This window comes from Acetobacter sp. (genome assembly GCF_047723915.1).
GTDB lineage: Bacteria > Pseudomonadota > Alphaproteobacteria > Acetobacterales > Acetobacteraceae > Acetobacter.
On the sequence record NZ_JBDOBQ010000011.1, the window covers coordinates 6,355 to 64,025 of the forward strand.

At 63.9% G+C, this 57,671-nt stretch carries 45 protein-coding genes and 2 tRNA genes (1 of these 47 running past the window's edge); 19 read left to right on the forward strand and 28 right to left on the reverse strand.

Annotation, left to right across the window (positions count from 1 at the left end; all coding sequences use genetic code 11):
* Nucleotides 1–113 precede the first annotated feature (113 nt).
* The 7 genes from recO to dnaE form a co-directional block, all read right to left on the reverse strand.
* Nucleotides 114–926 carry a DNA repair protein RecO gene (gene recO, locus ABF990_RS07840; RefSeq protein WP_415491026.1) on the reverse strand — a complete coding sequence of 271 codons (813 nt, stop codon included), beginning with the start codon at nucleotides 924–926 and terminating at the stop codon, nucleotides 114–116.
* Nucleotides 927–971: 45 nt separating this feature from the next.
* Nucleotides 972–1,877, reverse strand: a complete 906-nt coding sequence (gene tsf / locus ABF990_RS07845; protein ID WP_415491017.1) for a translation elongation factor Ts — start codon at nucleotides 1,875–1,877, stop codon at nucleotides 972–974.
* A gap of 133 nt (nucleotides 1,878–2,010) precedes the next feature.
* Nucleotides 2,011–2,793 (reverse strand): 30S ribosomal protein S2, encoded by a 783-nt coding sequence (gene rpsB, locus ABF990_RS07850; RefSeq protein WP_415491016.1) that lies wholly within the window; start codon nucleotides 2,791–2,793, stop codon nucleotides 2,011–2,013.
* Nucleotides 2,794–2,997: 204 nt separating this feature from the next.
* Complete coding sequence (locus ABF990_RS07855; protein ID WP_415491025.1) at nucleotides 2,998–4,101, reverse strand: Rieske 2Fe-2S domain-containing protein; 1,104 nt, start codon at nucleotides 4,099–4,101, stop codon at nucleotides 2,998–3,000.
* 229 nt (nucleotides 4,102–4,330) lie between these two features.
* Nucleotides 4,331–5,137, reverse strand: a complete 807-nt coding sequence (locus ABF990_RS07860) for an aminotransferase class IV (RefSeq protein ID WP_415491015.1) — start codon at nucleotides 5,135–5,137, stop codon at nucleotides 4,331–4,333.
* The gene (locus ABF990_RS07865) at nucleotides 5,134–6,516 is read right to left on the reverse strand and encodes an anthranilate synthase component I family protein (protein ID WP_415491014.1); all 1,383 of its coding nucleotides are present in this window, start codon (nucleotides 6,514–6,516) and stop codon (nucleotides 5,134–5,136) included. Before ABF990_RS07865 ends, ABF990_RS07860 begins: the two co-directional genes overlap by 4 nt.
* A 3-nt stretch (nucleotides 6,517–6,519) precedes the next feature.
* Nucleotides 6,520–9,939: a DNA polymerase III subunit alpha gene (gene dnaE / locus ABF990_RS07870; RefSeq protein ID WP_415491013.1), complete on the reverse strand. Its 3,420-nt coding sequence runs from the start codon at nucleotides 9,937–9,939 to the stop codon at nucleotides 6,520–6,522.
* A gap of 419 nt (nucleotides 9,940–10,358) precedes the next feature.
* Here dnaE and panC point away from each other — a divergent pair, with 419 nt between their 5' ends.
* Both panC and ABF990_RS07880 read left to right on the forward strand, forming a co-directional pair.
* Nucleotides 10,359–11,198 (forward strand): pantoate--beta-alanine ligase, encoded by an 840-nt coding sequence (panC, locus tag ABF990_RS07875; RefSeq protein ID WP_415491012.1) that lies wholly within the window; start codon nucleotides 10,359–10,361, stop codon nucleotides 11,196–11,198.
* Nucleotides 11,199–11,246: 48 nt separating this feature from the next.
* On the forward strand, nucleotides 11,247–11,600 hold the full coding sequence (locus ABF990_RS07880; RefSeq protein ID WP_415491011.1) for a RidA family protein: 354 nt from the start codon (nucleotides 11,247–11,249) through the stop codon (nucleotides 11,598–11,600).
* 282 nt (nucleotides 11,601–11,882) lie between these two features.
* Here the strand turns inward: ABF990_RS07880 and ABF990_RS07885 are convergent.
* A tRNA-Asn gene (locus ABF990_RS07885) sits at nucleotides 11,883–11,958 on the reverse strand.
* A 119-nt stretch (nucleotides 11,959–12,077) separates the two neighbouring features.
* Here ABF990_RS07885 and ABF990_RS07890 point away from each other — a divergent pair.
* Nucleotides 12,078–13,121 carry an ABC transporter substrate-binding protein gene (locus ABF990_RS07890; protein WP_415491010.1) on the forward strand — a complete coding sequence of 348 codons (1,044 nt, stop codon included), beginning with the start codon at nucleotides 12,078–12,080 and terminating at the stop codon, nucleotides 13,119–13,121.
* 52 nt (nucleotides 13,122–13,173) lie between these two features.
* Here ABF990_RS07890 and ABF990_RS07895 read toward each other — a convergent pair whose 3' ends face one another.
* From ABF990_RS07895 to gluQRS, 3 genes are all read right to left on the reverse strand, one after another.
* Complete coding sequence (locus ABF990_RS07895; protein ID WP_415491009.1) at nucleotides 13,174–14,379, reverse strand: pyridoxal phosphate-dependent aminotransferase; 1,206 nt, start codon at nucleotides 14,377–14,379, stop codon at nucleotides 13,174–13,176.
* A 4-nt stretch (nucleotides 14,380–14,383) separates the two neighbouring features.
* Entirely contained in the window at nucleotides 14,384–15,586 is a 1,203-nt protein-coding gene (locus tag ABF990_RS07900) for a pyridoxal phosphate-dependent aminotransferase (protein WP_415500701.1), read from the reverse strand.
* A 175-nt stretch (nucleotides 15,587–15,761) separates the two neighbouring features.
* Complete coding sequence (gluQRS, locus tag ABF990_RS07905; RefSeq protein WP_415500700.1) at nucleotides 15,762–16,745, reverse strand: tRNA glutamyl-Q(34) synthetase GluQRS; 984 nt, start codon at nucleotides 16,743–16,745, stop codon at nucleotides 15,762–15,764.
* A 196-nt stretch (nucleotides 16,746–16,941) separates the two neighbouring features.
* Here gluQRS and ABF990_RS07910 point away from each other — a divergent pair, with 196 nt between their 5' ends.
* Complete coding sequence (locus ABF990_RS07910) at nucleotides 16,942–17,505, forward strand: HNH endonuclease (RefSeq protein WP_415491005.1); 564 nt, start codon at nucleotides 16,942–16,944, stop codon at nucleotides 17,503–17,505.
* Between the two features lie 215 nt (nucleotides 17,506–17,720).
* On the opposite strand, the gene ABF990_RS07915 is transcribed toward ABF990_RS07910, so the two are convergent.
* Nucleotides 17,721–18,011, reverse strand: coding sequence for a hypothetical protein (locus ABF990_RS07915; protein ID WP_415491004.1), 291 nt, complete (start codon nucleotides 18,009–18,011; stop codon nucleotides 17,721–17,723).
* A gap of 297 nt (nucleotides 18,012–18,308) precedes the next feature.
* Nucleotides 18,309–18,521: a heavy-metal-associated domain-containing protein gene (locus tag ABF990_RS07920; RefSeq protein ID WP_415491003.1), complete on the reverse strand. Its 213-nt coding sequence runs from the start codon at nucleotides 18,519–18,521 to the stop codon at nucleotides 18,309–18,311.
* A 154-nt stretch (nucleotides 18,522–18,675) separates the two neighbouring features.
* Here ABF990_RS07920 and ABF990_RS07925 point away from each other — a divergent pair, with 154 nt between their 5' ends.
* Complete coding sequence (locus ABF990_RS07925) at nucleotides 18,676–19,332, forward strand: hypothetical protein (RefSeq protein WP_415500699.1); 657 nt, start codon at nucleotides 18,676–18,678, stop codon at nucleotides 19,330–19,332.
* A 57-nt stretch (nucleotides 19,333–19,389) separates the two neighbouring features.
* On the opposite strand, the gene hpnR is transcribed toward ABF990_RS07925, so the two are convergent.
* Nucleotides 19,390–20,931: a hopanoid C-3 methylase HpnR gene (hpnR, locus tag ABF990_RS07930; protein ID WP_415500698.1), complete on the reverse strand. Its 1,542-nt coding sequence runs from the start codon at nucleotides 20,929–20,931 to the stop codon at nucleotides 19,390–19,392.
* Nucleotides 20,932–21,197: 266 nt separating this feature from the next.
* Complete coding sequence (gene ndk, locus ABF990_RS07935) at nucleotides 21,198–21,620, reverse strand: nucleoside-diphosphate kinase (protein ID WP_415490999.1); 423 nt, start codon at nucleotides 21,618–21,620, stop codon at nucleotides 21,198–21,200.
* Between the two features lie 134 nt (nucleotides 21,621–21,754).
* Between ndk and ABF990_RS07940 the strand changes: the two genes are divergently transcribed.
* From ABF990_RS07940 to ABF990_RS07955, 4 genes are all read left to right on the forward strand, one after another.
* On the forward strand, nucleotides 21,755–23,647 hold the full coding sequence (locus tag ABF990_RS07940; protein ID WP_415500697.1) for an ABC-F family ATP-binding cassette domain-containing protein: 1,893 nt from the start codon (nucleotides 21,755–21,757) through the stop codon (nucleotides 23,645–23,647).
* Nucleotides 23,648–23,993: 346 nt separating this feature from the next.
* Nucleotides 23,994–25,088: an AI-2E family transporter gene (locus tag ABF990_RS07945; RefSeq protein WP_415490996.1), complete on the forward strand. Its 1,095-nt coding sequence runs from the start codon at nucleotides 23,994–23,996 to the stop codon at nucleotides 25,086–25,088.
* A gap of 83 nt (nucleotides 25,089–25,171) precedes the next feature.
* Nucleotides 25,172–25,849: a winged helix-turn-helix domain-containing protein gene (locus ABF990_RS07950; protein ID WP_415490995.1), complete on the forward strand. Its 678-nt coding sequence runs from the start codon at nucleotides 25,172–25,174 to the stop codon at nucleotides 25,847–25,849.
* A 619-nt stretch (nucleotides 25,850–26,468) separates the two neighbouring features.
* On the forward strand, nucleotides 26,469–27,203 hold the full coding sequence (locus tag ABF990_RS07955) for an SIMPL domain-containing protein (RefSeq protein ID WP_415500696.1): 735 nt from the start codon (nucleotides 26,469–26,471) through the stop codon (nucleotides 27,201–27,203).
* A gap of 146 nt (nucleotides 27,204–27,349) precedes the next feature.
* Here ABF990_RS07955 and infC read toward each other — a convergent pair whose 3' ends face one another.
* The 4 genes from infC to ABF990_RS07975 all read right to left on the reverse strand — a co-directional run bounded on the left by infC (nucleotide 27,350) and on the right by ABF990_RS07975 (nucleotide 31,990).
* On the reverse strand, nucleotides 27,350–27,886 hold the full coding sequence (infC, locus tag ABF990_RS07960) for a translation initiation factor IF-3 (protein WP_415491024.1): 537 nt from the start codon (nucleotides 27,884–27,886) through the stop codon (nucleotides 27,350–27,352).
* A 159-nt stretch (nucleotides 27,887–28,045) separates the two neighbouring features.
* Nucleotides 28,046–29,992 (reverse strand): threonine--tRNA ligase, encoded by a 1,947-nt coding sequence (gene thrS, locus ABF990_RS07965; RefSeq protein ID WP_415500695.1) that lies wholly within the window; start codon nucleotides 29,990–29,992, stop codon nucleotides 28,046–28,048.
* A gap of 58 nt (nucleotides 29,993–30,050) precedes the next feature.
* Nucleotides 30,051–31,007, reverse strand: a complete 957-nt coding sequence (locus tag ABF990_RS07970; RefSeq protein WP_415500694.1) for a glycosyltransferase family 9 protein — start codon at nucleotides 31,005–31,007, stop codon at nucleotides 30,051–30,053.
* Entirely contained in the window at nucleotides 31,004–31,990 is a 987-nt protein-coding gene (locus ABF990_RS07975) for a tetratricopeptide repeat protein (RefSeq protein ID WP_415500693.1), read from the reverse strand. Before ABF990_RS07975 ends, ABF990_RS07970 begins: the two co-directional genes overlap by 4 nt.
* Between ABF990_RS07975 and ABF990_RS07980 the strand changes: the two genes are divergently transcribed.
* The 3 genes from ABF990_RS07980 (at nucleotide 31,962) to ABF990_RS07990 (ending at nucleotide 35,291) form a co-directional block, all read left to right on the forward strand.
* Nucleotides 31,962–33,293 carry a glycosyltransferase family 4 protein gene (locus ABF990_RS07980; protein WP_415506538.1) on the forward strand — a complete coding sequence of 444 codons (1,332 nt, stop codon included), beginning with the start codon at nucleotides 31,962–31,964 and terminating at the stop codon, nucleotides 33,291–33,293. The genes ABF990_RS07975 and ABF990_RS07980 overlap by 29 nt on opposite strands.
* The gene (locus tag ABF990_RS07985) at nucleotides 33,283–34,101 is read left to right on the forward strand and encodes an NAD kinase (protein WP_415490988.1); all 819 of its coding nucleotides are present in this window, start codon (nucleotides 33,283–33,285) and stop codon (nucleotides 34,099–34,101) included. The genes ABF990_RS07980 and ABF990_RS07985 overlap by 11 nt, the downstream gene beginning before the upstream one ends.
* 119 nt (nucleotides 34,102–34,220) lie before the next feature.
* A complete protein-coding gene (locus ABF990_RS07990) occupies nucleotides 34,221–35,291 on the forward strand; it encodes an OmpA family protein (RefSeq protein ID WP_415500807.1) in 1,071 nt (356 codons plus the stop codon).
* A 90-nt stretch (nucleotides 35,292–35,381) separates the two neighbouring features.
* Here ABF990_RS07990 and rnhA read toward each other — a convergent pair whose 3' ends face one another.
* From rnhA to ispH, 3 genes are read right to left on the reverse strand one after another with little or no spacing between them, the layout of a single operon-like run.
* Nucleotides 35,382–35,981, reverse strand: a complete 600-nt coding sequence (gene rnhA / locus ABF990_RS07995; RefSeq protein ID WP_415500806.1) for a ribonuclease HI — start codon at nucleotides 35,979–35,981, stop codon at nucleotides 35,382–35,384.
* The gene (locus ABF990_RS08000) at nucleotides 35,971–36,945 is read right to left on the reverse strand and encodes a homoserine kinase (protein WP_415490986.1); all 975 of its coding nucleotides are present in this window, start codon (nucleotides 36,943–36,945) and stop codon (nucleotides 35,971–35,973) included. Before ABF990_RS08000 ends, rnhA begins: the two co-directional genes overlap by 11 nt.
* A 9-nt stretch (nucleotides 36,946–36,954) precedes the next feature.
* Nucleotides 36,955–37,971 (reverse strand): 4-hydroxy-3-methylbut-2-enyl diphosphate reductase, encoded by a 1,017-nt coding sequence (ispH, locus tag ABF990_RS08005; RefSeq protein WP_415490985.1) that lies wholly within the window; start codon nucleotides 37,969–37,971, stop codon nucleotides 36,955–36,957.
* A 237-nt stretch (nucleotides 37,972–38,208) separates the two neighbouring features.
* On the opposite strand from ispH, the gene ABF990_RS08010 reads away from it, so the two are divergent.
* Nucleotides 38,209–38,796 carry a hypothetical protein gene (locus tag ABF990_RS08010; protein ID WP_415490984.1) on the forward strand — a complete coding sequence of 196 codons (588 nt, stop codon included), beginning with the start codon at nucleotides 38,209–38,211 and terminating at the stop codon, nucleotides 38,794–38,796.
* 164 nt (nucleotides 38,797–38,960) lie between these two features.
* Here ABF990_RS08010 and ABF990_RS08015 read toward each other — a convergent pair whose 3' ends face one another.
* The 5 genes from ABF990_RS08015 to ABF990_RS08035 all read right to left on the reverse strand — a co-directional run bounded on the left by ABF990_RS08015 (nucleotide 38,961) and on the right by ABF990_RS08035 (nucleotide 49,515).
* Complete coding sequence (locus tag ABF990_RS08015) at nucleotides 38,961–40,325, reverse strand: ABC1 kinase family protein (RefSeq protein WP_415500805.1); 1,365 nt, start codon at nucleotides 40,323–40,325, stop codon at nucleotides 38,961–38,963.
* A 2-nt stretch (nucleotides 40,326–40,327) separates the two neighbouring features.
* Nucleotides 40,328–42,166, reverse strand: a complete 1,839-nt coding sequence (locus ABF990_RS08020; RefSeq protein ID WP_415500804.1) for a M3 family oligoendopeptidase — start codon at nucleotides 42,164–42,166, stop codon at nucleotides 40,328–40,330.
* Nucleotides 42,167–42,367: 201 nt separating this feature from the next.
* Nucleotides 42,368–46,918: a glutamate synthase large subunit gene (gene gltB / locus ABF990_RS08025; protein WP_415500803.1), complete on the reverse strand. Its 4,551-nt coding sequence runs from the start codon at nucleotides 46,916–46,918 to the stop codon at nucleotides 42,368–42,370.
* Nucleotides 46,918–48,366 (reverse strand): NAD(P)-dependent oxidoreductase, encoded by a 1,449-nt coding sequence (locus ABF990_RS08030; protein ID WP_415490980.1) that lies wholly within the window; start codon nucleotides 48,364–48,366, stop codon nucleotides 46,918–46,920. Before ABF990_RS08030 ends, gltB begins: the two co-directional genes overlap by 1 nt.
* Before the next feature lie 192 nt (nucleotides 48,367–48,558).
* Nucleotides 48,559–49,515, reverse strand: coding sequence for a complex I NDUFA9 subunit family protein (locus ABF990_RS08035; protein WP_415490979.1), 957 nt, complete (start codon nucleotides 49,513–49,515; stop codon nucleotides 48,559–48,561).
* A 387-nt stretch (nucleotides 49,516–49,902) separates the two neighbouring features.
* On the opposite strand from ABF990_RS08035, the gene ABF990_RS08040 reads away from it, so the two are divergent.
* Nucleotides 49,903–49,989 (forward strand) — tRNA-Leu (locus ABF990_RS08040).
* Nucleotides 49,990–50,307: 318 nt separating this feature from the next.
* Here ABF990_RS08040 and ABF990_RS08045 read toward each other — a convergent pair.
* A complete protein-coding gene (locus tag ABF990_RS08045) occupies nucleotides 50,308–51,093 on the reverse strand; it encodes an N-acetylmuramoyl-L-alanine amidase family protein (RefSeq protein ID WP_415500438.1) in 786 nt (261 codons plus the stop codon).
* Between the two features lie 690 nt (nucleotides 51,094–51,783).
* Here ABF990_RS08045 and ABF990_RS08050 point away from each other — a divergent pair.
* The 5 genes from ABF990_RS08050 to ABF990_RS08070 form a co-directional block, all read left to right on the forward strand.
* Complete coding sequence (locus ABF990_RS08050; protein WP_415500436.1) at nucleotides 51,784–54,750, forward strand: Rne/Rng family ribonuclease; 2,967 nt, start codon at nucleotides 51,784–51,786, stop codon at nucleotides 54,748–54,750.
* A gap of 264 nt (nucleotides 54,751–55,014) precedes the next feature.
* The gene (hisG, locus tag ABF990_RS08055) at nucleotides 55,015–55,764 is read left to right on the forward strand and encodes an ATP phosphoribosyltransferase (RefSeq protein ID WP_415490977.1); all 750 of its coding nucleotides are present in this window, start codon (nucleotides 55,015–55,017) and stop codon (nucleotides 55,762–55,764) included.
* Between the two features lie 10 nt (nucleotides 55,765–55,774).
* Nucleotides 55,775–57,097, forward strand: coding sequence for a histidinol dehydrogenase (gene hisD, locus ABF990_RS08060; protein WP_415490976.1), 1,323 nt, complete (start codon nucleotides 55,775–55,777; stop codon nucleotides 57,095–57,097).
* Between the two features lie 102 nt (nucleotides 57,098–57,199).
* Nucleotides 57,200–57,418 carry a translation initiation factor IF-1 gene (gene infA / locus ABF990_RS08065; protein ID WP_025860133.1) on the forward strand — a complete coding sequence of 73 codons (219 nt, stop codon included), beginning with the start codon at nucleotides 57,200–57,202 and terminating at the stop codon, nucleotides 57,416–57,418.
* Nucleotides 57,419–57,422: 4 nt separating this feature from the next.
* Nucleotides 57,423–57,671: the start of a Maf family protein gene (locus tag ABF990_RS08070; RefSeq protein ID WP_415490975.1), read on the forward strand. It continues 387 nt past the right edge of the window; the window shows 249 of its 636 coding nt (coding positions 1–249); its start codon is at nucleotides 57,423–57,425; its stop codon lies off the right edge, out of view.

Here is a 57,671-nt window from a genome sequence, read left to right on the forward strand (position 1 = left end):
GAGGCGTGGAGGCGTGGAGGCGTGGAGGCGTGGAGGCGTGGAGGCGTGGAGGCGTTATTCCCGTTACCCGGGCATGAGGCAACCTGCCCCCTTGCCCGAAGGCTGCCACCGGATCATCCTGGTTCTGGTGTTTGTGCCCCTGTGGCCGGGTCAGTCCTGTCGCCCGTGGGGATGCTCGCCTCCTCGGCCGCCAGTTTTTCCACCCGTTCGACAAGGCGTTGCCGGGCGGCGGGCAGAGGCAGGTGCCGCTGCCCGAAGGCGTCACGCGCAAGAAAATGCCCGCTCAGCCGCAGGCCCTGCGCCCAGTCATGGGGGGTGCCGGTTTCATCGGCATTAAGCAGAAAGGACGGAAGCGGCAGCAGGCGCTCCTTCCAGGGGGCAGCGGCAGCCGCGCTGACCGCCCGCCCGCTGCGGGGGGAGACATAAGCCAGCCCGTCGCGCTGCCCGGTCAGCGCGCAGTTCTCAAGATCGAGCCCGAAGCCCAGCGTGCGCAGCAGGGCCAGTTCCCACCTTATATACTGGGGCATGGCCTCCCGTTCGGCCACAACGGGGTCGTAACCCAGAAAAGTCATAAGCCGGATTGTCTCACCGAACAGGGGTGGACAGGGTTCGCGTTCAGGCAGGGTGGCGTCGGCCAGCGCACAGGTGGCAACCGCCATGGCCATGGCCAGCGGGGCAGAAAACAGCCGGGCGGTGCAGCCGTACAGCACCTCGCCCGAAAGGCGGCACGGGCTGCTTTCCGTCCGGCGCTGCATGCGGGTTTTCACCACATTGCCCGGCTGCCACACGCCACGCCCGGCCCGGCTGGCGCCGCCATAGGCCAGGCCACGCACAAGGCCGTCGGCCTCGGTCAGGACATGAACCCGGGCACCGCTTTCGCCCGACGGACCCACAAAAACGACAAGGGCGGGAGCCTCCGTATCCAGAGACATCCCGCCCTCGCGCATCATCACTGCAAATCCGCGCGGGACTTACACGCCAGCGACCTTGGCAACTTCAGCCGCGAAATCGTCCACGGTCTTTTCAATGCCTTCGCCAAGCTGGAAACGGTCGAAACCGGCCAGCTTCACGCCTGCCTTCTTGACCACGTCCTTCACGCGGGTTTCACCGTCATGCACCCAGACCTGTTCCAGAAGCACGACTTCTTCGTAGAACTTGCGGATACGGCCTTCGACCATTTTTTCGATAATGGCTTCGGGCTTGCCGGACGCGCGGGACTGTTCGACCAGCACGGCGCGTTCGCGCTCGATTTCGGCCGGGTCCAGGCTGTCCGTGTCCAGGGAGGACGGACGGGTCGCGGCAACATGCATGCCGATCTGGCGGCCCAGCGTCTCGATCGCATCGGACGGGGTCGGGGCTTCGATCGCAGCCAGAACGCCGATCTTGCCAAGGCCCGGACGCAGCGCGCCATGCACGTAGGTTGCCACCACGCCGGACGGCACAGTGAACACGCGCGCGCGGCGCAGGGACATGTTCTCACCGATCGTGGCGATCAGGTGCGTCAGTTCGTCAGCCACGGTGCGGCCGGTGTCGAGCATGGTGCCCTTGATGGCTTCAAGGTCTTCACCGACCTTGAGCGCTACCTTGGCGGTCGCTTCGACAAAGTTCTGGAACGCTTCGTTACGGGCAACGAAGTCGGTTTCGGCATTCACTTCGACCATGGCAGCCGACTTGTCGCCAGAGGCCACAGCCACCAGACCTTCAGCCGCGACACGACCGGACTTCTTGGCGGCGGCGGCAAGGCCCTTGGTGCGCAGCCAGTCGATGGCGGCTTCGATATCGCCGTTGGCTTCGTTCAGGGCTTTTTTGCAGTCCATCATGCCCGCGCCGGTTTTTTCGCGCAGGTCCTTGACCAGTGCAGCGGTAATTTCCGCCATGCTTCATACTCCCTTTAAAACCGGAACGCGCCCCATGTCAGGGGCGCGCCGGCCTGTTCGCCCACCCGCCTGGAAAGCGGGTCGTCATATATGTAAACGGCCCGGCTGCTGGCCGGGCCGTTTCACAAAAGGCTCAGCCTGCCGCCGGGGCGTCCGCCGGGGCCGCTTCCAGGGCGGGTTCAACCGGCAGGTCCTCGGAAGCACCCACGTCAGCGCCGGATGCACCCAGCTCGGCCGAGATACCATCCAGCACGGAGGCGGAGACCAGATCGCAATACAGGCCAATGGCGCGAATCGCGTCATCATTGCCCGGCACCGGATAGGTAACGCCACGCGGGTCGGAGTTGCTGTCCAGAATCGCAACAACCGGGATACCCAGCTTGTTGGCTTCTTCAATGGCCAGCTTTTCCTTGTTCGTGTCGATCACGAACAGGATGTCGGGCAGGCCACCCATTTCCTTGATACCGCCGAGCGAGCGTTCCAGCTTGTCGCGCTGACGGGTCAGGTCCAGGATTTCCTTTTTGGTCAGGCCCGAGGTGCCGCCTTCAAGCATTTCCTCGATCTGGCGCAGACGCTTGATGGAGCCCTGAATGGTCTTCCAGTTGGTGAGCATGCCGCCCAGCCAGCGATGGTTGACATAATACTGACCGCAGCGGCGGGCTGCTTCAGCGATCGGGTCCTGTGCGGCGCGCTTGGTGCCGACGAACAGAACGCGGCCACCACCGGCAACGCCGTCACGAATCGCCTTCAGGGCGCGGTCGAGCAGGCCGACCGTCTGCTGCAGGTCGATAATGTGAACCTGGTTGCGCACGCCGAAAAGGTACGGCGCCATGCGCGGGTTCCACCGGCGGGTGTGGTGACCAAAGTGAACACCGGCTTCAAGGAGCTGGCGCAGTGTGAAATCGGGCATCGCCATGGGGCGTATCCTACCTGTTCTGGTTGATCCTCCGCAGGGCGCTGCCCGGCCTTTCGGCTGGACACCAGAGGTGGAATGGCCCCGCGTGCGTCGTCCCGGCCTGTGCCGAGCGGCGCCTGTATGGCTTTTTTTGTCCGTTCAGGCAAGACCAAAAACCACCCGCCCATGGTCCGCCGTCCATGACGGGCGCGCCTGTCCGCGCACCTACCCGGCCGGAAAGGCCGCCCTGTTGGGTACGCCGCTGGCCGCCAGCAGGGCGCGCAGTTTCCTGACAACGGGAAACACCTCCACATTGCGGTCCCCGCCCAGTTCACGCCAGGCCTGCTGCTCCATTTCCACGATCTCGCGGTCTTCCTCGAAAATGCGGTGCGTGAACAGCCCGAGGGCTGGCCATGCGAGATCGAGCAGGAACGCCCATCTGGGCTTTTTGACCGAAAGCAGCCCGAAAGCCTGCGTCACCTGCTGGGCGTCGCCCAATGGCAGGTAGCACACCCACAGATCCATGATCAGATCGCCATCCTTGTCGTGGATTTTCAGTGTCTGGTAGGGATAGGTGGTGCGGACGGAGACAATTTCCTCCACCGGCTGTTCGCGGCCTTCGGTATCATGGTGGCGGCCGAAAATCAGCGCTTCGGCCAGAGGCTGGTTGCCGCCCTTGCGGGCAAAGCTGTAACGCGCCTCCAGAAAGCCCGCCCCTTCGTCCTGCCCCATGAAACGCGCCGTGATGGAGCCCATCTGGCGGCGGTGCAGGAACTGATGGTTCATGTCCATCAGGTTTTCATGCATGAAGGTGTAATGGCATTTCAGCCTGGGGCTGAACGTGCGGGTCTTGAACTCGGGGTTGCCCACCTGCGCCACATCCGGCACGGGCACCTGCGCGGCCAGCGCCGGGTCACCGGGGAATATAAAGATAAGCCCGTCTTTTTCGCGGCAGGGATAGGCGCGCACCGGCCGCCCCACGCCGTCGCGGTTCAGGTAGGGTACGGTCACGCATTTGCCCTGACGGTCGAACGCCCAGCCATGGTAGCAGCATTTGACACAGCCGGCCTCGTCCACCACCCCTTTGCTGAGCGGCACCTGCCGGTGGGCGCAGCGGTCTTCCAGCGCGTAAACCGGGCCGTGTTCGGGGCGGATAAGGGCTATGGGGTGGCCTGCATAGCGCGCTGCAAACGCCTTGCCCGGCCGGACCTTGCGCGACCATGCAACAGGGTACCAGAAATCGGGGTCGCAATCGATCCGGCGCAGATCGGGCCGGGGTGCCTGCGCCGCGCCGTGACCGGCGGCATGACCTGCCGTGTTTTGCGCCATCGTGTCCACCTGCATGGGGATCTCCTTTTTTACGCATGCTCACAGGCCTTTCGGACGCGTGCGCGCCGGGCCTGCAAACCGCAGCGCACGATTACCCCCTCACCCCCCGCGGGCAAGCCCCCTGGCTGCATGCCAGATCACCCCTTGCCCCGCGCGCCGCGCACTGCCCGGCAACCACACGGCAGGCCCCAAAGGCCCCGGCACCCCGGCATGACGCCAGCACCGCGCCCTATTCGCCCTGCTGCAGGCAGTCCACGATCCTGCGGGTCATATCCGCATCCTGTGCCATGACCTGAGTGTCCAGCCGGGTCATGACCCGCAGCGACAGCGTATTGACCAGCCATGCGCCATGGGCCCACAGGATCTGTTCCGTGTCCAGCGGGTGTTCGCGCAGCATGCCCTGGCCGATCAGCACACCCCGCGCCACGCCCGGCAGCGCGCCGTCCGCCACTGGCGGGGTCAGCAATCCGTCATCCGCCGCGATGACAAGGGTGCCCACCGTGCTTTCCGCAACCCGCCCGGCGACATTGAGCAGCAGCGCGTCATCGGCCCCGGCGCGGGCAGCTTCCTGCCGGGCGAGAATGGATGGCAGGTAGTTCAGGCTCTTGATCCGTGACAGGGGAGACGTTTCGTCGCGCCGGATCAGGCGCGATGTCATGACCCGTGCTTCCGACACGGCAAAACCGCCCGTGCTGGCCACCAATGTCATGGTGGGGGCCGCATCCTGCGCGGGCAGCAGGCCACGGGGGCCTTCCCCCCGGGTTACGGTCAGGCGCATCGCACCTTCCACCAGCCCTATGGCCTCCGCAAGGTCGGCCGCCGCCTGGCGCACCGTGGCCGTGTCGGGTACGGCAAGGTTCAGCACCCGCCCGCCTTCCGCCAGCCTGCGCATATGCGCATACAGGTTCATGACGCAGCCCGCCCGTACACGCATGGTCTCGAACAGGCCATCACCCAACGTATAACCCCGGTCCATGGGGCTGATACGCGCCTGTTCCAGCGGGCAGAGCACGCCGTTGTGCCAGATGATGCTCATGCCTGCTGCGCGAACGCCGTAAAGGGAACAAGCTTCAGACACATTTCCTCATATTCCTTTTGTGGGTCTGACAAAATCGTAATACCGCCACCTGTGCCTATGGCCAGAACCTGGCCCGTGCGGGCAAAGCTGCGGATAATGACCGAACTGTCCATGCCGCCATCGCACCCGACCCGGAACACCGTGCCGCAATAAGCCCCCCTGGCCGAGGCTTCCAGTTCATCGATAATTTCCACCGCCCGGTGCTTGGGCGCACCCGTGACCGAACCGGGCGGCAGGGTGGCGGCCAGCAGGTCGAACACGTCATGCCCCACCTTTAACATACCCCGCACCTCGGATACCAGATGATGCACATGGGCAAAGCGTTCCACATGCAGGAACTCGGGAACGCGCACACTGCCGATTTCAGCCACACGCCCGATATCGTGACGCATGAGATCGACAATCATCAGATTTTCGGCGCATTCTTTTTCGTTTTGTGCAAGCCAGCGCGCCAGTTTTTCGTCTTCATGCGCTGTCGCACCGCGCGGGGCCGTGCCCTTGATGGGGCGCGACGTGATCTCCCCGCCTGAACTGACATTGAGAAAACGTTCGGGCGAACAGGAAAGAAGCGCAAAATCCGGCCCGCAGGACAGATAAGCCCCGAAAGGGGCGGGCGCATGGCGACGCAGATGCCGGTAAATATCCACATCCCGCAGGCTGGCCGGCACACGGACCGTATGTCGCGCCGTGATATTGACCTGAAAAATATCGCCCGCGGCAATATAATCCCTGGCCCGCGCCACCATCTTGCAATAGTCCTGTGGGCTCTGGTCGGCCGCAAGGGGCAGATCGGGCATGGGGGGCAGGTCCATGGCATGGACCGGCAGGGCGCACCACTGGGCAACGGCAAGCCCGCGCGCTTCATCATCCAGCCCGTTGATGGAAAACCCGGCTATATAACAGCGCTTTTCCTTCCTGTCCCACAAAAATGCATGATCGTAGAGTGCCGCCGCCAGCCAGGGTTCTTCTGCCCCTTCATGGCGTGAGGGTACTCCCTCCAGCCCCAGTCCGAAACCGTAGCCGGCAAAGCCCACCAGCCCCCCGACAAAGGGCAACCCCGCAGGCTCCAGACCGGCGGGGCCAGCCTGACGGGGCAGGATATTTCTCAAATAATTAAGAATTTCATGCGGGGTTTTACAATCCAGCGCCACGCCGTCGCATTGCGCATGGGTAGGCCACGCGGTCAGCACATGACGGGGCCTGCGGCAGAAAATTCGCCACCTGCTGCGCGCCTCCAGCGTGCCGCCGCTGTCGAGCAGCGCACACCATGCGTCATGCCCCCAGAGCGCCAGAACCGTATCCGGCTCACGCCATGGCAGATCCCGCACCCATGTCACGGATCAGACCTGCTCCACGCGTGAGATACCGGGCAGGGTGCGCAGTTTCTGCCCCAGCAGCGGCGTGACACGGTAGCCCCCGCGCAGGCGGATTTCCACATCGCAACTGTCGGTCACGCCCGGCAGCAGCACAATGCGCCCTGCCCCGCCTTTCTGGTCCTGTAGGGCGGTCTGCAACTGCGGCAGGGCGTCCTCGCGCTCCAGCCAGATGCGCAGTTCGCTCTGCCGCTGGGCGGCGGCCTGTTCCAGTTCCACAATATCGGTGGCGGTAATGCGCAGGGCCTCGCCTTCGAGCTTGAGTTCCGCACTAACCAGCACGGCGGCCCCCGCCACCAGAATTTCGCGCACACGGCCCAGCACTTCGGAAAAAACCGTGACTTCGCACCCGCCCGATGCATCGGACAGGCGCACCCAGGCCATTTTATTACCCGTACGGGTGGGGCGTTCCTTGCGGTCGACAACACAGCCCGCGATCTTTACGCGGCTTACACCCGCTTCAGCCACCGCCAGCAGTTGCGACGCCCGCGTAACCCCGAGCTTGCGCAGCACCAACCCGTAGGAATCCAGCGGGTGGGCCGTCATGTGAAAGCCCACGGCCTCGGCCTCCATGGCCAGGCGTTCGAATTCCGGCCAGTCGGGGCTGGTATCCAGCCGCAGGGGTTCCTTCTCGCCCCCGCCGCCAAACAGCCCGATCTGGCCCGACGCTGCCTCCTGCGCCTGGGCATGGGCACGGCGCAGAATGACATCCGCCGAATGGAACAACCGCGCACGGTTGGGTTCGATACATTCGAACGCACCGGCCTTGGCCAGATTTTCCACCTGCATGCGGTTGATCTGGCGCGGGTCTATCCGGGTTGCGAAATCGACCGGATCGGTAAAGGGCTTGCCGTTGCGCGCCGCCACCAGCGCCTCCATCGCGCTGAAACCCACTTTCTTGATCGCGGCCAGTGCGTAGCGGATACCGTATTTGCCGTCCTCCACCTGTTCGACCGAAAAATCGGCCTCGGACCGGTTGATGTCCGGCGGCAGGACCGCAATACCCATGCGTTCGGCTTCCTGCCGCAGGGCTGCGAGCTTTTCCGTTTTTTCCCGCGCGAGCGACATGCAGGCGGCCAGAAAGGCCACAGGGTGGTTCGCCTTCATCCACGCTGTCTGGTAGGACACCAGCGCATAGGCCGCCGCATGGGATTTGTTGAAGCCGTAATCGGCAAATTTGGCCATCAGGTCGAACACCTCGACAGCCTTGTCCTTGGCAATGCCACGCCCCATGGCGCCATCGGTAAAAATCGCGCGCTGGTGGTCCATTTCCGCGCGGATTTTCTTGCCCATGGCGCGGCGCAGCAGGTCGGCGGCACCCAGGCTGTAGCCCGCCATTTTCTGGGCGATCTGCATGACCTGTTCCTGATAGACCATGATACCGTAGGTCTCTTCCAGGATATCGCGAATTTCCTCGTGCGGGGGTTCCCAGGCCTCGCCATGCTTGCGGCGACAGTAATCGGGAATATTCGCCATGGGTCCGGGCCGGTACAGGGCCACGGCGGCAATCAGGTCTTCCAGCCTTGTGGGGCGCATCTGCTTGAGCACGTCGCGCATGCCCGCGCCTTCGAACTGGAACACGCCCGCCGTGTCACCCCGGCTGAGCATGTCGTACGTCGCGGGGTCATCGAGCGGGATGCTGCTCAGGTCGACGCTCTGGCCCATCCGGCTGATGAAATCCACCCCGCGCCGCAGGATTGTCAGCGTCGTCAGACCCAGAAAGTCGAACTTGACCAGCCCCGCCTGTTCGACAAATTTCATGTTGTACTGCGTGACCAGCGTATCGCTTTTCGGGTCGCGGTACAGCGGCACAAGGTCCACCAGCGGGCGGTCCCCGATCACGACACCGGCGGCGTGCGTACTGGCGTGGCGGTACAGGCCTTCAAGCTGCTGGGCAATTTCCATCAGCCTGCGCATGGCTTCATCGCCGTCGCGCATTTCCTGTAGCTTGGGCTCCCCCGCGATCGCGTCCTTCAGGGTCACGGGCTTGGCGGGGTTGTTGGGAATAAGCTCGGCCACACGGTTGACCATGCCATAAGGCAGCCCCAGCACACGCCCCACGTCACGCACGGCCGCACGGGCCTGCAACTTACCGAAGGTGATGATCTGGGCGACACGGTCCGCCCCGTATTCCCGCCGGACATAGGCTATGACTTCGTCACGCCGGTCCTGGCAGAAATCGATATCGAAGTCAGGCATGGACACGCGTTCGGGGTTGAGAAAGCGCTCGAACAGCAGGTTGAAAGGCAGGGGGTCGATATCGGTAATGGTCAGCGCCCAGGCGGCCAGCGACCCTGCCCCCGACCCACGCCCCGGCCCTACGGGAATATCATGCGCCTTGGCCCACTGGATGAAGTCGGCCACGATCATGAAGTAGCCGGGAAACCCCATCTTGGCGATGATATCAAGCTCGAACGCCAGTCGTTCGCGGTAGCGTTCCTGGGTGGCGTCATCGGCCTGCATGGCGGCAAAGCGCCGTTCCAGCCCTTCACGCGCCATGGCGCGCAGGGTTTCGTCCTCTGTCGCCCCTTCGCGCACCTTGGGGCAGACCGGCAGCAGGGGCTTGCAGGTTTCGACCTTGATGGCGCAGCGCCGGGCAATCTCAAGCGTATTGTCGCACGCTTCGGGCAGGTCGGCGAACAGGGCCCGCATCATCTCGGGCGGCTTGAACCAGTGTTCGGGTGTTACGCGAAAGCGGTCTTTTTCCGCCATGGTACGCCCCTGCGCGATGCAGATCAGCGCGTCATGGGCCTCGTACATGTCAGGTTTGGGGAAAAAGCATTCATTTGTCGCGACAAGGGGCAGGCCGAAGCGGTCGGCCAGGCCCAGAACGCCGGGTTCGACCGCTTTTTCCACCGCCAGGCCGTGGCGGTGCAGTTCCACGATCAGCCTGTCGCCATAGGCTTCATGCAGGCGGGACAGCCAGCGTTCGGCCTCATCCCTCTGGCCTTCAGCCAGCATCTGGAACAACGGACCGCGCGTACCCCCGCTCAGCAGCATCAGCCCTTCGGCCCGTTCGCACAGCACGTCGAGACTGACGAACGGGTCCGCCGGGTCGGACGTCTGGAACCCGGACGAAGACAGGATCTGCAGATTGGCAAGGCCGGTCTCGTTCTGGGCCAGCAGCACAACGGGTTCGGCGGGGGCACCGGGCTTGTCGTTGCGGGCGGGCAGGCCGATCTGGCAACCGATAATCGGCTGGATACCGCCCTTGGCGCAATATTGCGAGAACTCCAGCGCGCCAAACAGATTGCCCGAATCCGTTATGGCTACGGCGGGCATGCGCATTTCGCCCGCAAGTGCGGCAATATCCGCAACGCGGATCGCGCCCTGGCTGAGTGAATAGGCGGAGTGAACACGCAGGTGAACGAAATCGGCATGAGACATGGCATGCACCATAGCACAGCCTGCAGGGTTCTTCACGACCGCATGAGCACAACACGCCGCCCGGATGTGTTCCACCCCGCGCGAAAGGCCCCCCGCGCATTGCCGGTCTTACCCACAGGTGCCAGCGATAAGCCCCGCCCCACTTGGCCTCGTTCGCCACCCAACTGGCCCTTACCGGCCCCGTTCGGCCTGAACTGGCCCTCACTGGCTGCCGCTGGGCCAGTCCGGGGCCAGTTCAGGGCCAGTGAGGGCCAATTCGGGCCAGTTCCGGCACAGCCTTGCCGCGACCCCCCTGCCCCACCGCGCCTGGTGCAAACGCCTTGCTGGAATCGCGGGACAAACAGCGCTAAACCCGCAGCATACCGAGCCCGTTCCGCAAGGTCCGGGCATTTTGTCTTTCGTTTTTTCCAGGGCAATTCATGGATATCGTCAGAACCAGGACCGAACTGCACCAGCGTGTCACGCACTGGCACGCGCAGGGAGAAAAAATTGGCGTAGTGCCCACCATGGGCTCGCTCCATAACGGCCACATGGCCCTTGTCCGCGCACTGGACGGCAAAGCCACCCGCAGGATCGTGAGCGTTTTCGTCAACCCGATCCAGTTCAACAATCCCGAAGATTTCAGCCTCTATCCACGCGGGCTGGAAGCCGACGCCGCCCTGCTGGAACAGACCGGCGGCGTGGATGTACTTTACGCCCCCGACGAAAACGAAATGTACCCGCAGGGTTTCTGCACCCGCGTGCTGATCTCGGGCATGGATACGGTGCTGTGCGGGGCCGACCGGCCGGGCCATTTTGACGGCGTGGCAACGGTTGTCACCAAGCTTCTGCTCCAGAGTGGGGCCGATATCGCAGCCTTTGGCGAAAAGGACTACCAGCAGCTCGGCATTATCAGGCGGCTGGTTGCGGACCTGGACCTGCCGGTCTCGATCCTGCCCGTGCCAACCGTACGCGACCCTGACGGACTGGCCCTGTCATCGCGCAACAGGCGGCTGAGCGTGACAGCCCGCCAGCAGGCCGCGACACTCCCCTCCGCCCTGAAGGCCTGCCTTGCCGCCCTGCGGGCGGGCCAGCCCGTGCCCACAAGTCTTGAGACCTGCCGCACCACATTGGCCAGCGCTGGGTTTGACGTGCATTACCTGGACCTGATGCACGAAGACACGCTCAAACCCGCGACCCAGGCAGGCCCCGGCACACGCCTGTTCGTCGCGGCAACGCTGGACGGCATCCGCCTGATCGACAACATGCCCACACTTTGAGCAGGCTGATTTTTCTGTTTTTCTGAAACCCGAAAGGACCACAGGACCATGAGCATCATCCGCCTCGAACCCGAAGAACGCCTGAGCGGCGCCGTCATTTACGGTGGGCTGGTTCACCTGGCCGGACAGGTCGCGGACGACCCCAGCCAGGACGCACAGGGCCAGATGGAAGATATCCTGCGCCAGGTCGACGCCCTGCTGGCCCAGGCCGGCACGGACAAGAGCCGCATGCTTTCCGTTCAGATTTTTCTGGCCGACATGAACGACATGGCGGGCATGAACCGGGCATGGGACGCGTGGCTGGACCGTGCGAACAAGCCCGCGCGCGCCACGGTGGAAGCCAGACTGGCCAACCCTGCCTGGCGCGTGGAACTGACCGGGGTTGCGGCCCTTCCCAGATAACCGGCGGACCGGACCGGCATTGCCCGGAACCGGCGCGCGACCATGCCCCATGCCCTACGTAAGGGGCCAGGATGCGGCCTGCACAGGGCGGTGTGCGACACACCGCCTGTTCGGGGCTGGAACGGGGTTTTCAGACAGCCCATACAGAGCCCACGCCCGTTTGCGGCCGATATGCCGCGCATACATACCGGCAACGGCCGACATGGGGGCAACGACGCGGGACCGCAGGCCGGAACACTGACCCTGCCTTGCGAAACATCTTGATTTTCAAGGAAAAAAGGCTGGCTCCCGAAGTAGGACTCGAACCTACGACCCAGCGATTAACAGTCGCTTGCTCTACCAACTGAGCTATTCGGGATCAGCGAGGCACCGTATAGCGAGCCACGCTGAACGCGTAAACCCCCTTTCAGGAATTTTTTTTCTTTTTCAGGCCTTAACAAGACGACTCTGCGGGGCAAGTCGTAGTAAGCAGGATGTATGACCACCCGTGGCCCCTCTTCCGTATCCCGCCGCGCTGTCCTGTCAGCGGCCGTGCTCGCCACAGCGGGAACCGCCGCAACCGTGTTTTACGAACACTGGCGGCACCGCCTCCACGGCCCGCACCGGCACCCCGACGGGGTGTACCGCAAGCTGCTGCTGGGATGGGCCGCGGCGGAGCACTGCCCCGTATACGTTGCAGCGGCCGAAAAAGGGTTTTTCGACCACTACAATCTCGATATCGACATCGCCCCCGCGACCATGAACGGGCACGACACGCTGGAGGCCCTGCAACGCCGGGAATTCGACTACGCCGTCGCCCCCGCGCTGACATGGCTGCCCTATCTGCATGCGGGGCTTCCGGCCCATATCGTCATGGGGGTGCAGCCGGGTTATTTCCGCCTGCTGGTGCGACGCAGCAGCGGCATTACGCGACTGGACCAGCTTATGGGCCGCAATGTCGCCATGCCGGACTCGAACGCGGCCGACAAACTGTTTTTCTCCATCATGATGCGTCGCAAGGGGCTGGATGCGTTGAACCGCATCAACTGGGTGGACCTGCCCTTTGCCGAAATAGCGGACAGCGTGCGCGCCCAGCGGATCGACGCGGTTGTAGCGCACGACCCCTATGGCTGGCTGCTGCTGCAAACCGCACCCGATCTGTTTGTGGAACTGGCTGGCAGCAATTCGGGCCATTATGCCCAGCGCACCAGCCTGGTGCTGGGTGTGTCCGATCACGCCCTGCAGGCCGACCCCGACGCCGCCGCCTCGCTCGTGCTGGCGCTGCACAGCGCCGCGCGCTGGGCCAACACCCACCGCGACGACGACGCAACACTGATCGCGGGTAACATGCCCGAACTCTCGCCCGCCAGCGCGCGCGCCATGCTGCACGACGCACCCGCCATCCAGACCGCGCTGGGCCAGAACCTGCGCGACCAGATTGCGCAGTACTGCGACGAACTCCAGCTTGTCGGACTCCTGCCCGAAGCCGAAAACACAACTCTTCTGGCCCAGAGCTATACCCGCAACGTCCTGCGCGAATAACGCCTGAACCGGACCGCTACCCCCGGCATGTCACCACGCCGGGGGTGCCACGTTACCTCAACCCGCCGACAAAACGGGCAATACGCGCGCAGGCTTCGCGCAGGTCCTCATCCGACGTGGCGCAGGACAGACGCAGGTAGGGCGAAGACCCGAAGGCGCTGCCCGGAACCGTGGCCACGAACTCCTCTTCCAGCAGGGCCATGGCAAAGTCATGGTCCGTGTCCAGCACCGTGCCGCCCGCTGTTCTGCGCCCCAGGCAGGCCGCCACACCCGGATAGGCATAGAACGCACCTTCGGGCATGGCGCAGGTCAGGCCCGGTACGGCGCGCAGGGCTTCCACCACGCTGCGCCGCCTGCGGCTGTAGACCGCAACCATTTCATCCACCAGGTCGGGCGGGCCATCCAGCGCCGCCACAGCCGCCGCCTGCGCTATGGAGCACACGCCAGACGTGGCGTTACCCTGCACGGTGCGCATGGCCGCGATCAGATCGGCCGGACCACCGGCAAACCCCACGCGCCAACCCGTCATGGCATACGCCTTGGACACACCGTTGAGCGTGATGGTACGGGCCTTCAGGTCCGGGGCCACCGCCGCGATGGAGACTGCCTGCGCTCCATCGAACACCAGATGTTCATAGATTTCGTCAGACAGGATCCAGACATCGGGGTAGGCGCGCAGCACATCGGCTATGGCCTGCATGTCCTCGATCGTGCAGACCGCACCCGTCGGGTTGGAGGGAAAGTTCAGCACGACCCAGCGTGTCGCGGGTGTCAGCGCGGCCGCCAGCGTGTCGGCCCGAAGGCGAAAACCGTCTTCCTCCCGGCAGGGAACGTAAACCGGCTTTGCACCGAACATGCGCGCGATCAGCGGATAGCTGACCCAGTACGGGGCAGGCACGACAACCTCGTCCCCCGGGTTCAGCGTTGCCATGAAGGCATTGAAAATGACCTGCTTGCCGCCGTTGGACACCATGATTTCCGACGGAGCGTAGTCCAGCGCATTATCACGCGCGAACTTGCGGGCAATGGCGGTCTTGAGCGCGGGGGTGCCATCGATCGGCGGGTATTTGGTCTGCCCGTCGCGGGCGGCCTGGTAGGCGGCCTCCACCACGGCGGGTGGCGTCGCGAAATCCGGCTCGCCCAGGGCGAGGGAGATCACGGACTTGCCCTCCCCGCGCAGGGCGCGGGCGCGGGCGGCCATTTCAATCGTGGCGGGGGCGGGCAGCCCCTGCAGACACTGTGCGAAAGTGCGTGACATGATCTTACACAATCCCCGCGCAGAAACGCTGGATACGCGTGCAGGCGTCGCGCAGGCTGTCGGTATCCGTGGCGTAGGAAATCCGCATATAACCGGGATACATGAAGGCGGAGCCATGAACGGCGGCAACGCCTTCTTCCTCCAGCAGGGCGGTTACGAAATCCTCGTCCGTTGTCAGGGTTTTTCCGCCCGGCGATGTCCTGCCCAGGCAGGCCTCGATATTGGGGAAGACATAGAACGCGCCCTGCGGGGTCGCGCATTGCAGGCCACGGGCCTGGTTGATCATGGACACCACAAGGTCGCGCCGGTCCTGGTACGTGGCCACCATGGTCTGGATAAAGTCCTGCGGGCCGGTCAGGGCTTCCACCGCCGCCGCCTGTGCTATGGAGCACGGGTTAGAGGTGGACTGGCCCTGCAGCTTGTTCATGGCTTTGGTCAGTTCCACAGGCGCGCCGGAAAAACCGATACGCCAGCCGGTCATGGCATAGGCCTTGGACACGCCGTTCATGGTCAGGGTGCGCGGGCGCAGCCGGGGTTCGACCTCGACAAAGGTCGCGGGACGGAAACCGTCATAGGCCAGCTTGGCGTAAATATCGTCGGTAAAGATCCAGACATGCGGGTGGCGCAGCAGCACGTCGCACAGCGGGCGCAGGTCCTCGGCCGAATAGGCCACGCCGGTCGGATTGCACGGCGAGTTCAGGAAGAACCATTTGGTGCGCGGCGTAATGGCGGCTTCAAGCTGTTCGGCGGTGATACGGAAATCGTTTTCGCGCAGGCAGGGTACAATAACCGGCACGCCTTCGGCCAGGGTGACGATATCGGGATAGGACACCCAGCACGGAGCAGGAATAATGGCTTCATCGCCGGGGTTCAGGCTTGCCATCATCGCATTGTAGATGACCTGCTTGCCACCGGTGGAGACAATGACTTCCTCGAGCGTGTAGTCCAGCCCGCTGTCCAGGCGGAACCGCTCGGCCACGGCACGGCGCAGTTCGGGCGTGCCGGCAACGTCGGTATAGCGTGTCTGCCCGGCCGCGATGGCCTTGACGGCGGCATCGGCAATGTTGCGCGGGGTCGGAAAATCCGGTTCCCCGGCTGACAGGCTGACGATATCGCGCCCCTCTGCCTTGAGCGCGCGCGCGCGGGTGGAAATAACAATGGTCTGGCTCGGGCTGATCCTGTTCAGGCGGTCAGCAACAATGCTCATGGTTTCTTATCTTTCCGACACGGTTCCATCAGGCTTGCCACGGTGGTGGGGTGGCCCACCCACAAGACAAAGCGGCTCGCCGTTCAGCGGCACACACTAATCGTGTTCCCTGTCGGACGGAACCTGTGTTTTCTGCTCTCCCGTCCTTTTTTTACCCTGATCGCCGACAAGTGCTTTACGGCATATCAGGCATGTCAGGCACACCGGCGCGGCGGCGCACATCGGCCGGTGCAAGCCCGGCCTCGCGCATGGCCCGCACCGCAAGCGCACCGTCGCGCTTGGCCAGCCTGCGCCCCGTGCCATCGCATAACAGCGGGTGGAACGCATAGGCCGGGACAGGCCAGCCCATAAGAGCCTGCAACAGGCGGTGCAGGTCGGTCGCGGGGCGCAGGTCCTCCCCGCGGGTTACAAGCGTTATACCCTGTGCCGCATCATCATGGGTGACGCACAGATGGTAGGAGACCGGCACGTCACGCCGGGCCAGAACGACATCGCCAAACAGTTCGGGCCGGCAGGCGACCGTGCCGCGGTCCAGATCGCGATAGGCAAGCGCCCATGCGCCGCCAGTCCCCTGCCCGCAATTATGGCTCTGGCTCTGGCTCTGGCTCTGGCTCTGGCTCTGGCTCTGGCTCTGGCTCTGGCGCACATGCTCAAGTGCTCGCGCCATGTCCAGCCGCAGCACATAAGGCTGGCCCTGCGCCAGCCGTTCCCTCCGCTGTGCGTCGGGCAGGGTACGGCACCGCCCCGGATACAGCAGCGCGCCATCCGGTGCGGTATGAGGGGCGGAGAACATGGCCGCACTTTCGCGCGCGATATCGGCACGGGTACAAAAACACGGATACACCACCCCAAGCCCGGCCAGACGGTCCAGCGTGCGCCTGTACGCAGGCATGTTCTCCGACTGGCGCAGCACCGGACCATCGGGCACCAGCCCCAGCCAGGCCAGATCATCCAGTATCGCCTGGCCGAACTCGGGCTTGCAGCGCTGGGGGTCTATGTCCTCCAGGCGGAGCAGCCACGCGCCGTCCGGGCGGGAATATGCCCAGCCATGAAAAGCGGAGGCGACATGCCCCAGATGCAGCAGCCCCGTGGGGCTGGGCGCAAAGCGCGTACGCCATGCATGGGCCGGCAAGACACTGGAATGTAATGAAAACTTCATGACTATACGACCACCTGCACCACCGCGCGCGAGTACATTATGGTATTTATATTAATTCTTCACTGTTTCTTGCCACGTTCTTGCGTGTCTGCAATACTCCGCTCGATACTTACCTCGACGACGCACTTCCCCGCGGTCGGCTCTGAGTTCATGACCCCGGAAAGCGGCGTTCTCGTGACCGATGAGGAGGCACGCCTTGGCGGATGGCAGTATACTGAATTTCCCGGCTCTGGTCCTCAATGCCGATTTCCGGCCTCTGTCCTATTTCCCGCTTTCTCTATGGTCCTGGCAGGATGCGATCAAGGCGGTCTGTCTGGACCGGGTGTCGGTTCTGGATGAATACGACATGGAAGTTCATTCCCCCCGGCAGACATTCCGCCTGCCCAGCGTCATTGCGCTGAAGGATTTTATTCCCGCAGCGCGCAAGCCCGCCTTCACCCGGTTCAATGTGTTCCTGCGGGACAATTTTTCCTGCCAGTATTGCGGGGAACGCCACCCCACACAGGAACTGACATTCGACCACGTCATTCCCCGCTGCAAAGGTGGCCGCACAAGCTGGGAAAACGTCGTGACCGCGTGCGGGGGGTGCAACCTGCGCAAGGGGCCGCACATGCCCAAACACATCGGCATGATCCCGCGCCGCCCACCGGGCCGCCCCACATCGTGGGAACTACAGGAAAACGGTCGGGCTTTCCCGCCCAATCACCTGCATAAAAGCTGGTGCGACTATCTGTACTGGGACACCGAACTGGAAAGCTGAGCGCACACGCCGCAGGGCCCGTTCGGTGCCACAGGCAGGCCGCCCGTGCGGGGTGGTTTTTCGCCCCGCCGGTGACGGCCTTATACGTTTTATGTCAGTTTACGCAGCGCAACGCGGCATCGGGCATGGGGCACGTACAGGCCTGAACCGGCATGGACTGCCAGAATCCGAGCCGAACGAAATACCCCCCGTCACGGCAGCCGCATAATCCTGCTTCAGCGTGTGTAGCTGTAGCCGTGGTCGTCCGCCATTTTCTGGAGGTCGGGCGCGCCTTTCAGGTTCAGCGGAACAGGCTTTGCGTTCTTTTCGGTCAGGACAAAGCCGTTATTGGTCATGCGCGCGCAGGTGTTCGCAGCCAGCGGAAAGCTGAGAAACATCGGCCCCGCCATCTGCTTGCGCATGCAGCCGACATCGCTGTCAGTGGGAAGACGCCCGATCTCGGACGAGCAGCCGCCAAGCGCCACCCCACCAAGTGCCAGCAACCCCAGGCCAAATTTTTTGATCATATGCGTCACCGACCCGCGTACCTTGTTTCCAGCTTTTGCAATGTCGCCACACCTGCGGGCTACGCGGCCCTTGTATGGCCCCTGCGTTACCTGCCGTCCGGTGGTGGCGACAGATCGTGCCACGTCCGGCCTGTGTCGGCTAGGGAGCGTATGACACGCCCCCGTTCCGCGCAGCGCATGGCAGCACCGTGCGGCGGCAAAAAGCCACACCCGGGAGTGACGACCGGCCCGATCTTGACCTTCGGCCAAGACCGTCAGCCAGACCGCCTGCCTGCCCTGTGGTCGCCTGCCGCCGGTTCAGCCGACTTCGTAACCCGCGCCGCGAATGGCATTGCGAAGAGAGGAAACACCCGCCCGTGCGGGGTCATACGTGACCTTGACCTCGTTGATCGCCAGATTCACATCCGTGCTTTCAACACCGTCGATAGCGGCAAGGGCGCGTTTCACGGCGGAAACGCATCCGTCGCATGTCATGCCGTCAACCATAAAACTTGCCGTCGTCAAGGCCATTGCGTGTGCCTCCCCTTAAAGAATAAACCACCGGGCCACCGCTCCACGCCTGTCTGGCACCCGGCTTTCCATCCTTACATAGCGCATCCGCCCGCCCTTACGAAACCCTGAAATACCTGCCCCGCAGGCTGGTAGCGCGTGGTATAAAGCCGCCATGAGCCAACTTTGCACGCCACCCGGACCCGTCAGCACCTGGCAGAACACGCCTTTGCACAGGCTGATGCTGACCGCCCTGATCAACCAGTTCGAAAACAGACTGCTGACCGGCAGCAGCGCGACGCTGACAATCGAGCAATGGCTGCTCGACAACGGAATGCGCGCCTCCCTGCCCCTGCGGGCCGAAAGACATGGCTCCACTGAGCCCCCCTGCCCTGCCCCCTACCTGGATGCCCTGGGGCTGGGCGGGTCACAGGCCCAGACCCTGCGCTACCGCACCATACGGCTTGTGGCGGACGGGCGGGTTTTTTCCCAGGCGGAAAACTGGTACCGCCCCGACCTGCTGAGCGAAACCATGCGCCACCAGCTCGATACAACCGACATTCCCTTTGGCCATATCGTACGGCCTTTGGCGTTTTCGCGGCAACTGCTCCTGCGCGAGGGGCTGTGGTCCCCCCTGCCCGAAGGCTGGCAGCGGCACACCACGCTACCGCCGGCGACAGGCAACGCACTGGACCTGCCCGCCTATCTGTTCCGCCATGTGGCGGTGCTGCGCACGGGGGCCGGTATCCCGTTCAGCGTGGTGGTGGAAACCTACACGCCGGAGTCCATGCGTTTTGCACCACCCGCGCTGCCGGACTGCGCCACCCCCTGACGGCACCCGCGTCACCGTCAACACCACCGGCCCTGCACAGCGCAGCCCCGCAGGAGGTCAGGCCTCCGCCCCCATGCGGGTTTTATCGACAAACTGTTCCGTATCGTCATCCAGCGCGCGGGACCGCCGCCCGCCCGGGCCGTGAACATACAGGTCCTTGCGGTCGATCGAGGCCACAACGTCGGGCTGCACGGGCATAAGGTAGCGGGCGGGGCGCTGGTGGTCGGCCAGTTGCAGGTCGGGATTGAACACCGAATTGAACTTCCACAGCATTTTCACGAAATTGGTCTGGCCATTACGCAGCAGGCGCGCGGCAATACCCGCCGTGTCCCTGAGCGCCTGCCAGCCCATATGCTTGGTGTTGAGCACCTGCTGGGTTTTGACCAGTTCTTCGTAAAATTCGGGCAGGGGCAGCTTTGTGGGCAGCACGGCATGCTGGATATCGAACAGCCGGTAGTCGCGCGTGGTCAGGCGACGAGCCTCCTTGTGCCAGATTTCCGTGCCGGGATAGGGGGTTGTGACCGACAGATTGACGATTTCCGGAATTTCCAGACACCATTTGCGTATGGTCTCGAACCGCTCACGGTCCCAGGATGGATCGGCAATAATATTGATGGCCACGATCAGCCCGAGTGAGCGCGCGTAATCGAGTGCTTCGAAATTCTTGTCGGCCGAAACACGCTTGCGGAACTGCCTGAGCCCTTCCTCATCCACCGCTTCCATGCCGATAAAAATGTAGGACAGCCCGATTTCGCTCCAGACCTTGAACACCTCCTTGTTGCGCAAAAGCACATCGGCCCGGGTTTCGAGGTAATATTCCTTCCTGATCCCGCGTTTCCTGATTTCGTTGGCAATGGCCATGCCGTGTTCTTCATGCACGAAAGCCACGTCATCGACGATGAAGATCCCCGGTTCGGTGATTTTTTCCAGTTCGTCCGCGATCACCTGCGGGCTGGCTGTGCGGTAGGACCGGCCATAGAACGTCCAGGCTGAACAGAAGGTGCAGTCCCACGGGCAACCGCGCGCGAACTCGATGGACGCCGCCGGATCGAGCGTGCCGATGAAATATTTGTTGCGGTGGCGCAGCAGGTCGCGGGCCGGGCGCACGCCGTCGAGCGACTCTACAAAAATGGGGGATGGGCCTTCCCCCTCCAATGTCACCACACCCGGCACCTCCAGAATATCGCCCCCCGCCTGCATGGTATCCAGCAGCAGGCCGATTGTCGCATCCCCTTCCCCCTTGAGAATGCAGGTCACCGTGCCTTCGGCCAGCTCCAGCACATCCCGGGCGATAAACGAGACGGAATGCCCGCCTATGACCTGGCGCACCGTCGGTATGCGGTAATGCGTGGCCTGACACAGGTCGAGAATTTCGGGCACATTGGCCAGGTAGTTGCCGCCATAGCAGACCACATCGGGCTGAAAATCCTCCAGCATGGCCCAGTAGTCGTCATGCGTTTCAACCTGGAGGTCGATCATGCGCACATCGTGCCCGGCCTGGCGGGCGGCCCCCGCCACCAGTTCCAGGCCCAGGGGCTCCAGCCGCAGGAACACCTTGGTGTACATCAGGGCACTTGGATGAACCGCCAGAACTTTCATGACATTGCCTTTCTACCTGCGCAGACGGGCCGGACAGGTTCAGGATCGTGTCGGATGCCGCGCGCACTATGATCTTGGATGTGCTGCAATCATAGAAAGAGTCGGAAGGTCATGTCCCGCCCGGTCAGGCTGCACCACCCATGCACGGGCAACCCGTCCCGCGCGGGCAGCGGGGAAAAACAGCGACAAATCCTGTCGCGGACAAAAAAAGGGCGTCACCTGCATGGCAGGGACGCCCGAACCGTATCTTGAGCCGTCGGCAGGACTTACGGCAGAATTTCGGTTTCGGCGAAAAAGAAGCTGATTTCGTTGGCGGCGTTTTCAGCGCTGTCGGAGCCGTGAACGGAATTGGCTTCGATGCTTTCAGCGAACTGCGCGCGAATGGTGTGGGCTTCGGCCTTCTTGGGGTCGGTCGCACCCATGACGTCGCGGTTCTTGGCAACCGCGTTCTCGCCTTCGAGAACCTGCAGCACAACCGGGCCGGAGACCATGAAGGACACCAGGTCGTTGTAGAACGGGCGTTCCTTGTGAACGGCATAGAACGCACCGGCCTGTGCGGGGGTCAGCTGCACGCGCTTCTGGGCGACAATGCTCAGGCCAGCGCCTTCGAACACGGCATTGATCTTGCCGGTCAGGTTGCGGCGGGTCGCGTCGGGCTTGATAATGGACAGTGTACGTTCTTTTGCCACGTTAGGCTCCTTCATGAACTGGTCTGCCCGCCTTGGAACGGCGGATGATCACGCCCCATCTAGAGCATATCGGCGCGGGCTGGTAGGTACCTGGCCGCATGTAATGCACGATTCCAGCAGAAACGAGAGTTGCATTGAGCCTACTTGTCATCTCAGACCTGACCCTGCGCATGGCAGGCCGCCTTTTACTCGACCACGCCAGCCTGTCGGTGGAGCCCGGTCGCAAGATCGGGCTTGTGGGCCGCAACGGGGCCGGCAAATCCACACTGCTGGCCGCCATAGCGGGCGACATTGCCCCGGACGGGGGCGAAATCCGGCTTTCGTCACGCGCGCGCATGGCCCGCGTCAAGCAGGAAGCCCCGGCCGATGGCGCGTCCCTCCTGCAAACCGTACTGGCGGGTGATACGGAACGCACCACCCTGCTGGACGAGGCCGAACACGCGACAGACCCGCAGCGTATTGGCGAAATTCATGAACGCCTGCGCGCCATCCAGGCCGACAGCGCCCCCGCCCGCGCAGGGGCCGTGCTGGCTGGGCTGGGCTTCAGCGCCGAGGCGCAGGCCCGCCCGGTCTCCGACTTTTCGGGCGGGTGGCGCATGCGTGTCTCGCTTGCCACGGCCCTGTTCCTCGAACCCGACCTGCTGCTGCTGGACGAACCGACGAACCACCTCGACCTTGAAGCCACGCTGTGGCTGGAGGACTGGCTGCGCCGATTCGCGGGGGCCGCGCTGATCGTCAGCCATGATCGCGGGCTGCTGGACTCGTGCGTGGACGCCATCGCCCATCTGGATCGCGGCAAGCTGAGCCTGACCCCCGGCGGCTACGAGAATTTTGTTCGTATCCGCACGGAGCAGGCACTCCAGCAGGCCCGGCATGCCGAAAAAATCGCGGCCCGGCGCGCGCATATGCAATCCTTCGTGGACCGGTTCCGGGCCAAGGCCACCAAGGCCCGCCAGGCACAGGCCCGGATCAAGGCGCTTGAAAAACTGCCCGTGATCGAAGCCGTGGTGGAAGACGCGGCGACACAGTTCGCCTTTCCCCAGCCTGCCCCGCTGCCCCCGCCCATTCTGAGCATGAACCAGGCCAGCGTGGGGTATGATGGCCGTGCCGTGCTGTCCAACCTGTCCCTGCGGCTGGACATGGAAGACCGCATTGCCCTGCTGGGGGCCAACGGGCGCGGCAAATCCACCCTGGTCAAGCTGCTGGCCGGGCGACTGGCCCCCCTGAGCGGCACGGTGGAGCATAACCCCAGGCTGAAGGTCGGCTATTTCGCCCAGCACCAGACCGAGGAACTGCGCCTGGGCGAAACCCCGATCGATCATATGGCCCATGCCCTGCCGCGTGCCACGCCCCCTGTGGTGCGCGCGCAGCTTGCCCGCTTCGGGCTGGATGCCGACCGGGCGGAAACCCCGGTGGGCGACCTGTCGGGCGGGGAAAAGGCCCGCCTGCTGCTGGCCCTGGCCACGCGGGACGCCCCGCAACTGCTGCTGCTTGACGAACCGACCAACCATCTCGACCTCGACGCGCGTGACGCGCTTATTCGCGCTCTGGCGGAATTCGAGGGCGCTGTCGTGCTGATCAGCCACGACCCGCATCTGGTGGAACTGGTGGCGGACAGACTGTGGCTGGTGGGGGACGGAAAGGTTACACCCTTCGAGGGCGACATCGCGGACTACAAAAGCTGGCTGATCGAACACAACCGTGCCGCCAGCCGCCCGAAAACCGACACGGCGGCTGCGCTCAGCCGCAAGGATGACCGGCGTGAACGGGCCGAGGCCCGCAAGGCGCTGGCCCCGCTGCGCAAGATCATAAAGGACGCCGAAGCACGCCTGGCAAAACTGGCCGAAGAACGCCAGAAACTGGAGGCAAGCCTTGCCGACCCCAAGCTGTATGAACAGGGCAAGACCGCCGAGGTGACACGCCTGAACACGCGCCTGGCCGCAATCGGCCGCGAACAGGCGGAAGCCGAGGAACGCTGGCTCGCCGCCGAAACGGAAATGGAGGACGCACAGGACAGCGAGGGCTGACGGGTATTACGGCCCCGTTCGCACCTGCGAGATCCATGCCGCATGGCAGGTCCCGGCCCCGCCGCATCGAGCGTGGATGGAGCACGGACATGGGAGCGCATGACCCCTGCCCCCATCTTGCCAACCAGCCTGCCAACCAGCCCGCTGGCCTGCCTGCTGCCCTGCCCCGGCTTACATGGCCACCACCCTGCCCCGGCTTTCGAAAATTCTCTTCTCAGACGACCGGGGCAGGGCATAAGACAATGTAAAAGATTATCCTGATACAAACATTCCATGTCCTGCCCGCTACCGGGAACGGCATGCAGCCGTTATACGACGTGTCTGCTTCGTGAAAGACTTCTCCCGCATGGCTTCTGACAATCGTGCAGCGTCCCCCACCAGCCCAGACGGTGGAACCACAACACAGGCCCATTTTCTGCGCATTGCCCGCCTGACTCTGGGTGCCCTGGCAATTGGCATGCTCATCTGGCTGATGGGCGACGTACTGATGGTGATTTTCGCCTCGGTGCTGTGTGCCGTCGTGCTCTATGGCCTTGCGCGCATTCTGGTGCGCCACCTGCGCCTGTCCCATGGCTGGGCGCTGTCCATTGTGGTGCTGACCCTTATCAGCATGGCGGCTCTGCTGGTCTGGAACAGCGGCCCCGCCATCGCCAACGAAGCCGTGCGCCTGCAGGAAGCCCTGCGCCAGCAGGAAACCGCCCTGCGCGGCAACCTGCAGAATTCAGCCATGGGTCAGGTTATCCTGAAATACCTGCCGGCATCGCTGGGGGGCCAGCAGACCGGCGGCGATAACAGCCTGGCCTCGCTCGGGTCGCGCATTGCGGGCTCCATGACCGGTATCCTGGGCTCGGCCTTCGGGGCGATCGGCACGATTGTGGTGGTTCTGATCGCGGGGCTGTATTTCGCCATGGACCCCGCCAGTTATGCGAACGGGCTGCTGCGCCTTGTTCCGCAGGACAGTCGCCCCAAGGTACGCAGTCTGCTGCTGCGGGCTGGCAGAACGTTATGGGCCTGGGTTGCCGGGCAGGCGCTGGACATGCTGGTGGTGGGCACGCTCTCGGGGATCGGGCTGTGGTTCATTGGCGTACCGCTCGCCCTGGCACTGGGTGTTCTGGCGGGGCTGTGCAACTTCGTGCCCTATATCGGCGCAATCATGGGCGCTGTACCCGCCCTGCTGCTGGCCCTGTCGCTGGGCACGCGTGAAACCATTATGGTGGCGGCCCTTTATGGTGTGATCCAGTTTCTCGAAGGTAACGTTCTGGCCCCGTTCATTCAGCGCCACGCGGTGCAGATGCCCCCTGCCCTGACCGTGCTGTCCCAGACCTTGTTCGGCGCCATTCTTGGTTTTCCGGGGCTTATCCTTGCCTCTCCGCTGACTGCCGTACTGCTGGCCATTCTGGACGGGTTGACCCAGCCCCTGTCCAAAAAAGACCGGCTATAATCCGCGCGATATACAGATCGTGACAAGAAAGTATGGATATCGTAAGGTTTTCGTAACACTTGGGGGGCTCTAGAGGACGATGTATGCGTGTTCTTCTGGTTGAAGATGACCAAACCATTCGGAGCTTCATAGCAAACGGTCTGGCAGAGGCCGGCCATCTAGTCGAACAGGCATCGGATGGCAAACAGGGTCTGGCCCTGGCCAACGCCGAAAAATTCGATGTCATCATTCTGGACCGCCTGCTGCCCGGCGGGGTGGACGGACTGCATGTTCTGGAAACCCTGCGCAAAACCGGCCATATTACCCCGATCCTGCTGCTGTCCGCCCTTACGGATGTTGAAGACAAGGTGGCCGGGCTTAAAGCCGGTGCTGATGATTACGTCACCAAACCGTTTTCATTCGTGGAACTGCAGGCCCGACTGGAAGCGCTGGTCCGCCGCAACCGGAACGAAGCCCAGCCCCAGACCCGCCTTGCCGTCAGCGATCTGGAAATAGACCTGCTGTCGCGCAGTGTATTGCGCGCGGGCCGCAAGATCGACCTGCAACCGCGCGAGTTCCGGCTGCTGGAATTTCTGATGCGGCACACCGGGCAGGTCGTAACGCGCGCCATGCTGCTTGAAGGGGTCTGGGACTACCACTTCGACCCCCAGACCAATGTGATCGACGTACATATTTCTCGCCTGCGCCAGAAGATCGACAAGTCCTTCGACCGGCCTCTGGTCCATACGGTGCGCAACGCGGGGTATATTCTGCAGGAATGACGCAGAACTATCCCGCCCCTGTTTGCGCGACCTGCCTGTCAGCCCTGCTGCGGCACCGCATTTTTCAGCACGAACATGGGGGCGGTGCCTCTTTCAGCCCCGGACCGGGCTGAAAATAAAACAGCGATAAAAAAGAATAGAAATTTTAGGTGGCGCCTTTTTTAAACACTGGTTTAAACACTGGCCGTCCCCGAAGCTTTTTGAAAAAAGCTGCGCCAAAAACTTCCAGAGATTTGTAGAATATCTCATCGCTCGATGAGCGCGGCCTTCCGGGTCAGGCTGCCAGACAGGACCTTGCGCCGGATGAAAGCCGACGCGTCAAAAAAGCGTCAAAATTCGCCTGTATTATCAGGACCATGCGACGATGATCTTTGCAGCACGTTAAGACTGTATGGATCGTGTTTTGCAAAAAAGAATACCTGTCTACCCACGCGGGCAGGGCATATCCGTATTCACATCTACAGCACGACACCCCGGCCACCTAGCCCGACGACCCGGTTCAGTCACGCCCCGGCAGTCATACCGGAGATAACTGACGGCCAGTACAGGCAGTTCGAAGGCAGACGGGCCGGATGTGTGGATTATGCCCGATATCCGTAACCAGGGATGAATGATACCGATGTTTCAAACCCGCCGTTTTTCCAAAACCTTTTTGGGCTTTAGCCTGCTGGCACCCTTTATGGCGTCGGTTCTGGCTGGACTGCCCGTAAAAGCCGCACATGCACAGACCCCCACGGATGTCACCAAACTCGATATCAACGCCGAAGGTCAGGTGGAAGCGCCGCCAGACCGTCTGACCGCGACATTCCGTGCCCAGGCGCAGGACAAGAACGTGGCCACCGCACAGCAGGCCGTGAACGCACAAATCCATCAGGCGACAGAACAGGCCGCCAAGGTCAATGGCGTTACAAGCGCCGTGCTGGTTTACGGCGTGTCAGAAAGCCGCCCCGACAAGAACACGACACTCTGGACCGCGCGCCAGACATTGACGCTGGCCGCAGCGGACGGCAAGGCGTTGCTGCCCCTTGCAGGCCAGCTTCAGGGGAACGGGCTTATCCTCGAACAGCTTGAATGGTCCCTGTCACGGCCCCAGCGCCAGACGCTGTTCCTGCAGGCCGAAAAGAACGCCATAGCGGATCTGAAAAAACAGGCAGAAACCCTGGCAGCGGCTCTGGGCCTGCATGTTCTGAGGTTCGAGCATGTCACCGTATCGGAAGAGGATTCGCCCCGGCCGATGCCGGTCATGCTGATGGCGGCACGCTCCGCTGACGGGGCAGCGGCTCCCCCGTCCAGCACGGCCGAAACCCAGACCGTGCGGGCCAGCGCCAGCGCCACGGTGCTGCTGGCCCCCTGAGGCACATTATAAACGCACTATAAAAAAAACCGCTTTCCGGCAGGGTGCCGAAAAGCGGTTTCATGACAGGCAGGCGCTTGATCAGGCCACCGCGCTACTCTGCCGGGTCCAGAGCCCCGGCAGGATAAGCGCGGACAGCCCCACACTCAGCGGGGTGCGAGCACCATGATCATCTGCCGGTTTTCAAGCCGGGGCATCTGCTCGACCTTGGCCAGTTCGTCCATTTCTGTCCGAATCCGTTCCAGAACCTTGATCCCGAGTTCCTGGTGGGCCATTTCACGCCCACGGAAACGCAGCGTGACCTTGACCTTGTCGCCATCGCCAATGAAGCTTTTGACCGCACGCATTTTGACCTGGTAGTCATTTTCGTCGATGTTCGGACGAACCTTGACTTCCTTGATCTCGATGACCTTCTGCTTTTTCTTGGCTTCGTTGCGCTTTTTCTGCTGCTCGTACTTGAACTTGCCGTAATCAAGAATTTTTACGACCGGCGGTTCGGCATTGGGGCTGATTTCCAGCAGGTCCAAGCCCACACTGTAAGCACGCAACAACGCGTCGCGAACGGTCATGACGCCCGCCATCTCACCTGTTTCGTCGATCAGGCGGACCTGTGGCACGCGAATTTCTTCATTGACTCGCGGCCCTTCACGGCTGGGCGGCGCGGGGAACGGGGATCTGGCTATGGTCAGCTCCTGTGACTGATTACAAAAACAAACAGAAGCACCAAAGGGTGCTTCCGCTTAACGCTATTATGTGCGCAATTTTCCGCCGTTTATCAAGCAGCGTGAAAGAAAAACCCGGTCATTGCAGCAATGCCACAGTTCAGCAATGCGACAACGACCCTACACGTTTTCGCGCAGGGCGGGTTCGCGCAGATCGGGCGGGGTGGCTTCCAGCGCGAGCAGGGTAGCGGCCTCGGCCAGGGTCAGGTTTGTCTGGTCCTGGCTGCCCAGCCTGCGCATGGCCACTGTTTTTTCCTCGGCCTCGCGGCGGCCGACAACCAGAATGACCGGCACACGGGCCAGGGAATGTTCGCGCACCTTGGCATTGATCTTGTCGTTACGCACATCCGCCTCGGCCACCAGCGCCTGCGCGCGCAGGGTTTCAGCCACTTCCTGCGCGTAGGGGGCGGCGTCGCTGACGATGGACGCCACAACGACCTGAACGGGCGCCAGCCAAAGCGGGAACCGCCCGGCATGCTGTTCGATCAGGATTCCCATAAAGCGCTCGAAAGAGCCCAGAATGGCCCGGTGCAGCATGACCGGCCTGTGCTTGGCCGAATCCTCGGCCACGTAGCTTGCATCCAGCCGGTCGGGCAGGACCAGGTCGACCTGCAGGGTGCCGCACTGCCAGTCGCGGCCAATGGCGTCACGCAGCACGAACTCCAGCTTGGGGCCATAGAACGCCCCTTCGCCCGGGTTGTGTTCGTATTCCACGCCAGCTACGGCGCAGGCTTCCTTCAGGGCGGCTTCGGCCTTGTCCCAGACCTCCTCGCTGCCGGCACGCTGTTCCGGCCGGTCGGCAAACTTTACCCGCACATGCTCGAAGCCCAGATCCCGGTAGACCTCATGCAGCATCTGCACGAAGCGGACGGTTTCATCCGCGATCTGGTTTTCGGTGCAGAAAATATGCGCGTCATCCTGCGTAAAGCCACGCACGCGCATGAGCCCGTGCAGCGCGCCCGACGGTTCGTAGCGATGGCAGGCCCCGAATTCGGCCATACGCAGGGGCAGTTCGCGGTAGGACCGCAGCCCGTGGCGGAAAATCTGCACGTGGCACGGACAGTTCATGGGCTTGAGGGCAAGGGTCTTGTCCTCATCCTCCACCGTGGCGATGAACATATGGTGACGATACTTGTCCCAGTGGCCCGACGCTTCCCACAGCCCGCGATCGACCAGTTGGGGGGTACGCACTTCCTGGTAGCCGTGGCGGGTCTGCATGCGGCGCATATAGTCCTGCAACACGGTGTAGATGCGCCAGCCCTTGTGGTGCCAGAACACCTGGCCCACCGCTTCCTCCTGGAAATGGAACAGGCCCATTTCACGCCCGATCCGCCGATGGTCGCGCTTTTCTGCTTCCTCAAGCTGGTGCAGGTGGGCGTCCAGTTCCTTCTGGTCGCGCCAGGCGGTGCCGTATACGCGGGTCAGCATGGGGTTGCGGTGGTCGCCGCGCCAGTAGGCACCGGCCACCTTCATCAGCTTGAAAGCCGTGCCCACGTCCTTTGTGGTGCGCAGGTGTGGCCCCCGGCACAGGTCGAGCCAGCGGCCCTGCCGGTAGATCGAGATATCCTCGCTCTCGGGCAGGTCACGGATCAGTTCGGCCTTGAAGGCTTCCCCCCGCTCCTCGAAAAAGCGGATGGCCTCGGCACGGGGCCAAACTTCGCGCTCGAACGGTTCGGCACGGGCGACGATTTCGCGCATTTTCGCCTCGATGGCCGCGAAATCCTCGGGGGTGAAAGGCTCGGCTCTGTAAAAATCGTAGTAGAAACCGTTCTCGATGGATGGGCCAATGGTAACCTGCGTGCCGGGAAAAAGATCCTGCACCGCTTCAGCCAGCACATGGGCCGCGTCATGGCGGATCAGTTCCAGGGCCTCGGGGTCCTTGCGGGTAATGAACCGCAGGGCCGCGTCCTGCCCGATGGACTGGCGGATATCGCACAGCCTGCCATCCACCTCCATGGCAAGGGCCGCCTTGGCAAGACCGGGGCCGATCGCTTCCGCCACCGTCGTACCTGTCACCGGTCCGTCAAAACTGCGAACAGAACCGTCAGGTAAGGTGATAGCGGGCATAAGATCTGGCTCCGAGAAAATTAAGAGGAGAAAAGAAAAACGAACCTGCTTAATGGCGCTACCAGAGCGCGGCTGCAACCCTCTGTACGGGCAGGAGCGCCAAATCGCGCACCCACAGCACCCTGACCTGCTCCGGCATGTCGCCCATGGGGGCCGCGAGAGAGGGGTTACCCAGCCGCGAAAACAGCGCAAGGCACCGGCACCCCGTCATGGCGGCCAGGTGCAGAGGCCCCGTATCGTTGCCGACCGCTCCCCAGGCCTGCGCCGCAAGCCCCGCCAGGTCGGGCAGGGTTGTCTGTCCTGTCAGGTCCAGCGCGTCGGGGCATATGGCCCGGATTTCCGCCGCCAGCGGTTTTTCGGCCTCCGTACCCACAATAACGGGACGAACACCCCGCGCGTGCAAAATCCGGGCCAGTTCCCCGTATGAACCCGCGGGCCAGCGTTTGAGCGGCCATTGCGGGGAAGCCCCGGGGATCAGCAACGCATAGGGCCGGGGCAGAGTCATGGTGCCACAGGCCAGCAGCCAGCTTATGTCCGGCCGTGGAACAGTATCGAGTCCGGCCATGCGAAGCTGGTCGCGCTGGCGGGCATGGGTGTGCATGTCGTTACGCCAGGGATTGGCGTGGCTGAGGGGGGAGCCGGCTTTATGCCCGGACCACCCGGCCGGTCGCCCCGCCAGCCGGAAATACCGCGCGGTCCGTCCCGATGTCTGAAGGTCGAAAACACGGTCATAACCCCGCAGCCTGTGCCGCAGGGCCAGCAGGCCCCGCCAGTCCAGCCAGCTTGGCCGCGTATCTTCCTCCACCGTGTCGAACCAGGGCGACAAGCGCCCCAGCTCCATGAAAGGGCGGGTTGTCAGCAAGGTGATATGCGCGTGCGGATAAGCCTGCCGGATAGCCTGGAACGGCCCGAAGCTATGAACAAAATCCCCCAGCGCCCCCAGCCGGATGACAAGCACGCGCCGCACGGGCGGGGGGGCGCCCTGCCCTTCGGCCACCGGCCAGGATGCGCTCATGGCGAATCCGGGTCTGCGGCCATGACCGCCAGATCCTGGCGGGCCAGATCGCCCTCATGGCTGTCGGGGGCCAGATCCAGCACCTGCTGCCAGTCTTTGCGCGCGCCCGCCGGGTCGGCCTTGCGTTCGCGGATAATGCCGCGCTCAAGCAGCGCTGCCGGATTATTGGGCTCTTTCTCCAGCGCGTGGCTGACGGACTGCAAGGCGGCATCCAGTTGCCCAAGCTGGCGCTGGGCGGACGCCAGCAGCACGTAAGCCGACGGATCGACACCGGGAGACTGCGCAACAAGGGCCGAAAGATCGGCCACCGCCCTGTCGGCCCGGTTTTGCGCCAGCAGACTGCGGGCGCGGCTTATCAGCAGCGTCGGGTCATGCGGGGTCAGGGACAGGCCGTATTCTGCACTGGCCAGTCCGCGTCCCGCCTGCCCGGCGGAAAGCCACGCCTGCGCGGCCTCCCCCGCCAGCATGCCGCGCAGGGCGGGAGTTGCCAGCTCCGCATGGCTGTCGGCCGGGGCATGGGCCAGGTCATCCAGTTCCTGGGCGGCGGTGTCTTCCTCCCCCACGTTCAGCAGGGCCAGGGCGTGACAGTGCCGGGCGTCGCGCCCGCCGCCACCGCTCAGCCAGTCCTGTGCGTAATCGCGCGCGCCAAACGGGTCTTCACCCACCATGGCCATGCAGGCGGCAGTCGACCAGATGCGGCTTTTGCCCGCCCCCCCGCCATGCCCGCGAGAAACCGCCCCCGCGGCGGATGCCTGGGCCAGCAGCGCCGTGCCGGCCATGATACCCCGGATGGCCAATGAGAGCGAAAGCGTCGGGCGGGGAAAAAGGCTGCGGCACATACCCGTATCCATAGCAGAAAGCAGGCAATGCAGGTCAAGCAGGGACATCCCTCCCCCGCTGCGCGCCCCGCCCGCCGGTGGCGCAGGATCGGCAAAGCGTGATAGGCTGACACGCATGAGCAGTTCATCTGACCAGGCGGTCATTTTGCAGATTCTTCCGGCTCTGGACCAGGGCGGTGTGGAACGCGGAACGCTGGAAATGGCAGACGCCATAACCAGGGCGGGTGCAACGGCCCTGGTTGTCAGCGCGGGGGGACGGCTGGAGCCCCACCTGCGCCGGGTGGGGGCGCTGCATATCGCCCTGCCCCATTGCGGCAGCCGCAACCCGCTGCGCATGCTGCGCAACGCCCGGGCACTGGCCCGGATCATGAACGACCATCGCGTTTCGCTGGTGCATGCGCGGTCACGCGCGCCCGCATGGGTGGCGCGACTGGCCTGCCGCAAACCCCGCGCGGGCGGTGGGCGCACACCCCTTGTCACCACATGGCATGGCGTACACGCCCATGGCTGGCCGGGAAAACGCCTGTACAACGCCGTTCTGGCAAGTGGTGTCAGGGTTATTGCCATCAGCAGGCATATCGCCCAGCGCCTGGCGGCGGAGTACCATGTGGGGCCAGACCGGCTGCGGACCATTCCGCGCGGGGCGGACGTGCAGCAGTTCGACCCCGACGCCGTATCGGGGCAGCGCCAGCACCACCTGGCCGAACAATGGGACATACCGCCCGACCTGCCGGTCATTCTCATGCCCGGCAGGCTGACGCACTGGAAAGGCCAGGGGCTGCTGCTCCAGGCCCTGACCCTGCTGGCCCGCGCCCGACCGGAGCTGAAATGGTGCTGCGTGTTCGCAGGCTCCGAACCCGCAGGCACGCGCTATGCCCAGGAACTGGCGGCACAGGCGGCACAGGCGGGGCTGACGGACATCATACGTTTTGGCGGACATTGCGACGACATGCCAGCGGCCATGGCGCTGGCGGCCATGGTGGTCGTGCCCTCGCTCCGGCCCGAACCGTTTGGTCGCGTGGTGGTGGAAGCCCAGGCCATGGGCTGCCCGGTCATTGCCGCCCACCATGGGGCCGCCACCGAAACGGTGGACCATGGCGTGACCGGCCTGTGTGTACCCCCCAACGACGCGCACGCCCTGGCGGACGCCATTCTGGCCGTCCTGAGCATGCCCCCCGCCGGGCTTGAGGCCATGGGCCACGCCGCCCGGCGGATGGTGCTCGCGCGCTACACCACGCAGGCCATGCAGCATGCCACGCTGGCGGTCTATGACGAAGTGCTGCATACAGCGCTGGCTCCGGCCTTTGCCCGACTGGAACCCATGCGGAGCATGCCCGCCCACCCTGCCGACGACACGCCCGGCCCCCAACCAGCCCTCCAGGCAGCCCCTCAGCCAGCCTCCCGGCCCGCACCACCTTTTTTCCAGGACCATCACCTTGCGGGATAACACAACAAACCCCAACGCCCCTGCCCTGTTCAACCACCCGGTCCAGCGCCTTGCCTTCATGGCGGCGCCGACTGAGACCGCCCGCGCCGAACTCGACCGGCTGGTGGCCCGGTATGGCAACTGCCACCCCGGCGAGGCCGAGGTAATCGTGTGCCTGGGGGGCGACGGTTTCATGCTCGAGACACTGCGCGTGGTGCTGGAGGCGGGGTTCACCACCCCTGTATACGGCATGAACTGCGGCTCGGTCGGGTTCCTGATGAACCCCACCGACGAGGAAACCCTGCCCGAACGCCTCAGCCACGTTCAGGCCGCGACCCTGCACCCCCTGCGCATGACCGCCACCACTGCCCATGGCGAGGTTTTCGAAGCGCTGGCCCTGAACGACGTGTATCTGTTCCGCCAGACCCGGCAGGCCGCCAAGCTGCGGATCGATGTGGACGGATGCGTGCGCCTGCCCGAACTGATCTGCGATGGCGCGCTGCTGGCCACTCCGGCTGGCTCGACCGCCTATAATCTGTCGGCCCATGGGCCCATTGTTCCGCTCTCGGGCAACCTGCTGCCGCTGACCCCCATCTGCGCGTTCAGGCCGCGCCGCTGGCGGGGCGCACTGCTGCCATCGTCGGCGCATGTGACGTTCAACGTGCTAGAACACGACAAACGCCCCGTGGCGGCGGTGGCCGATTCGATAGAGATTCGCAATGTCATTTCGGTCCAGGTGCGCGAGGACCGCAGCATGAGTGTCACACTCCTGTTCGACCCCGGACAGACACTGTCCGAACGTATTGCTTCCGAACAGTTCAGCGCCTAGCCCACATCATGCGACAGGACACGCCCCCGGGCACCCGACGCAGCATACAAGCGGGCATGCGACCGGGCGCAAATTTGTCCATTCCACCAGTCACGCTTTCTGGGCTAGGCTGCGGCACGATGCACAAGCTCTTCTTTTTTTCGCGCCGGGTGTCCCTGCTTTGCGGGGCGGTCATCCTGAGCATGGCCACGGCGCAGGCACAGGTTGCCACCAGCAGCCAGGCGCTCGACCACCTTCAGGGAACGCCGTCAACGCCGCCCCCCGCAACGCCTGCCGCGGGCAAGCCACAGCAAGGTGCCACACAACCTTCCCCGACACGGCGGCGGGCTCCCGCACACGCCCGCACAACCCCGGCCAGCATCGCACCGCACCCGGCGGACGCCGGGCCGAATGCAGCACCCTCCCCCACCGCAGCCGCACCCACACAGGGGCGTAGCCCCCAGGGGGCAGGCAATGCGGCGCAGGACAACACGGGACTGGCCACACCCGGTCAAGCCAAACCCGGGCAGACCATACAGGGGCAGAATATAGCGGGTCAGGCAGCACCCGGTCAGGCCACACAAAGCCCGGCCGCATCCAACGCCGGCGCTGCCAAAACGGCTGCCCAGCCCGCTGGAAGCCCACCCACTGGGAGCCCACCCACTGGGAGCCAGCCTTCAGGCGGTCAGCCCACCGACAGCCAGAAAACAGCACCCGTCTCTGGCACGCAGCCCAGGCGCGCCGCACCATTGCCGACCATTCCCAACGCGCCGCCGGCCGAGCCGCACCTCACCCCCGCGCCACCGGATGTGGAAATTCACCCTTTCCCCATTCCCGAGCAGCCCAGTGTCGAACTCAAGGCGCAAGGCACTGTCAGCACCGTTCCGGGCGGGGTGCGCCTGACCTTCGCCCCCGGATCGGCGGCCCTGAACCCGGAAACGCATCAGGCCATTCTGGCCTTCGGGCAGCGCCTGTCGGACAAGCCCCATATCCGCGCCATGATCGACGCCTACAGTTCCGGCGCGCCGGATGACCCGTCCCTGCCCCGCCGCATGGCGCTGGCCCGGGGGCTTGCCGCGCGCAGTGTGCTCATGAACGGGGGCACACCCTCGACCCGGATCTACCTGCGCGTGATCGGCCTGCCCCCGCAGGCCAAGCCTGACGAGACACAGGACTACATCACCATTTATGAATCGGATGTGGTGCCCTGAACGGGTAGCACCGCCCATATCACCGCAGCCCGACCAGCGCCGTTCATGCGCAAGAGCAGAGTGAGCGGGACAGACCGGGGGGGGGCAGGCTTAGCGGGACAGCCTGTCTTCCACCGCTTTGCGCGCGTCAGTCGCCAACTGGTCCACCCGTTCGTTCTCCGGCACGCCGGAATGGCCCTTGACCCAGTGCCAGGACACCTCATGCCGCTTGCTGGCGTCCAGCAGCCTGCGCCACAGGTCCATATTGGCCACCGGATCGCCCGAGGCATTGCGCCAGTTCCGCCTGACCCAGCCAGTATGCCAGCGCGTAATGCCGTTACGGACATATTCGCTATCGGTATGCAGGCTGACAACGCAGGGCCGCGTCAGGGCCTCCAGCGCTTCGGCCGCGGCGGTCAGTTCCATGCGGTTGTTGGTGGTCGCCTCATCCCCGCCGGAAAGTTCGCGCTCCACGCCCCTGCAGCGCAGCAGCACACCCCACCCGCCGGGACCGGGGTTGGGCCTGCACCCGCCATCGGTCCAGACTTCGACAAACGTGCGCGCAGCGCTACCCGCCTGCTCCTCGCCCCCGTTTTCGGGAGACGCGACCCCGGCATGCCCCGCCGGTTCACCATTCTGCACGCCATCCGCCGGGCTGCCGCCGGACGGGCCCGAGCGTTCAGGGTGCAGGGCCGTGTTTTCAGAATCCATAACCACCGCAGTTCTCTGTCGCCATGTGGAAACGCAGACGTTTGAGATAGTCCAGCGGGTCCTTGGGGGTTACCAGCGCATCCGCCGGGGTGTTGATCCAGTCGTACAGCCGTGTCAGCAGGAAGCGGATGGCCGCCCCGCGCGCCAGCAGGGGCATGCAGGCCCGCTCGGCGTCCTCCAGCGGGCGGACACTTTCATAGCCCTGCACGATCTGCCGCGCGAAGGTGATGTTGAAAGACCCGTCCACCGCAAAGCACCAGGCATTCAGGCAGATGGCGATATCGTAGGCCAGAAAATCCGTGCAGGCGAAATAGAAGTCGATCAGGCCCGAAAGTTTCTGGTCGAGGAAAAACACATTGTCGGGGAACAGATCGGCATGGATCTGTCCGCGCGGCAGGCTGGGGGTCTGCCCCCGGCCCGGCCAGTTGGGCACGATATGGGCAAGGGCTGTCTGCAGTTCCGCCAGCAGGCCGGGCTGCACGGTATCGGCCGCCGGACCACAGCTTTCCAGCAGGGGGGACCAGGCGTCCGGCCCCAGACCGTTCGCACGCTCCTGCGCATACGACCGCCCAGCCACGTGCAGTTGCGCCAGAGCACGGCCCAACGGGCGACAATGCTCCAGCCGGATCACGCGCGGCCATACGCCGGGCAGGAACGTGGTCACCGCAGCCGGTCGCCCGGCCAGGGTTTTGAGCGAACGCCCCTGCCTGTCCGCCACCGGCTGCGGGCAGGTTACCCCCTCACGCGCAAGGTGCTGCATGAGCCCCAGAAACCACGGCAGGTCCTGGGCATTGACCCGTTTTTCGTACAGGGTGAGGATATAATCACCCTGCGTGGTGCGAAGCTGGAAATTGCTGTTTTCAACCCCTTCGGCAATTCCGCGAAACGCCACCAGAGACCCGATGGCGAAATCGTCCAGAAAAACGCGAAGGGCGTCGTCACTGACGTCCGTGTAGACGGCCATAAACCACCCTCAGCCCAAGGGTGCGGGAAGGCGGAAGGTCACGTTTTCTTCCTTCACGATCCGTTCTTCTATGCACAGCGTGTAGCGCTTGGCCATTTCGGCCAGCATTTCCTGCACCAGTGCTTCAGGGGCGGAGGCACCGGCCGTAATGCCCAGCGTGCTCACACCGTCCAGCACAGACCAGTCCAGCGCGTCCAGACGGGGTACCAGCAGCGCGCGCGACGCCCCGGATCGTTCCGCGACTTCGCGCAGGCGCTGCGAGTTGGAGGAGTTGGGAGAACCGATCACGATCACCAGGTCGCATTCGGGGGCAATGGTCTTGACCGCTTCCTGCCGGTTGGTGGTGGCGTAGCAGATATCCTCGCGCTTGGGGCCTTCGATCAGGGGAAAGCGCTCACGCAGGATATCCACGATTTCTGCCGTATCATCGACCGAAAGCGTGGTCTGGGTAATGAACGCCAGGCGCGTGGGGTCCTCGGGCTGGACCGTGCGGGCTTCTTCCGCGTCGTTGATCAGGGTTACGGCACCGGGCGGCAACTGGCCCATGGTGCCCACGACCTCGGGGTGGCCCGCATGGCCGATCATGAGGATATGGCGGCTTTCGGGGCCACCGCCAGCGTAATGGCGTTCGGCCTCGCGGTGCACCTTGGACACCAGCGGGCAGGTGGCGTCCAGATACAGCAGGTTGCGGCGTTCGGCTTCCGCCGGGACGGTCTTGGGCACACCATGGGCGGAAAACACCACATGGCCGTCGGGCGGAACCTCGTCCAGTTCCTCGACAAAAATGGCGCCCTGGGCTTCCAGCTCTTCCACCACCGTGCGGTTATGCACGATTTCATGCCGCACATAGACAGGTGCCCCGTACCGCCTGATGGCTTCCTCCACCACGCGGATGGCGCGGTCCACCCCGGCGCAGAACCCGCGCGGGCCGGCAAGGAGAACCTTCAGGGACATGACATCCGCACTTTTGGGTGCACCGTCGGACGGCGCGGTCAGAGGGGCTTTGGTTTGAGTTTGATCGGGCATGGTGTTCCCCAAAGTTGCAGCGGACTGTATAGAAGAAAACTGGCTATGAAGAAGCATATTGAAAACTGGCTCTGCCCGGAACCCGCTAGGGCGACGGAAATTGTGGCCTACGCAAAGGACGCAAGTGATGCAACCCGTTTTACGGCATCAAAGCCCTGAAAGATGCGCCTGTCAGTCTACACCACGCTTTTGTGCCCTGTCCCGTCACCTGTCCTTCACTTAAAGCCGGACCATTCCATGCCCCACCATCTCGTGCCTGCATTCCGCCAGTTGTTCCGCCCCGCCCTGCCCGGCGTAGCGGCGTTGGGACTACTCAGCGCCCTGAGCGGTTGCGGCCCTGACCAGAACGCATCCATGAGCTTCGCACCGGCCTGCCCCATCACGCATGTGCCGGGGGAAGCCGCCGATTATTATCTGTATAATGGCAAAAGTACGAGCTTTCCCGATCTGGTGGCGCGGGCCAGCATCGTCAAGCTCCAGGGTGACTGCCAGCCGGGCGGCCCCAAGGACCTGAAAACCCGACTCGTGCTGCGCATGACGGTCGAACGCGGTGCGGCCGCCGGCAGCACCGTAACGCTGCCCTGGTTCATTGCCGTGCTGCATGGCGACCGGATCGTGAACAAGCACGTGTTCAAGCACGTCGTGACGTTCCCGCCCAATATCTCGACATTTTCCGAGGAAACCCGGCTTGTCACCGTCGACCTGCCCATTCCGCCGCGCAATGTGGATTCAGACTACCGCTTCGAGGTCGGGTTCCAGCTGACGAAAGAGCAGTTGCAATACAACCAGGACCATCTGCGCCGCCCGTCCTGGCAGTCCTACTGACCAGAGCACCAGGAACCCACGCCCCGGCGGCGGGAGGCGTGGGTTTTCCGTCGAATAAGCGCATTCGACAGGGCAGTGACCCGGCGCAGGTCAACCACGGCATGGCATGATGGTATGCAATGCCGTGGTTTTTTCGTGCGGACACAGAGTGTGCGCACCCGCCCTCAGACGGCGGGGGGTGCCTCGGGCGGGAAGCCGGCGGCATCCACCGCGGCCTGCTGCCGCAGGGCCAGCGTGTCCCTGTCGAACCCTTCAACAATCTCGTGGAACAGCTCGCTCCAGTTCATCCTGACCTTGAGCCGCATGAAAACAGACCCAAGCCCGATGGCGGAACGGTCCACCAGCACGAACTCGCGCGGCAGGCGCACGCCACCGGCTTTCTGCAACCCTTCATGAACGCGTGACAGTACCTCGCGCCCGCGTGCGGGGTCGTTGTCTTCCTGAATGTAGCGTTCGCGGTCATCCATAAGGGGCGCGAACAGCAGCCCCGCCCATTCATTGAGCACCAGCACTTTCTCACGCGTCAGGTCGCGAAAGCCCCAGGCCTCGTACGCGTGGGCGGCAAGGTCGATATCGCCCGTGCGCAGGGCGTTAAAGAGATCGATATTACCCTTGATGAAAGAGGGCCTGAAAATACGAATCGCCCCGAAATCGAGCAGGTTCAGCCCGCCATCGTCCCGCAGGGTAAAATTGCCCATATGCGGGTCGCCATGGACCACGCCGTAACGGTAGAGCGGCAGGTACCACGCGCGGAACAGGGCGCGGGCTATAGCTTTTTTCTCATCCTCGGCCAGCCCGTCCTTTATGGCGGTGTTCAGGTTGCGGCCCTGCACCCATTCCATGGTCAGCAGGCGGCGCGTGCAAAGCCCGTCAACCGGGAGCGGAACCGTAACATCCGGGCATTCGCTCAGCATGCCGTTGTAAAGCCGCATGTTGGCGGCTTCGCGCCGGTAATCCAGTTCCTCGCGCAGGCGTTCGGCCAGTTCCTCCACCACGTCATCCTGACGGATGGCGTTGTCCAGACGATGATAGACCCCGATCGCCATACGGAACTGCCGCAGGTCGGCCTCAACAGCCGCATTCATGTCGGGGTATTGCAGCTTGCACGCCACCTGCCGGCCATCGGCCAGCACCGCCTTGTGGACCTGCCCCAGACTGGCGGCAGCCGCTGCCTCACGCCCGAAGGAGCGGAAATGCTTTTCCCAGCCCGGGCCCAGTTCAGCGGTCATGCGGCGACGCACGAAGTTCCACCCCATGGGCGGCGCGTTGGACTGAAGCTGGGCCAGTTCCTCGGCATATTCCTCGGGCAGCGCGCCAGGAATGGTGGCCAGAAGCTGCGCGGCTTTCATCAGCGGGCCCTTGAGTCCCCCCAGCACGGATTTCAGGTCTTCCGCATGGGCGGCCCCGCCCGAGAACAGGCCGATCTTGTGGCCCGCCAGCCGGGCGGCGATCCCGCCAACGGTGCCGGTTGTCTGCACCATGCGCCGGAATTCGCCGAAAACGCCGGAATTATCGAGATCGCGCGCCATGGTCAGCCCTGTTCCAGTTCGTCAATGAAACCGGAAATCACATCCAGCCCCTTGCGCCAGAAGGCGGGTTCTGACGCATCCAGCCCGAAGGGGGCCAGCAGTTCGCGGTGGCGCAGCGTGCCGCCTGCTTCCAGCATGGCAACATATTTGTCCTGAAAACCCGCCGCCCCCTCGCGGAACACGCCATAAAGCGCGTTCACCAGACAGTCACCGAACGCATAGGCGTAAACATAGAAGGGCGAGTGGATGAAGTGTGGAATATACGCCCAGAACACGTCGTAATCGGGGGTGAAATGAAAGGCCGGGCCAAGGCTCTCGGTCTGGACCGCGCGCCAGATTTCACCAATGCGCTCGGGCAGCAGCTCGCCCTTGCGGCGTTCGTCATGCACACGGGTTTCAAAATCGTAGAACGCCACCTGACGCACCACGGTGTTGAGCATGTCTTCCACCTTGGCGGCCAGCAGCAGCCTGCGGCGCACGGGGTCTGTCTCGGCTTCGAGCAGGGACTGGAAGGTCAGCATTTCGCCGAACACGCTGGCGGTTTCGGCCAGGGTCAGCGGTGTGTCGGACATGAAATAGCCCTGCCGTGCGGCCAGAACCTGATGCACGCCATGGCCCAGTTCATGCGCCAGGGTCATGACATCGCGAATACGGCCATGATAGTTCAGCAGAATATACGGATGGGCCGACGGCACGGTAGGGTGCGCGAAAGCCCCGGGCGACTTGCCGGGGGCGGGCGGCACATCAATCCACGGACTGGTCAGGAAGGTGTTGATGATCTTGCCAAGGCGCGGATCGAATCCGTCATAGGCTTTCTGGACAATGGCCTTGGCTTCCGTCCATGGAATTTCGCGGTCGTCGCTGCCGGGCGGGGGGGCATTACGGTCCCAGTGTTCAAGCTTGTCCAGCCCCATCCAGCGGGCCTTGAGCGCGTAATACCGGTGCGACAGGCGCGGGTAATCGGCCTTTACGGCACTGACCAACGCATCCACCACGTTGTCTTCGACCATGTTGGACAGGTTGCGCGCCGAGGTGGGGCGCGCATAGTGCCGCAGTCCGTCGGCAATGGACTTGTCCTTGGCCAGCGTATTGGTAATGAGCGAGAACAGCCGCACGTTCTCGCCAAACACGGCCCCCACGGCCTTGCCAGCACGCGCGCGCGTATCCCGGTTCGTGTCGGACAGGCGGTTGAGCGCCTCGCCCACGGTCATCTCCCGCCCGTCCAGCGTGACGCGCAGGGCGGCTATGGTCTCGTCAAACAGGCGGCACCATGACTGCGCCCCGGTAACGGATTTTTCCAGCAGGACCTTTTCAACCTCGTCGGACAACTGGTGCGGGCGGTACATCCGCGCATCGCGCAGGTAGGGCTGCCAGCGCGCCAGGGCCGGGTCGGCCAGCCGGGCCTGCAGGGCGTCCTCATCCAGCCGGTTCAGTTCCAGCGTAAAAAAGAGCAGGTCGCCGGAAATGACCGTCAGCCGTTCGTTCATGGACTGGTTGAAACGGCTGATCGCCGGATCGGACGAATCCGCCGCGAACAGCAGGGACGCGTAAGACCCCGCCCGGCCCAGCTTTTCCTCGATCGCCTCGAACGTGTTCAGCGCGGCGGCCAGGTCATGGCCCGACAGGCCCGCAAGCCTGCCCTGATACTGCTGGCCGAACGCCCTGGCCTGTTCGGCGGCGGCAAGCAGATCGGCTTCAAGCGCGGGATCGTCCATGCCCGCGTACAGGGCCGACAGGTCCCAGCGCGGCAACGCGCTTTCAGCCGTGGTGGCCTGTCCGGCCGACTGCGCATCGGCCTGCGCGGACAAAAGAGGAAAATGGCGGGAATGGGGGGCGTGCATGCTCTGTTCCATGCCGCCACTCTACCCTGCAAACGCGCCAGAGGCGAGAGCACTTGAACGCGACCTGCCGCATGACAAAAACGCACAACGGGCGAGAGGTTGCCCCCTCGCCCGCTGCCCGTGACCTGTGGCCTTCAGCCGATATGCCAGCCATTCCGCGTGCGAACCGGCAGGCCGCATGCGTGCTGTCCTTCGTCTGGCCTAGCCCGCGTGCTCCAGTTCGGCCTGGGGCACGGTAAAGCCGATAATACGGGCATAATCGCGCGGCACGATCTGCCAGAACTGCGGCAGAACCTCGTCCCATTTGTGCAGCAGCATCGTGGCGTAGGCGGAGCCGGTCTCCTGCACATGCCGCTCGACCAGACCGCGCAGCGTTGCCTCCCATTTCGGATCGGCAACCCGCGTCCACAGCAGGGATTCGGGGTTCACCCGCTCGGCGAAGTCCTGTGCCGTATCCAGCACGAAGGCCATGCCGCCGGTAAAGCCCGCGCCGAAGTTGTCGCCAATGTCACCCAGTACCACAACCGTGCCACCGGTCATGTATTCGCACGCGTTGGACCCACAGCCTTCCACCACGGCCACGGCCCCCGAGTTGCGCACGGCAAAGCGTTCGCCCGCCTGCCCCGCGGCGAACAGCTCGCCCGAGGTCGCGCCATACAGCACCGTATTGCCGATAATGGCGTTCCTGTTCGTCACCAGCGTGGAAGAGGGCGACGGACGCACCGTAATGGTCGCTCCCGACAGGCCCTTGCCCACGTAGTCGTTCGCATCGCCCAGCACTTCGAGCTTGAGCCCCTGCACCGCGAACGCCCCCAGCGACTGGCCCGTGGAGCCGCGCAGCCGCACGGTCAGGTGGCCCGGAGCCAGCGTCTTCATGCCGAACTGCCGCACGATCAGCGACGAAATGCGCGTGCCAATGGCGCGCTGGGTGTTCTGCACATTGTAGTGCAGCTGCATTTTCTCGCCATGTTCGAACAGGGGCCGGGCATCGCCCACCATCTGTGCGTCCAGCGTGTCGGGTACCTCGTTACGGCCTTCAAGCGTGCAGTACCGCGCAAACGGCCCCGGGTCCGCCTGCGACAGCAGGGAGTTCAGGTCCAGGTCGTCCAGATCGTCCGTGCCGCGCGAGACCTGACGCAGCAGATCGGTCCGGCCAATGACCTCGTTCAGGGTCCTGAAGCCCAGAGACGCCAGAATGTTGCGCACGTCCTCGGCAATGAACGAGAACAGGTTGATCACCTTCTCGGGCGTGCCTTCGAACTTGGCGCGCATGGCCGGGTCCTGCGAGCACACACCGACCGGGCAGGTATTGGAATGGCACTGGCGCACCATGATGCAGCCCATGGCCACAAGGCTTGCCGTGCCGATCCCGAATTCCTCGGCCCCCAGCATGGCCGCGATCACCACGTCGCGCCCGGTCTTGATACCACCATCGGCCCGCAGGCGCACGCGGTGGCGCAGGCGGTTGAGCATAAGCACCTGATGCGTCTCGGCCAGCCCCAGTTCCCACGGCAGACCCGCGTATTTGATGGAACTGAGCGGGCTTGCGCCCGTGCCCCCGCTATGGCCCGAAATGAGGATGGCGTCGGCCTTGGCCTTGGCCACACCCGCGGCAATGGTGCCAATGCCCGAACGCGCCACCAGCTTGACCGTGACCCGTGCATCCGGGTTGATCTGCTTGAGGTCGTAAATAAGCTGGGCCAGATCCTCGATGGAATAGATGTCGTGGTGCGGCGGGGGCGAAATCAGGGTCACGCCCGGGGTCGCATGGCGCAGCTTGGCGATCAGTTCCGTCACCTTGAAGCCGGGCAACTGCCCGCCTTCACCCGGCTTGGCACCCTGCGCCACCTTGATTTCAAGCTCGCGGCAGTCGTTCAGGTACTGCGCGGTCACCCCGAACCGACCCGACGCCACCTGCTTGATGGCGGAGGACGCGTTGTCCCCATTGGGCCGGGGCTTCGCACGGGACGGATCTTCCCCGCCTTCGCCGGAATCGGATTTGGCCCCGATCCGGTTCATGGCGATGGAGAGCGTCTCATGCGCTTCGGGGCTGAGCGCGCCCAGCGAAATGGCGGGGGAAATCAGCCGCTTGCGCAACTGGGTGATGCTTTCCACCTCCTCCACCGGAATGGGGGTGCGCCCTTCGCGGAAGTCGAGCAGGTCGCGCAGGGCCACGGGGGGCTGTGCGCGCACGGCGTCGGCATAGCGCCGGTAGATGGTGAAGCTGTCGGTCGCGACAGCGGTCTGCAGCATATGGATAAGCTGGCCGTCAAACGCATGCGGCTCGGCCCCGCGGCGCAGCTTGTACAGCCCGCCCACGGGCAGCGTCAGGGCGGAGGCGGACCCCCAGGCGCGTTCGTGCAGGCTGAGCACATTGCGCGCAATGCCCGAAAGCCCGATGCCCGAAATGCGCGACGGCATGCCGGGGAAAAATTCCGCCGTCAGCGCGCGCGACAGGCCCACCGCCTCGAAATTGCAGCCACCCCGATACGACGCCACGATGGAAATACCCATCTTGGACATGATCTTGAGCAGGCCCTTGTCCACTGCCTTACGGTAGCGTTCCATGCATTCACGCAGGCTGCGGCTGCCGAACAGGCCCCGGCGGTGCCGGTCCGCAATGCTTTCCTGTGCCAGATACGGGTTAACCGTGGTGGCCCCCACGCCGATGGTCACGGCAATGGCATGCACGTCCAGCGCGGAGGACGTGCGCACGTTCAGCGAGGTAAAGGTCCGCAGCGAGGTGCGGACCAGATGCGTGTGAACCGCCCCGGTCGCCAGGATCATGGGAATGCACGACCGTTCGGCGGACTGCGCCTCATCCGTCAGGAACAGATGGGTGCACCCACCGCGCACGCCATCTTCCGCTTCGTGGCGGATACGGGCAATGGCTTCGCGCAGACCGGCCTCACCGTCCTTTGCGGGGAACGTGCAGTCGATCACGCAGCCAGACGCACCGCAGAACTGGCTCAGCGCTGCATATTCGCCCGATGTCAGCACGGGGCTGGGCAGTTGCAGCATGTCGCACTGTTCGGACGACTGGTCGAGAATATTGCCCAGGTTGCCCAGACGGGTGGCAAGGCTCATCACCCGCGATTCACGCAGGGAATCGATGGGCGGGTTCGTCACCTGGCTGAACATCTGGCGGAAATAATGCGACAGGCCACGGTAATGGGGCGACAGCACCGCCAGAGGCGTGTCATCCCCCATGGAGCCGATGGCTTCGCTTGCATCTTCCACCATCGGGTGCAGGATGGCTTCAAGCTCCTCCAGCGTGGTGCCTACGGCAAGCTGGCGGCGGCGCAATTCGTCTCCCTGGTAGCACAGCGGTTCGGTGACATCCGCCCGGACCAGATGGCCGATTTTCTGGGTGCGCTTGATCCACTCCGAAAAATCCTGACGGGCCGAGAGCAGGTCCAGCAGTTCGATGTTGCTGTAAAGCTTGGCCTCATCCAGATCCACGCCGATCATCTCGCCCGGGCCAAGGCGCCCACGGGCCAGAACCGCACTTTCGGGCACGCGCACCATGCCGGTCTCGGACCCCACGATCAGCAGCCTGTCGGTCGTGACCGTGTAGCGCAGCGGGCGCAGGCCGGAACGGTCCAGCCCCGCCACCACCCAGCGGCCGTCAGTCGCGCACAGGGCGGCCGGGCCGTCCCACGGTTCCATGACGGCGTTGCAATACATGAACATGTCGCGGTGTTCAGGCTTCATGCCCGTATTGCCGCCCACGCTGGCCGGGATCATCAGCGCCTTGGCGGCGGGCGCGTCACGCCCGGCAAAGGTCAGCAGTTCGAACACGTTGTCCAGTGTGGCGGTATCGGACCCGCCGGCCTGCACCAGCGGCTTGATATCGGACATCCACGGGTCGAGTTCCGGGTGGGAAAGCCGTGTCTCGTGGCTTTTCATCCAGTTGATATTGCCCGAAATGGTGTTGATCTCACCATTATGCGCCAGACGGCGGAACGGCTGTGCGAGCTTCCAGGTCGGGAAGGTGTTGGTGGAATAGCGCTGGTGATAAATGGCAAAACGGCTGATGAACCGCTCATCCAGCAGGTCGGGATAGAACTCGGTCAGATGCTCGGCAAGGAACATGCCCTTGTAGATGAGCGAACGGCACGACAGCGAGCAGATATACAGGTCAACCTGCGCTGCAATGGCCGCCTTTTCGATCCGGCGCCGGATGACGTACAGGTCGCGCTCGAACTCCGCCTCGGGCTTGCGCGGCAGGTTGCGGATCAGGATCTGTTCGATTTCGGGGCGGGTGGCGTTGGCTTTCTCGCCAATGCAGGAGGTGTCGATCGGCACCTGACGCCAGCCGTAAATACCATAGCCGAAGGCGAGAATCTGGGTTTCGATGATCTGGCGGCACAGTTCCTGGGCCACGAAATCGGTCTTGGGCAGGAACACCTGCCCCACCGCGATCGGCCCGTCGCTGGGCTGGTCGCCCGTGCTGATGATGGCGTCCGCAAAGAAAGCCTGCGGAATTTCAACGTGAATACCCGCGCCGTCACCGGTCTTGCCGTCAGCATCCACCGCACCACGGTGCCAGATAGCCTTGAGCGCGGCGATCCCGCCTGCCACCACATCGCGCCGGCGCTTGCCATCCAGGGCGGCGACAAAGCCCACACCGCAGGAATCGCGCTCGTCCGCCGGGTCGTACAACCCTTCCAGGGCTGCTACGTTGGCATCCCACGCCTTGAAAAATTCCTCAGCGCTTTCGCCTGTGTTCCCAAACTGCTCCATAGCCATCATCCCTGCTCCGCCACGGCGGATGCCGTCTCATTTGCTTCAATCCACTGGTGAATGCTGGCCGCGGCATCACGCCCGTCACGGATCGCCCACACCACCAGGCTGGCCCCACGCACGATATCGCCCGCGGCGAACACGCCGGGCAGCGAGGTCATGAAATCTTTCTGCCCCACCTTGAGCGTACCCCAGCGCGATACCTCCAGCCCCGGCTGCGCCCAGAGCTTGGGCAGGGGCTCGGGGTCGAACCCCAGCGCCTTGATGACCAGATCGGCCTCAAGCGTGAAGGACGAGCCTTCCACCGGCTCCACCGACTGGCGGCCCGAGGCATCGGGCAGGCCCAGCTTCATACGTGTGGCGCGCACGCCGGTTACGGTGCTGTCACCCAGGAACGCCTCGGGGGCGGCCAGCCATTCGAAATGCACGCCTTCTTCCTCGGCGTTCTTCACTTCCCGGGCGGAGCCGGGCATGTTGGCCTTGTCACGGCGGTACACACAGGTGACCGAACGCGCCCCCTGGCGGATGGCCGTGCGCAGGCAGTCCATGGCGGTGTCACCCCCGCCAAGCACCACAACCGCCTTGCCCTGCGCATCCAGCGCTTCGGCCTCTGGCGGCAATGTATCGCCCAGCGAACGGCGGTTGGACGCGGTCAGGTAATCGAGCGCGCGCTCGATACCCGCCAGACCGGCACCGGGTCCACCAATCTCGCGCGACTGGTATACGCCTGTTGCAATCAGCACCGCATGGTGGCGCGAGCGCAGGACCTCGAACGGCAGGTCGTCCGCCCCGCTGCCCACACCCTGGCCGAGATGGAACACCACCCCGCTTTCTTCCAGCAGGGCATGACGGCGGGCGACAATATCCTTTTCCAGCTTGAAGCCGGGAATGCCGTAAACCAGCAGGCCGCCCACGCGGTCGTAGCGGTCATAGACATGCACCTGAAAACCCTGCTGGCGCAGTTGCCCGGCCGCGGCCAGCCCGCCCGGACCCGCCCCCACAATACCCACGGACTGTGCTCGTTCGCGCACGGGACGAATGGGCTGGACCCAGCCGTTCTCGAACGCCGTGTCGGTAATGTAACGCTCAACCGCCCCGATGGTCACGCTCTCGAACCCGGGTTCGATCACGCAGTTGCCTTCGCACAGGCGGTCCTGCGGGCAGATACGCCCACAGATTTCGGGAAAGTTGTTGGTGGCGGAGGACACGCCATACGCTTCCTCCAGCCGGCCCTGGGCAGTCAGCATCAGCCAGTCGGGAATGTTGTTGCCCAGCGGGCAGTGCACGGAACAGAACGGCACGCCGCACTGCGAACAGCGACTGGCCTGCTCGCCCGCCGCCGCGGGGGAATAGTCTTCGTAAATTTCGTCGAAGTCGGCGCGGCGGGCATCGGCCGTGCGTTTTTCCGGCTGCCTTTGCGGTACGGAGACAAATTTCAGCATTGTGTTCGCCATGCGCGACCCCCGGAAAAACAGGGCGCGCCCCACGGACTACGCCCCCAACGTCAAGTGAGCCGGAAGGTGCTCTTTATCTCCATGGATAAAAAGACAGCATTACTGTCCTTTTTGATTTTTTTTGCAGTTTTTCACCGAAAAATAACATCCGCACCCACTATATAGGTATATTTTCGGACCTATTTTGAGGTATCATACCTCATCCACCGCCATTTCGGCCCGTCCACCGCCGGGGCGATACCGCTCAAGATAGGCCGGCACACAGGCGGCAACACTACGCGGTATCATACCGAAAGGCTCGAACCCCGATTCGGGTCCGGGCATGACATTGTCGCGCGACAGCATGAGCAACTGGTCACGCGTCAGCGGTGCACCGGGCAGGCGTTCGAGTATCGTGGCCTGCAACCGCGCCAGCCATCCGGGCACCACAATAATCGGCCTGTGCCGCCGCGTTTCCTCCAGCACGAAACGTATGATCTCGCACATGGTCATGATATCGGGGCCGCCCAGCGACCATACCTGCCCGCCATAACCGTCCCGCGTCGCCAACTGGCCGATCACCTGGGCCACGTCGCCCACGTAAACCGGCTGTATGCGCGTATTGGGTTCGTAAACCGGCATGACGGGCAGGTAACGCGCCATGGCCGCGAACCTGTTGAAAAAACGGTCCTCGCGCCCGAATATCAGCGATGGCCGGACAATGGCGGCATCGGGCCTGTAATGCCTGACCGCCTGCTCCCCCGCCGCACGGCTTCTGCCATAGGCGGAGGGAGCCTTGGCGCAGGCCCCAAGGGCGGACATATGGACATAGCGCGCCACGCCAGCCTCCGCCGCGCAGCGCGCCACCCGCCCCGCCCCGTCAACATTGACTGCCAGCAGCCCCTGACCGCGGGGGGCAGACAGAACCCCGACAAGGTTGATCGCCACGTCAGCCCCACGCATGACGGTGGCTACCGAATAATCGTCCAGCACCGAGGCATAGAACGGCGCGATCTGGCCAACGTCCCCCAGGCTGCGCAGCAGCGCCCCCTGATCCGGCCGACGATTGGCCACACGCACCATGTAGCCCGCCTGGGCCAGACACTGCACGACGTATCGCCCCACAAACCCGCTGCCACCAAACACGACGGCTGTTCTATTTTCATACATGCCACGCGCCCCTCTACCCTGCCCGTTTATACCGCGCCTTCAGCCCCCCATGGGCAACCTCCGGGGGCAACCTTCAGCCCCTCCCCCATGGACGACCTCGGGGGCGATCAGCATGAAGGAACCATCACGGCGATCCCCCACTGGAACGCCCCTGGACGCCCTTTCGCGGCCTCTTTGGCTGTATGCCCGACCTGACACGACAGCACGCCCGGGCAGCATACACCGCATTCAAAGCATTTGAATTCATTGCGGTTCCCCCAAAAACCCGGAGATCGGGCCAGACGGATACGAATTGTCAAAAAAAAATCAAAACGCCTGTTGACGCCCCCCGGCCAGCGGGGTAAATGCCTCAACACCAGCCGGGAGCCACTCCTGGTTGCCATTTGAGCCCAGATGGCGGAATTGGTAGACGCGCAGGTTTCAGGTACCTGTGGCCGAAAGGTCGTGGAAGTTCGAGTCTTCTTCTGGGCACCAAATTTTCCCACATGACAAAGAGATGTTGCAAGGTAATACTCCCCACCGGGGTCCCCTGCGCCATCATGCCGGACCGGCACCGCCTGCGGGCACTTTCCCTACAGAACTTGCGCACGAACGGGCCAGAGCAACACCTGCCCGCAACAGCCGTGACACGACATTATTGAATATAATACGCGTCAGAGCAGAATCCGGGGCAGGCACAGCCGTCCGGCTCGCATGTCTGCTCCCCAACGCGGGCTGTCAGGCACACATGCGGGTGCGGAAAAAAACTTTCAAACCACCGGCACGCCCCCCTCGCGCACGTCAGCCAGTCAACTAGCCCGCCAGACCGGCCCCGGCGGCCGCAAAATAGCGATCGACCGCATTGCACATTGCACCCGCCACCATGGCCCGGTGCCCGGCCTGCCGCAAAGCCGCCTCATCCAGCCTGTTGGACATAAAACCCATTTCCACCAGAACGGAGGGAATCTGGGCCGACTTCAGCACCGCGAAGGCGGCATGGCGCTGCGGATGCGTCAGCAGCAGGATGCGGGACTGGAAGGACGACACCACGGCCTGCGCCATATGGGCCGAACCCTTGCGGGTTTCTTCCGTCACCAGACTGGCCAGAATCTGCTGCACCTCGGGCGAGGCACCGTGCACCATAGGGCCACCATACCGGTCGGCACTGTTTTCAGTACGCGCGAGATCCGCTGTCTGACTGTCGGATGCGCCCTGCGCGTGCGTATAGACACTGGCCCCGCGCACGCCCGGATTATGCAGCGCATCAGCATGCATGGAAATAAAGAGCGACGCTCCATGCTGCTGCGCAAGCTCCACCCGCCCGTCCAGCGGAATGAATCGGTCACTGGTACGGGTCATGGCCACGCGGTACCGCCCCGTGGCCAGAAGCTGGCGTTCCAGTTCCGCCCCTGCTGCCTCCGCCACATGTTTTTCATAGGTACCCGAAAGACCAATTGCCCCGGGGTCCTTCCCGCCATGGCCGGGATCGAGCATGACAAGCGGGAGCGCGGGCGCGGCCCGCCCCACAATGGCAGGCGCATGGGGAACAGATGCATGAGGGCTGGCCGCGTGGGGTGCCACAAGCGTGTGGGCCGCCATATGGGCGGGGGCGTGCAGGCCATGTGCCGCGCGTGTCGCGGCGCGCACAGGCGCGGCCATGAACGGGGCGGCAAGCAGGGGGGCCGCCGCAATACCGGCCAGCACGTCCCGCCGGGACGCACTGCCCCCCGCTGTCACCCCCTGCCGCGCCATACGCCCGATCCCGAACCCTGCCATGACTTGCGCCCTCGTTCGTCCTGTTCCTGTCTTATCTGGCCTGCGCATCATGGCAAAATAATAACGTGTTACATAGCGCCGTTCGGGGTCGAAAGACGCAATCCGCGCCCCTTATGACGAATAACTTGCAGTCAACCCTTATTTGCGTCATGTTGAGCAGAGTATGGGTTCAGGGCAGAAATGTCAGCCATGCAAGCCGTTTTCCATTTCTGTTTGCCGTGCCAGGGCCAGGACAAAAGCCCCCTGTCACCCGATACCGAAAGCGGGAAACACCACCCGAAGGACACATGACGATCACCCGCGCCACCGCCCCGACCATAACGGACAGACCGCAGGCCTTAGACCGCCTGGGTAGCACCGTTGCACGGGTTGCGGTCGGGTTCGGCCCATGTGCCTTTCATTCCCCGGTTCATGCCTCTTCTTACCCGCTGGAAGCGCCCCCGCGCCCTGCGCCGCCCACCCGGCGGACGCACCGCGCGAGCTGGCCACCGGCGTATCGGAGTTTTTCTTTTTATGTCAAAGCGGATGCTTATCGACGCGACACACGCGGAAGAAACGCGCGTGGTCGTGCTGGATGGAAACAAGCTTGAAGATTACGATGTCGAATCCGCTGCCAAAAAGCAGCTCAAAGGCAACATCTATCTGGCGCGCGTCATACGGGTCGAACCCAGCCTTCAGGCTGCTTTCGTCGAATATGGCGGCAACCGGCACGGCTTTCTCGCCTTCAGCGAAATCCACCCCGACTATTACCAGATTCCCGTAGCCGACCGCGAAAAGCTGCTTGCCCTCCAGGCCGAGGAAGAAAGCCTGGTCGATAACGGCGCGGACGAAGACGACCAGATCGCGGCCGAAGCAGCGGACACTGCCGACAGCACGGACACCGCCGCCCCGGACGAGACCACGGCTCTCGTCAACGGCGAAGATGACGGCGCCGCCCCCGCCGAGGCCGAGCCCGAATATGTGAGCGGCGAAACCGACACAGGCGAGGAAGCGCTGATCCAGCGCCGCATTGCCCGTTTCCTGCGCAATTACCGTATTCAGGAAGTCATCCGTCGCCGCCAGATCCTGCTTGTTCAGGTGGTCAAGGACGAACGCGGCAACAAGGGCGCGGCGCTGACAACCTATATCTCGCTCGCGGGCCGCTATTGCGTACTGATGCCCAACGCCCTGCGTGGCGGCGGCGTTTCGCGCAAGATCACGGCAGTGTCCGACCGCCGCCGCCTGCGCGACATTATCTCCAGCCTCAACCTGCCACGCGGCATGGCCATGATCGTGCGCACCGCCGGGGCGCAGCGGCCGGGCCCCGAAATCACGCGTGACTGCGAATATCTGCTCCATCTGTGGGACAACATTCGCGAACACACCATGCAGTCCATGGCCCCGGCGCTGATCTATGAGGAAGCGAGCCTGGTCAAGCGCGCCATTCGCGATGTGTATACCCGCGACGTGAGCGAAATTCTGGTCGATGGCGAAAACGGCTGGAAAGCCGCGCGCGACTTCATGCGCATGCTCATGCCCCAGCACGCCGAAAAAGTGCGCCTGTGGAACAAGGACCAGCAGCCGCTTTTCACACATTACCATGTGGAAGGCCATCTGGACGCCATGTTCTCCCCCGTCGTGCATCTGCGCTCGGGCGGGTATCTGGTCATCAACCAGACCGAGGCCCTTGTCGCGATCGACGTCAACTCGGGCAAGGCGACCGGCCAGCGCAACATCGAGGAAACGGCGTTCCGCACCAACCAGGAAGCCGCTGACGAAGTTGCCCGCCAACTGCGCCTGCGCGATCTGGCCGGGCTGGTTGTGATCGACTTCATCGACATGGAGTCCCGCCGCCATAATGTAACGATCGAACGCCGCCTCAAGGACGCGCTGCGCAATGACCGCGCCCGTATCCAGATCGGTTCGATCTCGCATTTCGGCCTGCTGGAAATGTCGCGCCAGCGTCTGCGCCCCTCGGTGGCGGAAGCCACGTTCGTGCCCTGCCCGCATTGCAGCGGCACCGGCATGACCCGCAGCGTGGAAAGCTCGTCCCTGCATGTGCTCCGCGCGGTGGAAGAAGAAGGCGCGCGCCGCCGGGCTTCGGCCATTACGGTGCATGTCGCATCCGAAATCGCGTTCTACATCCTCAACCACAAGCGCGACTGGCTGGAACAGATCGAACAGCGCCACCAGATGGAAGTGCTGTTCGCACCGGATGCCACGCTGCTGGCGCCTGAAATCCGTATCGAGCGCCGCCAGCATGCCCGCGCGGTCCCGGCCCAGTTGCCGCCTGTGGAAAATGTGGAAGCAGACGACTTCGAAAAACCTGAACCCGCGCAGGCGGACGTTCATGCCACAGAACCCGCAACGCCAGAGTCCGGCAATGCCCCGAATGCGGCACCGGGCGAGGAAGAACCGCGTCGTCGCCGCCGTCGTCGCCGTCGCCGTCGTGGTGAAAATGGCAACGGCCAGGCGACATCCGCCCAGCAGGGTGCGGACGACGCGCAGGACGACACCGATGAGGACGAGTCCGAAGCCGTGTCCGAGGACGAGGTGCATGACGTGGCGCAACCCGCCGCGACCGAAGGCAATCTGGTGCAGGGCCGACGCCGGACACGGCACACCCGCCTGCGCCGCAACGACCGTGCGCCGGAAGCCGAACGCACCGAACGCCCGGCCCCGGCCCAAACGCGCGACACCGGTCGCGACAGCACGGTCGAAATCGCAGCCGGTCCGGCGCCCCAGCGTATCAAGCCCGTCTGGAGTGGCCCGACCCCCGCGAATCCGTTTGGTGACGAGCCGGATATTTTCGAACTGCTCGAAAACAGCGTAACCCAGCGTGCAGCCCAGGTTGCTCCGCCTGCCAAGGCCAGCCCGGTCGAAAAGGCTGCCACGCCTGAAACCGTGACGGCGCCGGAAAGCGTAAAGGCCACACCCGCCAAGGAGGCTGAACCCGCAGCACCCCAGGCAGAGGCGGAGGCCGAAGCCGCACCCAGGACGCGCCGCCGCACCCGCCGGAAACCCGCCAGCGAAGCCGATGCCACGGCAACCGAACAGGCCGCCGAGACAGCGGAAAAGGCTGAACCCGCCAAGGCGCGCACCGCAAAAGCTGCCACCAAGGCTAAATCCGCCGAGGAAGCCACCCCCACGGAGGCCCCCACGGAGGATGAAGCAGCCCCCGCCAAGGCCACAAAGGCCCGCCGTGCACCCGCCCGCAAGCCTGCAAAGGCCAAACCCGTAGCCGAGGCAGCCGCCAAAGCCCCGGACGAAGCTGTGGCGGATGCTGTCGTGGCGGAAGAAGCCGAAGCACCGGCCAAGCCTGCGCGCAAGCGTGCGCCCCGTGCCGCGGCAGCCAGGAAAGCGGCTGCGGAACAGGTCGAGCAGACCGTGGCCGAACCCGGCGCTGCTGAAGACGACAAGGGTGAGCCCGCCGTCCAGCCCATCGTGATTGAGGACAGCCCGCCGCGTGCGAGCCGTCGCACAGGCTGGTGGCGTCGCTAGGTCCGGCGCGAACGGACTTTTGACACGGGCCGGGGCGTGCATGCGAACAGCGCCCCGGCCACCCTGCCTTTAACGGTAGGATTGCCCGCGTTATGCGGGCTTTTTTCTTTGTTCGGCCCCTTTGCGGCACCCGCAACCGGCCTGTGCGGTGCCTGTCGGGCGGCCTGTCCCGCCAACCTGACATGGCCTGCCGGTTTTTCTTCTCCGCCGGGCTGTGTTAGGAGCCTTCCTGCCAGACCAGATGCCTTGCCTGCCGGAGTATTCATGACCCAGCCCGTTTCAGACCGCCAGCCCGGAGACAGTTCCTGCCCGGCCCCTGCTGGGCATGGGGTTGGCGATCATATTGTTCTGGCCCTGCCCAAGGGACGTATTCTCAAGGCAGTGGCCCCTCTTATTGCCCGCACGGGCATGGCCCCGGCCCCCGAATGTCTGGCAGGCGACAGCCGCAAGCTGCGTTTTGCAACACAGGACCCCCTTGTGGACGTGGTGCGGGTCCGCTCCTTCGATGTCGCGACCTTTGTGGCCTCGGGCGGGGCTCAGGTCGGGATCTGCGGCTCCGACGTGCTGAGCGAATTCGATTACCCCGAAATTTATGCCCCTCTCGACCTGGGTATCGGGGCGTGCCGTATTGCTGTCGCGCAGGCCGCACACCTGCCGCATGACCCGCAGGAATGGGCCCGCTGGTCGGAAGTGCGCGTGGCCACCAAATACCCCTCCATTACCCGCCGGTTCTTTGCCGCGCGCGGTATAAACGCCACCATCGTACACCTGCACGGAGCCATGGAACTGGCCCCCATGCTTGGCCTGTCACGCCTGATCGTCGATCTTGTGGATACCGGCTCCACCCTGCGCGCCAACGGGCTGGTCGAGGTCGAAACCATTGCCCAGGTCAGCAGCCGCGTCATTATCAACCGTACCGCGCTGAAAACCCAGCCCGAGCGGATTGCCGCCATTCTCGGGCGCCTGCGCACCGCACTTGTACCGCCCGCTCCTTCAACGTCAGGCAAGGCATAAGGCACAGTCCATGAAACGGCTCGATACGCGTGATGCTGATTTTGAAACCGCCTTTGCAAGCCTGCTGAGCGGGCGCGAGGAACAGGGGCAGGAAGTCAGCGGCCCGGTGGCTGATATTCTGGCCTCTGTCCGCAAGGATGGCGACAGCGCCCTGTGCGCCTTTACCGAACGGTTCGACCGCCTGCCCGTCACGCCGCAGACCCTGGCTTTCGGGGCAGAGGAAATTGCCCAGGCGCGCGCGCAGGTGGCACCCGACCTGCTGGACGCGCTGGACGTGGCGGCCCGCCGGATCGAAGCTTTCCACAAGGCGCAGATACCCGCCGACATGCGCTACACGGACGACGCAGGCATGACCCTTGGCATGCGCTGGATACCGCTGGACGCCGTGGGGCTTTACGTACCGGGCGGCAAGGCGGCCTATCCGTCATCGGTGCTGATGAACGCCATTCCCGCCAAGGTGGCGGGGGTAGGCCGCCTTGCCATGTGCGTGCCCACACCTGCGGGTGTTATCAACCCGCTGGTGCTGGCCGCGGCCGAACGCGCCGGGGTCAGCGAGATATACCGTGTGGGCGGAGCACAGGCCGTGGGAGCCATGGCGTACGGCACCGGCACCATTCGCCCGGTGGACCGTATTGTCGGCCCCGGCAATGCCTATGTGGCCGAAGCCAAGCGGCAGGTGTTCGGCCATGTCGGCATAGACAGCATTGCCGGCCCCTCCGACGTGGTGGTGATTGCCGATTCGAAGTCCGACCCGCGCGTGATCGCACTCGACCTGCTGGCCCAGGCCGAACATGACGAACTGGCCCAGGCCACGCTGATCACCGCCGACGCGGCCTATGCCGACGCCGTTACCGCCGCGGTTGATGCGGAACTGAAAGTGCTGAACCGCGCAGGCATTGCAGGCGCAAGCTGGCGCGACAACGGGGCCGTGCTGGTGGTGCGCGACCTGCACGAGGCCGTAAGCCTTGCCAACCGTCTGGCCCCCGAACATCTGGAACTGATGGTGGACAATGCGGAAGAGCTTTTTGCCCTTGTACGCCACGCCGGAGCCGCGTTCCTCGGCCGTTTCTGCCCCGAAGCCATAGGCGATTACGTGGGCGGCCCCAACCACGTGCTGCCCACTTCCCGCACGGCGCGCTTTGCCTCGGGCCTGTCGGTCTACGACTTCATGAAGCGCACGACGTTCCTGTCGGGCGGCCCGGATGCGCTGCGCCGGATCGGCCCCGCGGCCGTGGCCCTGGCCCATGCCGAAGGGCTGCAAGCCCATGCGCTGAGCGTTTCAGCCAGGCTGGATGCGCTGGACGCACAGGCCACCGCAACGGGCAGGGACTAAGCCCGCAGCCTGCGGTCCGCAGCAAATGCTTGACCCCGGCACGCCCCTCAACCATACCTGCTCACCGAAGTTTCCGCAGTTTCAGACCAAATGAAGGATGCAATGTCCAAAGAAGACATGATCGAATTTAGCGGCACAGTTACCGAACTGCTGCCTAATGCCATGTTCCGGGTCAAACTGGACAACGAACACGTTATTCTCGCCCATACCAGCGGCAAGATGCGCAAGAACCGCATTCGCGTTCTGGCGGGTGATCGGGTCAATGTGGAAATGACCCCCTACGACCTGACCAAGGGCCGCATTACCTTCCGTTTCAAATAACATCGTGACCGAACCTAGCCAGCCTGCTGCTGACGTAGGGGGGGTGGCCCCCCTTCTGGTTCTGGCCTCCGCCTCTGCCCGCCGGATCGACCTGCTCCGCCAGATCGGGCTGGAGCCCGACCTGATCCGTCCCGCCGATATTGACGAGACGCCCCGCCGGAACGAGACCCCCCGCCTTTATGCCCAGCGCATGGCCAACGAAAAAGCGGCAACCGTTGCCGCTGTCCTGAGCGAACCGGCCCTTATCATTGCG

Coding starts and splice junctions, on each gene's coding strand:
- tsf (WP_415491017.1), bottom strand. CDS start 1,877: ATGGCGGAAATTACCGCTGCACTGGTCAAGGACCTGCGCGAAAAAACC.
- rpsB (WP_415491016.1), bottom strand. CDS start 2,793: ATGGCGATGCCCGATTTCACACTGCGCCAGCTCCTTGAAGCCGGTGTT.
- ABF990_RS07855 (WP_415491025.1), bottom strand. CDS start 4,101: ATGGCGCAAAACACGGCAGGTCATGCCGCCGGTCACGGCGCGGCGCAG.
- ABF990_RS07860 (WP_415491015.1), bottom strand. CDS start 5,137: ATGAGCATCATCTGGCACAACGGCGTGCTCTGCCCGCTGGAACAGGCG.
- dnaE (WP_415491013.1), bottom strand. CDS start 9,939: ATGTCTCATGCCGATTTCGTTCACCTGCGTGTTCACTCCGCCTATTCA.
- panC (WP_415491012.1), top strand. CDS start 10,359: ATGGATATCGTCAGAACCAGGACCGAACTGCACCAGCGTGTCACGCAC.
- ABF990_RS07880 (WP_415491011.1), top strand. CDS start 11,247: ATGAGCATCATCCGCCTCGAACCCGAAGAACGCCTGAGCGGCGCCGTC.
- ABF990_RS07890 (WP_415491010.1), top strand. CDS start 12,078: ATGACCACCCGTGGCCCCTCTTCCGTATCCCGCCGCGCTGTCCTGTCA.
- ABF990_RS07895 (WP_415491009.1), bottom strand. CDS start 14,379: ATGTCACGCACTTTCGCACAGTGTCTGCAGGGGCTGCCCGCCCCCGCC.
- ABF990_RS07900 (WP_415500701.1), bottom strand. CDS start 15,586: ATGAGCATTGTTGCTGACCGCCTGAACAGGATCAGCCCGAGCCAGACC.
- gluQRS (WP_415500700.1), bottom strand. CDS start 16,745: ATGAAGTTTTCATTACATTCCAGTGTCTTGCCGGCCCATGCATGGCGT.
- ABF990_RS07915 (WP_415491004.1), bottom strand. CDS start 18,011: ATGATCAAAAAATTTGGCCTGGGGTTGCTGGCACTTGGTGGGGTGGCG.
- ABF990_RS07920 (WP_415491003.1), bottom strand. CDS start 18,521: ATGGCCTTGACGACGGCAAGTTTTATGGTTGACGGCATGACATGCGAC.
- ABF990_RS07925 (WP_415500699.1), top strand. CDS start 18,676: ATGAGCCAACTTTGCACGCCACCCGGACCCGTCAGCACCTGGCAGAAC.
- hpnR (WP_415500698.1), bottom strand. CDS start 20,931: ATGAAAGTTCTGGCGGTTCATCCAAGTGCCCTGATGTACACCAAGGTG.
- ABF990_RS07945 (WP_415490996.1), top strand. CDS start 23,994: ATGGCTTCTGACAATCGTGCAGCGTCCCCCACCAGCCCAGACGGTGGA.
- ABF990_RS07950 (WP_415490995.1), top strand. CDS start 25,172: ATGCGTGTTCTTCTGGTTGAAGATGACCAAACCATTCGGAGCTTCATA.
- ABF990_RS07955 (WP_415500696.1), top strand. CDS start 26,469: ATGTTTCAAACCCGCCGTTTTTCCAAAACCTTTTTGGGCTTTAGCCTG.
- thrS (WP_415500695.1), bottom strand. CDS start 29,992: ATGCCCGCTATCACCTTACCTGACGGTTCTGTTCGCAGTTTTGACGGA.
- ABF990_RS07970 (WP_415500694.1), bottom strand. CDS start 31,007: ATGAGCGCATCCTGGCCGGTGGCCGAAGGGCAGGGCGCCCCCCCGCCC.
- ABF990_RS07980 (WP_415506538.1), top strand. CDS start 31,962: ATGAGCAGTTCATCTGACCAGGCGGTCATTTTGCAGATTCTTCCGGCT.
- ABF990_RS07975 (WP_415500693.1), bottom strand. CDS start 31,990: ATGACCGCCTGGTCAGATGAACTGCTCATGCGTGTCAGCCTATCACGC.
- ABF990_RS07990 (WP_415500807.1), top strand. CDS start 34,221: ATGCACAAGCTCTTCTTTTTTTCGCGCCGGGTGTCCCTGCTTTGCGGG.
- rnhA (WP_415500806.1), bottom strand. CDS start 35,981: ATGGATTCTGAAAACACGGCCCTGCACCCTGAACGCTCGGGCCCGTCC.
- ABF990_RS08000 (WP_415490986.1), bottom strand. CDS start 36,945: ATGGCCGTCTACACGGACGTCAGTGACGACGCCCTTCGCGTTTTTCTG.
- ispH (WP_415490985.1), bottom strand. CDS start 37,971: ATGCCCGATCAAACTCAAACCAAAGCCCCTCTGACCGCGCCGTCCGAC.
- ABF990_RS08010 (WP_415490984.1), top strand. CDS start 38,209: ATGCCCCACCATCTCGTGCCTGCATTCCGCCAGTTGTTCCGCCCCGCC.
- ABF990_RS08015 (WP_415500805.1), bottom strand. CDS start 40,325: ATGGCGCGCGATCTCGATAATTCCGGCGTTTTCGGCGAATTCCGGCGC.
- ABF990_RS08020 (WP_415500804.1), bottom strand. CDS start 42,166: ATGCACGCCCCCCATTCCCGCCATTTTCCTCTTTTGTCCGCGCAGGCC.
- gltB (WP_415500803.1), bottom strand. CDS start 46,918: ATGGCTATGGAGCAGTTTGGGAACACAGGCGAAAGCGCTGAGGAATTT.
- ABF990_RS08030 (WP_415490980.1), bottom strand. CDS start 48,366: ATGGCGAACACAATGCTGAAATTTGTCTCCGTACCGCAAAGGCAGCCG.
- ABF990_RS08035 (WP_415490979.1), bottom strand. CDS start 49,515: ATGTATGAAAATAGAACAGCCGTCGTGTTTGGTGGCAGCGGGTTTGTG.
- ABF990_RS08045 (WP_415500438.1), bottom strand. CDS start 51,093: ATGGCGGCCCACACGCTTGTGGCACCCCACGCGGCCAGCCCTCATGCA.
- ABF990_RS08050 (WP_415500436.1), top strand. CDS start 51,784: ATGTCAAAGCGGATGCTTATCGACGCGACACACGCGGAAGAAACGCGC.
- hisG (WP_415490977.1), top strand. CDS start 55,015: ATGACCCAGCCCGTTTCAGACCGCCAGCCCGGAGACAGTTCCTGCCCG.
- hisD (WP_415490976.1), top strand. CDS start 55,775: ATGAAACGGCTCGATACGCGTGATGCTGATTTTGAAACCGCCTTTGCA.
- infA (WP_025860133.1), top strand. CDS start 57,200: ATGTCCAAAGAAGACATGATCGAATTTAGCGGCACAGTTACCGAACTG.